This window comes from Rhodothermales bacterium, assembly GCA_039944855.1.
Classification (GTDB): domain Bacteria; phylum Bacteroidota; class Rhodothermia; order Rhodothermales; family JANQRZ01; genus JBBSMX01.
Genome location: JBDUXZ010000029.1, coordinates 1 through 57,671, shown reverse-complemented (window position 1 = coordinate 57,671; position 57,671 = coordinate 1). Strand labels below are relative to the sequence as shown.

At 69.0% G+C, this 57,671-nt stretch carries 38 protein-coding genes and 1 riboswitch; of the genes, 14 read left to right on the top strand and 24 right to left on the bottom strand.

Annotation, left to right across the window (positions count from 1 at the left end; all coding sequences use genetic code 11):
- Window positions 1–38: 38 nt before the first annotated feature.
- Window positions 39–1,220 carry a hypothetical protein gene (locus ABJF88_14515; protein MEP0548146.1) on the top strand — a complete coding sequence of 394 codons (1,182 nt, stop codon included), beginning with the start codon at window positions 39–41 and terminating at the stop codon, window positions 1,218–1,220.
- Between the two features lie 10 nt (window positions 1,221–1,230).
- Here the strand turns inward: ABJF88_14515 and ABJF88_14510 are convergent, their stop codons facing one another.
- From ABJF88_14510 to ABJF88_14485, 6 genes are all read right to left on the bottom strand, one after another.
- On the bottom strand, window positions 1,231–2,430 hold the full coding sequence (locus tag ABJF88_14510) for a hypothetical protein (protein ID MEP0548145.1): 1,200 nt from the start codon (window positions 2,428–2,430) through the stop codon (window positions 1,231–1,233).
- A gap of 208 nt (window positions 2,431–2,638) precedes the next feature.
- Window positions 2,639–4,765 carry a ribonuclease R gene (gene rnr, locus ABJF88_14505; protein MEP0548144.1) on the bottom strand — a complete coding sequence of 709 codons (2,127 nt, stop codon included), beginning with the start codon at window positions 4,763–4,765 and terminating at the stop codon, window positions 2,639–2,641.
- Window positions 4,766–4,936: 171 nt separating this feature from the next.
- A complete protein-coding gene (locus ABJF88_14500; protein ID MEP0548143.1) occupies window positions 4,937–9,526 on the bottom strand; it encodes a translocation/assembly module TamB domain-containing protein in 4,590 nt (1,529 codons plus the stop codon).
- A 139-nt stretch (window positions 9,527–9,665) separates the two neighbouring features.
- Window positions 9,666–10,787 carry a 3-dehydroquinate synthase gene (aroB, locus tag ABJF88_14495; protein ID MEP0548142.1) on the bottom strand — a complete coding sequence of 374 codons (1,122 nt, stop codon included), beginning with the start codon at window positions 10,785–10,787 and terminating at the stop codon, window positions 9,666–9,668.
- A gap of 57 nt (window positions 10,788–10,844) precedes the next feature.
- On the bottom strand, window positions 10,845–11,810 hold the full coding sequence (locus ABJF88_14490) for a DUF4249 domain-containing protein (protein MEP0548141.1): 966 nt from the start codon (window positions 11,808–11,810) through the stop codon (window positions 10,845–10,847).
- A gap of 75 nt (window positions 11,811–11,885) precedes the next feature.
- Window positions 11,886–14,252, bottom strand: coding sequence for a TonB-dependent receptor plug domain-containing protein (locus tag ABJF88_14485; protein MEP0548140.1), 2,367 nt, complete (start codon window positions 14,250–14,252; stop codon window positions 11,886–11,888).
- 392 nt (window positions 14,253–14,644) lie between these two features.
- On the opposite strand from ABJF88_14485, the gene ABJF88_14480 reads away from it, so the two are divergent.
- The 3 genes from ABJF88_14480 to lysM all read left to right on the top strand — a co-directional run bounded on the left by ABJF88_14480 (window position 14,645) and on the right by lysM (window position 19,191).
- Window positions 14,645–16,648: a DUF3857 and transglutaminase domain-containing protein gene (locus ABJF88_14480; GenBank protein ID MEP0548139.1), complete on the top strand. Its 2,004-nt coding sequence runs from the start codon at window positions 14,645–14,647 to the stop codon at window positions 16,646–16,648.
- A gap of 38 nt (window positions 16,649–16,686) precedes the next feature.
- The gene (locus ABJF88_14475; GenBank protein ID MEP0548138.1) at window positions 16,687–18,552 is read left to right on the top strand and encodes a DUF3857 domain-containing protein; all 1,866 of its coding nucleotides are present in this window, start codon (window positions 16,687–16,689) and stop codon (window positions 18,550–18,552) included.
- Between the two features lie 168 nt (window positions 18,553–18,720).
- Window positions 18,721–19,191, top strand: coding sequence for a peptidoglycan-binding protein LysM (gene lysM / locus ABJF88_14470; GenBank protein ID MEP0548137.1), 471 nt, complete (start codon window positions 18,721–18,723; stop codon window positions 19,189–19,191).
- Window positions 19,192–19,299: 108 nt separating this feature from the next.
- On the opposite strand, the gene ABJF88_14465 is transcribed toward lysM, so the two are convergent.
- Entirely contained in the window at window positions 19,300–19,710 is a 411-nt protein-coding gene (locus ABJF88_14465) for a hypothetical protein (protein MEP0548136.1), read from the bottom strand.
- Window positions 19,711–20,724: 1,014 nt separating this feature from the next.
- Between ABJF88_14465 and ABJF88_14460 the strand changes: the two genes are divergently transcribed.
- Window positions 20,725–21,402, top strand: coding sequence for a hypothetical protein (locus tag ABJF88_14460; GenBank protein MEP0548135.1), 678 nt, complete (start codon window positions 20,725–20,727; stop codon window positions 21,400–21,402).
- A gap of 32 nt (window positions 21,403–21,434) precedes the next feature.
- Window positions 21,435–21,737, top strand: a complete 303-nt coding sequence (locus ABJF88_14455; GenBank protein MEP0548134.1) for a PqqD family protein — start codon at window positions 21,435–21,437, stop codon at window positions 21,735–21,737.
- Between the two features lie 31 nt (window positions 21,738–21,768).
- On the opposite strand, the gene ABJF88_14450 is transcribed toward ABJF88_14455, so the two are convergent.
- Genes ABJF88_14450 through rpiB form a run of 5 tightly spaced genes read right to left on the bottom strand, consistent with a single transcriptional unit; the run spans window position 21,769 to window position 27,595 of the window.
- Complete coding sequence (locus ABJF88_14450) at window positions 21,769–23,073, bottom strand: amidohydrolase family protein (protein ID MEP0548133.1); 1,305 nt, start codon at window positions 23,071–23,073, stop codon at window positions 21,769–21,771.
- A 19-nt stretch (window positions 23,074–23,092) separates the two neighbouring features.
- Window positions 23,093–24,439, bottom strand: a complete 1,347-nt coding sequence (locus ABJF88_14445; protein ID MEP0548132.1) for an amidohydrolase — start codon at window positions 24,437–24,439, stop codon at window positions 23,093–23,095.
- A gap of 45 nt (window positions 24,440–24,484) precedes the next feature.
- Window positions 24,485–26,185 carry an amidohydrolase family protein gene (locus tag ABJF88_14440; protein MEP0548131.1) on the bottom strand — a complete coding sequence of 567 codons (1,701 nt, stop codon included), beginning with the start codon at window positions 26,183–26,185 and terminating at the stop codon, window positions 24,485–24,487.
- Between the two features lie 37 nt (window positions 26,186–26,222).
- Window positions 26,223–26,900: a hypothetical protein gene (locus ABJF88_14435; protein ID MEP0548130.1), complete on the bottom strand. Its 678-nt coding sequence runs from the start codon at window positions 26,898–26,900 to the stop codon at window positions 26,223–26,225.
- A complete protein-coding gene (gene rpiB, locus ABJF88_14430; protein MEP0548129.1) occupies window positions 26,897–27,595 on the bottom strand; it encodes a ribose 5-phosphate isomerase B in 699 nt (232 codons plus the stop codon). The genes ABJF88_14435 and rpiB overlap by 4 nt, the downstream gene beginning before the upstream one ends.
- 137 nt (window positions 27,596–27,732) lie before the next feature.
- Between rpiB and ABJF88_14425 the strand changes: the two genes are divergently transcribed.
- Window positions 27,733–29,007 (top strand): Glu/Leu/Phe/Val dehydrogenase, encoded by a 1,275-nt coding sequence (locus ABJF88_14425; protein MEP0548128.1) that lies wholly within the window; start codon window positions 27,733–27,735, stop codon window positions 29,005–29,007.
- A gap of 118 nt (window positions 29,008–29,125) precedes the next feature.
- On the opposite strand, the gene ABJF88_14420 is transcribed toward ABJF88_14425, so the two are convergent.
- A complete protein-coding gene (locus tag ABJF88_14420; protein MEP0548127.1) occupies window positions 29,126–30,526 on the bottom strand; it encodes a S8 family serine peptidase in 1,401 nt (466 codons plus the stop codon).
- Between the two features lie 329 nt (window positions 30,527–30,855).
- On the opposite strand from ABJF88_14420, the gene ABJF88_14415 reads away from it, so the two are divergent.
- Window positions 30,856–35,334, top strand: a complete 4,479-nt coding sequence (locus ABJF88_14415) for a two-component regulator propeller domain-containing protein (protein ID MEP0548126.1) — start codon at window positions 30,856–30,858, stop codon at window positions 35,332–35,334.
- Window positions 35,335–35,349: 15 nt separating this feature from the next.
- Here ABJF88_14415 and ABJF88_14410 read toward each other — a convergent pair whose 3' ends face one another.
- The 3 genes from ABJF88_14410 to ABJF88_14400 form a co-directional block, all read right to left on the bottom strand.
- On the bottom strand, window positions 35,350–36,615 hold the full coding sequence (locus tag ABJF88_14410; GenBank protein ID MEP0548125.1) for a peptidoglycan DD-metalloendopeptidase family protein: 1,266 nt from the start codon (window positions 36,613–36,615) through the stop codon (window positions 35,350–35,352).
- Complete coding sequence (locus ABJF88_14405) at window positions 36,590–37,375, bottom strand: DUF4292 domain-containing protein (protein ID MEP0548124.1); 786 nt, start codon at window positions 37,373–37,375, stop codon at window positions 36,590–36,592. The genes ABJF88_14410 and ABJF88_14405 overlap by 26 nt, the downstream gene beginning before the upstream one ends.
- A gap of 123 nt (window positions 37,376–37,498) precedes the next feature.
- The gene (locus ABJF88_14400) at window positions 37,499–38,998 is read right to left on the bottom strand and encodes a tetratricopeptide repeat protein (GenBank protein ID MEP0548123.1); all 1,500 of its coding nucleotides are present in this window, start codon (window positions 38,996–38,998) and stop codon (window positions 37,499–37,501) included.
- Between the two features lie 140 nt (window positions 38,999–39,138).
- Between ABJF88_14400 and ABJF88_14395 the strand changes: the two genes are divergently transcribed.
- The 4 genes from ABJF88_14395 to ABJF88_14380 all read left to right on the top strand — a co-directional run bounded on the left by ABJF88_14395 (window position 39,139) and on the right by ABJF88_14380 (window position 42,565).
- Window positions 39,139–40,602, top strand: coding sequence for a TIGR00366 family protein (locus tag ABJF88_14395; GenBank protein MEP0548122.1), 1,464 nt, complete (start codon window positions 39,139–39,141; stop codon window positions 40,600–40,602).
- A 141-nt stretch (window positions 40,603–40,743) separates the two neighbouring features.
- Window positions 40,744–41,196: a DUF2147 domain-containing protein gene (locus ABJF88_14390; protein MEP0548121.1), complete on the top strand. Its 453-nt coding sequence runs from the start codon at window positions 40,744–40,746 to the stop codon at window positions 41,194–41,196.
- Window positions 41,197–41,445: 249 nt separating this feature from the next.
- Entirely contained in the window at window positions 41,446–41,955 is a 510-nt protein-coding gene (locus ABJF88_14385) for an HNH endonuclease (GenBank protein MEP0548120.1), read from the top strand.
- A 127-nt stretch (window positions 41,956–42,082) separates the two neighbouring features.
- Window positions 42,083–42,565, top strand: coding sequence for a hypothetical protein (locus ABJF88_14380; protein MEP0548119.1), 483 nt, complete (start codon window positions 42,083–42,085; stop codon window positions 42,563–42,565).
- Window positions 42,566–42,590: 25 nt separating this feature from the next.
- Here ABJF88_14380 and ABJF88_14375 read toward each other — a convergent pair whose 3' ends face one another.
- A complete protein-coding gene (locus tag ABJF88_14375; GenBank protein ID MEP0548118.1) occupies window positions 42,591–43,532 on the bottom strand; it encodes a metallophosphoesterase in 942 nt (313 codons plus the stop codon).
- Window positions 43,533–43,680: 148 nt separating this feature from the next.
- On the opposite strand from ABJF88_14375, the gene ABJF88_14370 reads away from it, so the two are divergent.
- Together ABJF88_14370 and ABJF88_14365 are read left to right on the top strand one after the other, a co-directional pair.
- Complete coding sequence (locus tag ABJF88_14370) at window positions 43,681–44,988, top strand: FlgD immunoglobulin-like domain containing protein (protein ID MEP0548117.1); 1,308 nt, start codon at window positions 43,681–43,683, stop codon at window positions 44,986–44,988.
- A 337-nt stretch (window positions 44,989–45,325) separates the two neighbouring features.
- A complete protein-coding gene (locus tag ABJF88_14365) occupies window positions 45,326–46,771 on the top strand; it encodes an RtcB family protein (protein MEP0548116.1) in 1,446 nt (481 codons plus the stop codon).
- Between the two features lie 58 nt (window positions 46,772–46,829).
- Here the strand turns inward: ABJF88_14365 and ABJF88_14360 are convergent, their stop codons facing one another.
- From ABJF88_14360 to ABJF88_14330, 7 genes are all read right to left on the bottom strand, one after another.
- On the bottom strand, window positions 46,830–46,964 hold the full coding sequence (locus ABJF88_14360) for a hypothetical protein (protein MEP0548115.1): 135 nt from the start codon (window positions 46,962–46,964) through the stop codon (window positions 46,830–46,832).
- Window positions 46,965–46,996: 32 nt separating this feature from the next.
- Window positions 46,997–47,719 carry a hypothetical protein gene (locus ABJF88_14355; protein MEP0548114.1) on the bottom strand — a complete coding sequence of 241 codons (723 nt, stop codon included), beginning with the start codon at window positions 47,717–47,719 and terminating at the stop codon, window positions 46,997–46,999.
- Between the two features lie 12 nt (window positions 47,720–47,731).
- Window positions 47,732–49,129: an Eco57I restriction-modification methylase domain-containing protein gene (locus ABJF88_14350; GenBank protein ID MEP0548113.1), complete on the bottom strand. Its 1,398-nt coding sequence runs from the start codon at window positions 49,127–49,129 to the stop codon at window positions 47,732–47,734.
- 42 nt (window positions 49,130–49,171) lie between these two features.
- On the bottom strand, window positions 49,172–51,103 hold the full coding sequence (gene thiC, locus ABJF88_14345; protein MEP0548112.1) for a phosphomethylpyrimidine synthase ThiC: 1,932 nt from the start codon (window positions 51,101–51,103) through the stop codon (window positions 49,172–49,174).
- Between the two features lie 52 nt (window positions 51,104–51,155).
- Window positions 51,156–51,252: riboswitch (TPP riboswitch) on the bottom strand.
- Between the two features lie 37 nt (window positions 51,253–51,289).
- Entirely contained in the window at window positions 51,290–53,788 is a 2,499-nt protein-coding gene (locus ABJF88_14340; protein MEP0548111.1) for a heavy metal translocating P-type ATPase, read from the bottom strand.
- A 679-nt stretch (window positions 53,789–54,467) separates the two neighbouring features.
- Window positions 54,468–56,726 (bottom strand): TonB-dependent receptor, encoded by a 2,259-nt coding sequence (locus ABJF88_14335; GenBank protein ID MEP0548110.1) that lies wholly within the window; start codon window positions 56,724–56,726, stop codon window positions 54,468–54,470.
- Window positions 56,727–57,352: 626 nt separating this feature from the next.
- Window positions 57,353–57,671 (bottom strand): transposase (locus ABJF88_14330; GenBank protein MEP0548109.1); only part of this gene is annotated, 319 nt, incomplete at its 5' end.

The following is a 57,671-nucleotide window of genomic DNA, read 5'->3' as shown; positions in this document are numbered from 1 at the left end:
GTTCGTCCTCTTCCCGAATCGATTCAACCCCACGGCTGATGCTCCGCTCCTTCTGTGCCTTCGTCCTGCTGGTCTTCAGCGCCTGCGGCGGCGATGCCGCGCCCCCAGACAGCGCACCCGCCTCGGCGGCGAGTGCATCCGGAGCGAGTGGCCCCATTGAGGTCCGTCTCGTCGCTGACGACCCGACCGTTCGCCAGCGGCTCTCTCCCGCCGCGCTCCTCGCCTACTTCCCTGCCGAGCTCGACGCTCGGGAACCCACCGTCCGGTCCAACTTCCTCCACGATGTGGCAGGCGACGTGGGTATGAGTCTGGTGCGGGTCCTGTATCGGGACTACGGCGATCCAGCCTCGGCCGTCGTCCAGGTCGAGGTGTCTGACCTCGTGGATGAGCCGGATAGCCGGGACCGGGCGCGGGTCGAGGAAGGCCAAGACATCGATACCTACGGGACCGGGGAGGTCGGCGACCTGCGCACGCTGGACGGCGGGGTCGGTCGGGACTACGCGCCCGAGGGCGGCGGTTTCCCGCAGCTCTACGTCCTCCTAGCGGACCGCTTCTTCGTCACCTTCCGTGCCGAGAGTCCCGACATGAAGCCGGATGCGCTCTGGGAGCTCTACGACGCCAGCGGCCTCGCCCGGCTGGCAGGAGCGCCCGTCTACGGCGAGGCAGGTGCAACGGAAGTCCCCACGTGGGCAGCGAGCGCCGTTGCGGAATGGCAGGAAACGGCTCCCGCCGCGGCTCCCACGCCTGAGCCCGTCGCTGTGGCTACGCCTCTGCCGCCGTGTGATGAGGTGCTGCCTGTGGCCGAGGTCGAGCGCGTGTGCCGCGTCTCGGGCATCCGGGTGTACCCGTCGGCGTTCAGCGAAGAGGGCGCGGCGAGTTGCAACCGGAAGTACGCCGTCCCCGGCAACCTGAGCGGGTTCGACTTCATCGTCTCCCGGTACGGCGATGCGGCCCGCGCCCGCGCTGGTCAGCGCGTCGCCTCCGACATCGAGAACCCGCGCGATCTCCGCGCGGTGAGCGGCCTCGGCGATGCTGCCACGCGCTACGTCCAAGACTCCGAGGCGGCGCGAACCAGCACCCGCGTTCTGGCCGTCGCATCGGGCGTCGACCTCGTCGAGATGAAATCGACGGTGCTGCCCGACGAGCCGGGCGCGGAGGTCTGCACGCTCGACCAGCTTGAAACTCTCGCGCGTGGCGTCGCCGAGCGGCTTCGCAGGTGATGCTTGACCTTTACGTCTCCTCGTCGAGGAAGAGCACGTTGCGGACGAGGTCGCGCGAGTCGGCCCGGCCGCCGAGCGAGCCGGCGAGCACGCCGATGGCGGCGAGGAACGCGCTGAGCCGGAGGTGGTCGATCGTGCGGACCGCGGGGTCGACGGTCGGCCACGTCGCCATCAGCCGTTCGGGGAAGACCGTGACGATGCCGAGGTACGTCAGCCCGAAGAACACGGCGTAGACGAGGGCCATCGTGAGGAAGAGGGCGAGGCCCGTCGCCGCGGAGGTCACGACGGTCGTCTCGGCGAGCAAGCGGTCGCGGCTGAGCACGCGCCCGAACGAGAACGCTTTGTAGAGCACGGCGGTCGCCGCGCCGACGGCGGCGAGCGAGAACGACGTGAGCTGCACCGAGCCGATCGTCGAGGCCACGTCCCACACCTCGCCGCTGAAGAAGAGGACAATGATGACGGAGAGTGCAGTCGCGAGGAGGGTCGGCAGGCGCAGGAGCAGGCGGAACGGGTGGGACCGCGCCACGGCCGCGCCGATGCTCGGAAGGTTGCCGAGCGTCCACTGCACCGAGAGCCGGAGCCTCGTCCACACCGACGGCCGCTCCGGGCTCACGGCCTCGTGCGACTCGTGCGGGAGCGTCCGCTCCATGAGTTCGCGCTGCTCGGCCGTCAGCGCCTGCATCCGCCCCAGGTCCTCGACGCGCTGGAAGTCGAACATCACGTTCCCCGGATTCGGGTGGTGCGCGAGGTTGACGAGGTGGCCGAACGTGTGGAGGAGGAGCGCGGCGAGACGGTCGACGGTCACGTCGTCGTCGTCGGTGTCGCCCCAGAACGCGGGGTCGAGCCGCTTCGTCGAGACGATGCCGACGTTCGTGAGCTGGCTCGGGAGGGCGACGACGTAGGAGAGCGTCGAGGCCGTGAGGTCGACTTCGGTGACGATGAGGAGGAACGGGACGCGGCGTTCCAGCTTCTCGGTGATGCCGAGGTGGAGGAAGTCGAGCGGGGCGTACGTCCCAGACGTGGGGGAGAAGTGCGGCCCCTCGAAGGCGAGGAGATCGACGCGCAGCGAGAGGTCGTGGAGCTCGCTCCGGAAGCGCTCGACGGCGCGCGTGACGATGCCTTCGAACCGGGCGCTCCCGGCCTCCTCCACCGCCATCCGCATCACGCCGACGGTGTAGGCGGCGCTCGGGTCAGCAATCGGTCGCAGCATGGGAGGAAAAAAGCGGTACTTGGAATTAATGGAAACGTACCCGCCCTCCGCCGAGGGGGGCAGCGAGCCCCGCTTGCGGGGTGAGCGGGGGGTCTGCGACGCTTGGGGAACCCGATGCGTTTACGCCGAGCGCGGCGGACCCGCACCTGTCCTCCCCCTCCGAGGGGGAGGGACTCTCCTCCATCGGTATTAAGCCGTGGCCGGGACTTCAGTTCACGAAGGCGAGGTCGATCTTCCGGGTCTCGACGTTCGCGGCGGCGACCTGCACCTTCACCGGGTCGCCGAGGCGGATCGTCCGCCGCGTGTGGACGCCGACGAGGGTGTAGTTCCGCTCGTCGTACTCGTAGTGGTCGTCGTCCATGTCGCGGACGTGCACGAGCCCCTCGGCGAGCAGCTTCGTCATCTCGACGAACACGCCGAACTTCGTCACGCCCGTCACCACGCCCTCGAACACGTCGCCGACGTGCTCGCTGACGTACTCGACGACCTTCAGCTTGATCGACTCGCGTTCGGCCGAGACGGCCTGCCGCTCCTGCGCCGAGCAGTGGTCGCAGGTCTGTTCGAGCGCGCCCTCGTCCACGCTCTTGCCGCCGGTCGCGTAATGCTTGAGGAGGCGGTGCGCAATCAGGTCCGGGTAGCGGCGGATGGGGGAGGTGAAGTGCGAGTAATACTTGAAGCCGAGCCCGTAGTGCCCGATGTTGTCGGGCGAGTAGACCGCCTTCGCCATCGCCCGCAGCGCGGCGACTTTCACCACCGGCCCTTCGGGCATCCCCTTCACGTGCTCGATCAGCTCGTTGAGGTCCTTCCGGTCCACGCTGCCGTCGGGGCCGACGGGGAGCTGGTAGCCGAACGCCTTGACGTAATCACGGAGGGCCTGAATCTTCTCCTGGTCGGGCCGGTCGTGGATGCGGTAAACGAACGCTTTGGCGTCTTTGGGCTGGCCGATGTGCGCGGCGACGGTCTGGTTCGCGAGCAGCATCATCTCCTCGATCAGCCGGTTCGCTTCCTGCCGCTCCTTCCGCACGATGTCGACGGGCTTGCCCTTCGCGTCGAGCACGACCTTCACCTCGTCCGTGTCGAAGTCGATCGAGCCCTGGCGCTTGCGCTTCTTCGTGAGCGTCCGGGCGAGCTTGGCGGCGAGGAGGACGTCGTCTTTGAGCGGGTGCTCCTGCGTGCCGCCGTCGATGATGTTCTGCGCCCCGTCATACGTGAAGCGGAACTTGGAGTGGATGACGGTCTCGCGGATCTCGTAGCTCTTGACCGCGCCTCGCGAGGAGACCTCCATGATGCACGAGTAGGCACATTTGTCCTCGTTCGGGCGGAGGGAGCAGACACCGTTGGAGAGCTTCTCGGGCAGCATCGGGATGACGCGGTCGACGAGGTACGTGCTCGTCCCGCGCTCGTACGCCTCGGCGTCGAGGAGCGTGCCCTGCTTGACGTAGTGGCTCACGTCGGCGATGTGGACGCCGAGCTCGATGTTGCCGTTTTCGAGCCGCTCGATGTGGATGGCGTCGTCGAAGTCCTTCGCGTCATCGGGGTCAATCGTGAAGATGTTCTTCGCGCGGAGGTCGAGGCGCCGCTCGATTTCGGCCTTCGAGATGTCGAGCGAGATCCGCTCGGCCTCCTGCTCGACGGGCTTCGGGAAGTCGTGCTTGATGCCCTGGCTGAGGGCGATCGCGAGGACGGCGACGCCGGGGTCGTCGGCGCGGCCGAGCACTTCGAGCACGCGGCCTTCGGGCGAGGCCTTGGGGTCGTCGTACTTCTCGATCGAGACGATGACCTTGTCGCCCTCCGTCGCCCCGTTGAAGTTCTCCTTGGCGACGTAGATGTCCTTCGTCATCCGCTGGTCGTCGGGCTTGACGAAGGCGAAGTGGCCCATCTTGTCGAACGTGCCGACGGTCCGGGTCCGCCCGCGTTCGAGAACCTCGAGGATCTCGGCCTCGCGGTGGCGGTCGCTGCGCTGGCCGCGGACGGGGGCGGCGAGCGAGATCCGCACGCGGTCGCCGTCGAGGGCGGTTTTGAGGCGGGTGCCGCGGACGAAGAGGTCGTTCTGGCCGGGGACGATGACGAAGCCGTAGCCCTGCGGGTGCATCTGGAGCACGCCTTCGGCGCCGTGCAACTCCTGCTTCGAGCGGTGCTGGTAGCGGCCCCCCTTCACCTTCTCCACGAGGCCGGCTTCGTCGAGCTCGCCGAGCACGCTGCGGAAGAGCTTGAAGCGCTGGTTGTCCTTGATGCTGAGCTGCTTGCTGAGCTCTTTGGGACGAAACGCCTTCTTGCCGTTGTTGCGGAGGTGGTCGAGGATCTGGCGCTTGAGTTGGGCGCGGGTGTCGGGCATGGACGAGCGGAGACGGGCGGAGAGGGTGATAAGAAATGAGCTACGTGCAGAAGGTACTTCATGTTCGCCCTTCGCCGAGGGTTCGCACGGCGGCTGACGGAAGCGGGAGGCGTCGCGCCGGTCCGTAGTGGGGCGAGGCCCGGCCGGAGCGACGCGCACCGCGCACGGCAGTTAGAATGGCGCGGCGCTGGCGGCTTCGTTGTGCTCGTCGGCCGCCTCGCCGATGATCCGACGGAGGAGGGCGTTCCAACTCGCGAAGTCGGTCTCGTAGTTGATGCCCGCGCCGTAGGCCCCGTACGGCGTCGCGCTCAGCCCGCTGCCGAGGAGCACGTCGCCCTCGCGCCGGTAGAACACTTCGAGCGAAACGGACGGCGTGAGGCGCACCTCGACGGCGACCTCGCCCTGCAACTCCTCGCTCACGGGCCGGTCCTGCAAGCGCTGGTAGATCCCCTCGCCCCGAATCACGAGCCGCTCGTCGAGCAGGCGCAGCGCGACGCCGTACGTCAGGTCGAAGTCCTCGCTCGTCGCGCCCTGCTGCACGCCGAAGAGAACGTCGATGTTTTCGGAGCCGAGCGCGTCGTTGAGGAAGAGGTTGAGGCGGGAGGAGACGAGCTGCGAGAGCGAGGTGAAGAAGAGCTCGTCGGCAGCCTCGCGGATCGCCTGCGGGTTCTCGGACGGGGCGAGGAGGAACGAGTTCGTGAGGAGCACGCTCGTGGCGTACTCGGCCTGCCGGTCGGACTGGTTGAGCTGGCGGCGGAGCGCCTCGCCCCCCGCGACGGTCCGGTTCGACTCGTCGAGGGCGATCGAGAGGTCGACGAGCGGACTCGTGACGCGGCCCGTCACGTCGAGCGTGATGATGAGGGGGACGCGCTGGCGCGGGTCTACGCCCGCGATGTCGAGCCCGGCGAGCGAGGCCCGCGTGCGGTACGTCGCCGGGAGCTGGATCCGGGCGTCGATGGGGTCGCCGTCCCACTGCAGCGTGCCGCCCTCTTCGAGCTCGAACCGCCGCGTGAACACGTCGCCGGCGGTGAAGAGGTAGTCGCCGCGCGCGACGTCGAAGGTGCCGAAGGTGAGAAACTCGCCCTCGCGGATGACGAGCTGGAGCTGGGCGCGCCCGACGGCCGTGATGACGTCGCCAATCGACGGGTCGAAGACGAGGTGGACCGTCGAGCCCGGCGGGGCGACGACGCCGAGGTTCATTTCGAGGCCGTCGAGGAAGGCCCGCTCGTTTTCCGGCCGCTGCGCGATGAGGCTCCGCCGCTCGGCCACCTCGGGTACGTTCCCGAGCGAGTCGGCGAAGACGAGGAAGCCGGCGTCGCTGGCCGGGCCGCTCGCGGTGACGGGGATGAACATCTCGCTGTCGGGCGTGGTCTGCGCGTCCGTCGCGCGGAGGAATACGTTGTCGATCGGCCCGGTGAGCGTCGCGCTGCCGGTGGCGCGGATGTAGCCGTAGAACGGGAGGTCGCGCGAGTCCGGCACGTCGATGATCTCCAGCTCGGCGAGGTCGGCGGCGAGGTCGAAGGAGAAGAATCGGTAGTCGTTGAAGAGGATGTCGCCGCGGACGAGGCCCTGCCCGCCGGACTTGTCGGCGAGTTGCGCGTTGCGGACGTGGAAGCCCTCGCGGTCCACCGTGACGCGGCCCTCGGCTTCGAGCGCGAGGCCGAAGTCGGGCACGCGGAATCGCCCGTCGCGGATGCGGAGGTCGGCGTCGAAGAGCGGCACGCGGGGGACGCCGGTGATCCGCCCGTCGCCCGTCGCGTAGCCGCCGGCGTCGGCGATGATCGAGGGGAAGAGCCAGTCGAAGATGAAGAGGTCGAGCCGGTCGATGTCGAGGGCGAGGTCGAGCGCGCCGGGGTCGCGCGTGCCGTCGGGCTCGGTGCCGGGGAGGCGGACGGTGCCCGCCGCGCGGAGGTCGTTGACGACGGAGAGCGAGTCGCCGTCGGGCATCAGATGGAGGTCGACGGCGAGGCCGCCGCCGTCGGGGAGCACGCTGCTCGTGAGCCCGATCCGCCCCGCCCGCCGTCCCGCGAACGCGAACTCCTCGACCGTCGCCGCGCCGACGACGGTCGGCTGCCCGAGCACGCCCGCCACGGCGAAGCGCGCGTCGAGCTCGCCACCGAAGAGCTGTCGCAGGCCGACGATCGTGAACACCTCGTCGAGGTCGAGCGCCGTAGCGTCGACGAACAGGCTGTCGCTGGCGAGCGGGGAGAGGACGCCGTGGAGGGCGAGACGCGGCGGCGGATCGGCTGTCTGCCGGCGCTCGAAGGCGAGCGAACGGAGCACGATCGCGTCGGCGTAGAGGTCGACGGTCTGCGGCCCGGTCGCGGCCCACGTCTGCCCGCCGACCTCGGCGACGACCTCGCGAAGGTCGAGCCGGGTGAGGTCGGGCCGGAGGTCGAGGCCCGCCTCCAAATCGAAGCGGCCGGCGTCGCCGATCTGCGCGCTGCGGACGGTGAGGTCGGCCTGCCGGCCGCGCAGGCGGAGCCCGGCCGTCGCGTCGGCGAGCGGACCGATCGGGATGCGGAGGGTGTCGGCGCGGAGGGCGAGGTCGAGCGCGGTGCGGCCGAGGAGGCTCGGCCCGTACCCGCTGCGGAGCGCGAGCGTGCCCGCGAACGGCCCGCTGAAGAAGCCGGGCACGCGGAGCGAGTCGCCCTGCGCTTCGAGGTCGAGCACGAGCGAGTCGGGGGCGAACGTCGCCCGGGCGTCGAGCGCGGTGCCGGGGGCGAGGGCCGGGAAGCCAGGCAGGAGGGCGCGCAGCGCAGCCGGCCGGCGGATCTCCACGTCGAACGTGAGATCCTGCGGGTCCGCGACGACAGCGGGGCGCGAAGGCGACGGCACGCGCCGCAGGCTGTCAGCGGGCGGGTGGTAATACTTCGCCTGCTCGGCCTGCACGGTCCGCGCGACGGCGTCGGTCCACTGCGCGGTGAGCGCGACGAACGCGCTCGCGTCGAGGTCGCCGCGCACGCGGAGGGCGAGGAGGTCGCTGTCGAGGTCGATCCGGGGCTCGGCGGAGCCGGCGGGGCGGAGGCGGAGCGCCGTCGTATGCGCGGGGATCGGCCGGGGCTCGTCGGCGAGCGTGAGCGTGGACGGGTCGAAGCGGAAGGTGAGGTCACCGCTGAAATCGTCGAGGCTGCGGCCCGAGCCGACGAGTGTGGCGTCGGCCGTGAGCTGCGTCGGGGGGGCGCCGTCGAGCAGGCGGCGGAGGTCGAACCCGTCGGCGGCGAGGGCGAGGTCGAACGCGGGCGTGGCACTCGCGAGGTCGGCCGTGCCGCTCGCGCGGAGAGCGCCGCCAGCGGTGAGCGCGACGTCGCCCGAGAGTCGGAGCCCCTCCGCCGTCACGTCGGCATCGAGCGCTTCGAAGTCGCGATTCGCGAAGCGCGACTCGGTGAGGGCGAGGCGGAGCTGCGCGTCGAGCGCCTGCCCGTTCGTCCCCCAGCCGTCGAGCGCGACGCGGCCCGTGAGATCGCCTGCGAGGGCGGGGTCGGCGAGGATGCGGCCGGGATCGAGATTGCGCACGTCGGCGTCGACGGAATAGGCGAGGGCGCGGCCCGGACGCTGCCGCAGACGGAACGTCCCGTCGGCCCGGCCCGCGTCCGTCCGCACGTCGAGCGCCGAGGCAACGCGGAACCCGCGCCCGCCGCCGACGGCCCCGGTCGCATCGCCCTGCACCGCGACGGTGCCAAGCCCGCGAAGGTCCGGCAGCCGGAGCGTCGGCAGCAGCGCCTCGACGTCGCGCGGGTGGAGCGTCGAGCCCAGTGTCGTCACGGCGAAGGCGGCGGAATCGGGCAGTCCGGTGAGCGAGCCTTCGAGCCGGAGGTCGGTCGCGCCGCGTTCGAGCGTGAGGAAGTCCACGGTGAGGTCGTCGAGCGGGCCACGCGCCTCGGCCGCGATCTCCACCGCGTCGGCGAGCGGCGACGCCGGCACGATCCGCCGCAGCTCGTCGCCGACGATCCGGCTCGGCTCCAGCAAGAGGGCAAAAACACGCGGACGGTCATCGTCGGAACGCACGAGCGAGAAATCGCCCGCGAGCCAACTATCCCTCAGCGCGAGTTCGATGTCGCGCAGCCGCACGTCACCGTCCGAGAAGTCGAGCGCGCCTTCGAACCGCCGAATCTGGACGTTAGGCTCCACGAACGAGGCCGACAGCTCCCGAACGCGGATCAGCCGCTGCTCCCGGCTCCACCGGAGGTCGGCGCGGAGGTCGAGGTCGGTGACCGTCGCCGTGGTGTAGTCGAAGAGCGTGCCGCGCTGCACGATGGCGGGTGCCTCGCCCTCGCGCTGCGTCGTGAGCACGGCGTCGACGAGTCGGATCGACGGGGCCGAAAAGTCCAGCGGGTTGCTCGGCCCCGTGCGCGGCTTCCGCGAGGCGAACACGTCGGCGAGGTTCCACCGCCCGCTGTCGCTGCGGACGAGGTCGATGCGCGGCCGGAAGACCGTCGCGTCGTCGATCACGAGCTTCCGTCGGACGAGCCCCCACCACGTCGGCGCGACGACGACGGAATCGGCGGCGAGCACGACGCGGCCCTCGGGGTCGAGCAGCCGGACGTCGGTGGCGTAGAGGTCGTAGACGAGGTTGCCCGTCAACTGGCCGATTTCGATGCTGCCGCGGAACTGCTCGGCGAACGCCCGCTCGATCTGTCCGCGCAGCCCGTCGCGCCCGACCTGCGTCCGCGTCAGCCCGAAGAACAGCAGCACGGCGGCGAAGGCGAGGAGCGCCACCGCCGTCAGCACGCGGGCCGGAAGTCGGATCAGGAATCGCACGGGAGTAGAGGTAGAGACGCAGCATGCTGCGTCTGAGCTGCACGCTGCGGCTGCACGCTGCGGCTGCACGGGGAGGACTGCGTTTTCCCTCGCACGACGCGAGAACCGAAGAACGGGGAAGAAGTGCCCGCCGCTACGGTCAGCGCGCGCCGTCCGCCGAATATCGCGTGTTCTTCGCGTACGCCCACGCCGCCGCCACGGCCTCCGGCGTCACGCCGTCGGCGAGCCGCGCCCGTCCGATTTCATCGAGCACGACGAACCGGAGCTGCCCCGCGTCGCGCTTCTTGTCCGTCTGCATCGCAGTGGTGAGTGCGGCCGTGGGAATCGTCGCGAGGCCGGACGGGACGGGTAACCGGGCAACGAGCGCATCGGCGCGGTCGAACGATGCGTCGGGCCGGAGCGCGTGCGAGAGGTGCAGCGCGGCCCGCATCCCGACCGCCACGGCCTCGCCGTGCGTAAACGTCCCGTAGCCCGCCGCCCGCTCGATCGCGTGGCCGAACGTGTGCCCGAAGTTGAGGAGCGCCCGCCGCCCCGCCTCCCGCTCGTCCTCGGCGACGATCTCGGCTTTGATCCCCGCCGCGCGGCGAACGAGCGCGGCGACGGCCTCGGGCTCGCGCGCCATCACGTCCTCCCACCGAGCGTCGAGCCACGCGAAGAAGTCGGCGTCGGCGATGAGGGCGGCTTTGACGACTTCGGCGAGCCCGCTCGTCCACTCGCGCTCGGGGAGGGTCTGGAGCGTGGCCGGATCGGCGAGTACAAAGCGCGGTTGCCAGAACGTGCCGATGAGGTTCTTGCCCGTCGCGTGATTGATCCCCGTCTTGCCGCCGATGGCGCTGTCGGCCTGCGCTACGAGCGTCGTCGGGAGGTGGACGAGCGGGAGCCCGCGCAGCAGCGTAGCCGCCGCGAACCCCGCGAGGTCGCCGACGACGCCGCCGCCGAGCGCGAGGAGAGGCGTCTTCCGGTCGAGCCCGAGTTCGAGCGCCCAATCGTGGAGCGCGGTGAGATGGGCGGCGGATTTGGTCTCTTCGCCGGGTGGCAGAATCTGCGTGTGCACCGTCCAGCCCGCGGCCTCCACCGCCTCGCGCAGCGGGCGCAGATAGAGAGCGGCCACGTTCGCATCCGTCACGACGAGGCACGGCCCGACGCGCAGCCCGGCTTCGTGCAGCAGCGCCGGGGCGTCAGCGAGGGGGCGGAGGTGGATCGCGTACGTGCGACCGCCGCCGAGCGGCACGGGAACGGGTGGAGCGGAGTCGGGGCGCATGGGGCGAGGCGAAAAGCCGAAGGTACCGACGCGATGGCCGACGGGTCGGTGCTCCACCTACTCGATATCGACGACCACCGACGAACCGGCGTAGCCTGCGAACACCCCGAGGCCGCCCTCGACGTTCGAGTGGATGCGGACGGGCTCGGCGAAGGGATTGTCCCCGTTGATGTCCTGAAGCGCGAGCGTCTGCTGGTAGCGGACGTAGTCGTCGTCGAGGACGGCGAGGGTGACGACGACGGGGTCCCGCTCCGCCGAGCCGGTGTCGAAGATCACGAGGTCGAGGGGGATCTGGCGGGTTGTGCCGGCGAAGGTGGCGTCGCGGAGGAGCGCGCGGCCGTAGAACGTGCGCTGGCCCTGGTCGATGTCGACGTCGATATCAACGGCCACGTCGAGCCGGTCGAAGCTCTCGCGGAGCACCTGATCGACGCTGGAGAACGGGAGGGGCTGGACATAGGAGGTGCCGTCTTGGAACCGGACCGTCTGCTGAATCCCGAGGGCGTAGGCCTGAGGTCCGGGTGGGTCCGGCACCGTGACGACGACTCGGGCGATGCGCCCCCGGCCCGGCACGTCCTCCGCGACGCCGTCCACGCGAACGGCGAACGTGATCGGCTCGGGGAGCCGCGTCGTCGCTCGGACGGAGGGCAGACCGGGTGCGTCGACGCGGAGGGTGTAGCTCCGGCCGGGCTCAGGACGCAGCCCGCTCAGGGAGCGGTAGACGCCGGGCGTGGGGAAGTCATCGTAGAACGGGCTCGATTGGTAGAGCGAGTCGAGGAACGTGCCGTCCGCGTCGAAGAGGGCGAGGCGGGCGTCATCGACGACGAGGGCGAGGGGGTCGAAGTCCGTCGGGGTGAGGGCCGAGGCGCTGCGGCCGACGCGGACGGTGAACACGCTGTCCGGCGTCGGGAAGCCGCCGAGGACGAGGCGGGGCTCGTAGGGCGGCACGTCGAGCTCGATCACCTGCTCGAAGTCGCAGGCGGCGAGGGTTAGGCCGAGGGTGAGCGCGAGGAGGAGGCGAGGCATCGTGGCGTGGGGCGGTTTGGGGTTGGGGGTTTGGGGTTGAGCACAGAAACCTCGAACTCCAAACCGCTAACCGCTTCAAAACTTGAACCGGTACGAGATGGCGGGAATGACGGGGAAGAGGCTGATCTGCTTGAACACCGGCCGCGCGGTCTGCCCGTCGTACTCCTCGCTGAGCGTGATGAAGAACGGGTTCTTCCGGTTGTACGCGTTGTACGCCCCGAGCGTGAGCGTCCGCTCGCCCCACCGTGTCTGCTTGTGGAAGTTGAGCCCGATGTCGAGGCGGTGGTAGGCCGGCATGCGGAAGCTGCCGCGCTCGCCGAAGTCGTCCACCTCATAGCTGTAGAAGAACCCGTCGTTGAAGGCGGGGTCGTCCGGGAAGGCGGGGACGCGGCCGACGGGGAGCGTGAGGGCGGGGCCGGTGCCGTAGACCCACGTCGCGGCAAGCTCGACGCGGTCGGAGAGCCGGTGGTTGAGGACGACGGAGACGTCATGGCGGCGGTCGTAGCGGTAGGGGAAGCGGGCGCCGCCGTTGAGGGCGTCGAACTGCCGGTCGCTCCAGGCGAGGGTGTAGCCGAGCCAGCCCGTCGTCCGCCCGGTCTTACGCTGGAGGAACACTTCGAGGCCGTAGGCACGGCCGGAGCCCGAGGTCAGTTGCTGCTCCCAGTCGTCGAAGGCGGTGTTGAAGAAGCTCGCGCCCTCCCGGTACTCCACGAGGTTGTCCATCCACTTCACGTAGCCCTCAACGGAGACCTCGTAGCGCGGCCCGACCGTCCGCGTCACGCCGAGGGCGACCTGGTGCGCCGTCTGCGGCGGGACCTCGGCCGTGGCCGGGAGCCAGAGGTCCGTCGGGAGGCCGATGCCGGCGTTCGTGAGGAGGTGGATGTACTGCTTCATCGCGGCGTACGAGGCGCGGACGGCCGTGGCCTCGCCCACGCGGAGCCGCGTCGCGAGGCGGGGCTGGAGCGAGAAGAACCGCGCGTCGCCCACGGCGAAGCCCGAGCCGTGGAGCCCGGCGTTGACCGTGAGCGCCCGCGAGAGCCGGACGTCGTCCTCGACGTAGACCATCGCCTCGGTCGCGTCAATCGCGGGGGAGGCGGTGATCGTGCCGTCGAGGTCGATGGGCGTGTCGCCCTCGGTGCGGGAGGTCACGGCGCCGGGGCTGTAGCGGTGGCGCGTGGCCTCGGCGCCGAAGCGGACGAAGTGGCGCGGGCTGGGGACGAAGTCGAAGTCGACGCGGGCGCCGACGTCGCGGATGCCGGAGCGGTAGCGCGCCTCGAAGGTCGCGGGCTCGTCGCCGTCGAACGCGCCGCCAGCCCGGTCCTCGATGGCCTCGACGTCGAAGCGGTAGCGGCTGAAGAGGAGGGCGGTGTTGACGAAGAGCCGCGCCGAGAGCTGGTGGTTCCAGCGGAGCGTGGCCGTGAGGTTGCCCCAGTCGAGGCCGCCCTCGTTGCGCGTGAAGTCGTCGCGCACGTCGAAGCTGAACCGGTCCTCGCCGGTGTAGACGCTGGCGTAGACGCGGTCGCGCGGGCCGAGGATGGCGTTCGCTTTCGCGTTGAGGTCGTAGAAGTAGTACCCCGCCTTCTCGTCGGGCGGCAGGAACGGCTGGGCGAGGAGGTCGATGTACGTCCGGCGGCCGGAGACGAGGAACGAGGCGCGGTCTTTCAGGATCGGCCCTTCGAGCGTGAGCCGCGAGGCGACGATCCCGACGGCGCCCTCGCCCGCCAGCTCTTTCATATTCCCCTCCTTCATCCGCAGGTCGAGGACCGACGAGAGCCGGCCGCCGTAGCGCGCCGGGAAGCCGCCTTTGACGAGGTCGACGCTCTTGAGCGCGTCGGCGTTGAACGTCGAGAAGAAGCCGAAGAGGTGGCTCGCGTTGTAGACCGGCGCGCCGTCGAGCAGGAGGAGGTTCTGGTCCGGCCCGCCGCCGCGGACGTAGAGCCCGCTCGTCCCCTCCGTCCCCGACTGCACGCCGGGCAGGAGCTGGAGCGCCTTCAGCACGTCGACCTCGCCGAGGAGAGCGGGCAGCGACTTGATCCGCTCGATCGGGACGGAGACCGCGCTCATCTGCGTGTCCTCGAGCGGGTCCGTCCGGTCGGCCACGACGTCGACGGTGCCGAGCTCGGTCTGGACGGGCGCGAGCCCGATTTCGAGCCGGCCGGTCTGCGCCAGTGCGAGCCGCAGCGCCTGCGGCTCGTAACCGACGTACGAGACGACGACATCCACGCTGTCGGCCGTCGTGGCGGGAAGGGCGAGGCTGAAGAAGCCGTAGGCGTTCGTGACCGTCCCCGTCTCGAAGCGCGGCGCGTAGAGGTTCGCGCCGACGAGGGTCTCGCCGCTCGCCGCGTCGCGCACGGTGCCGCTGAGCGGGACCGATTGGGCGAGGGCCGGCAGCCCGAGGCAGAGGGCGGCCACGAGCAGCGGTAAACGGCGGAGCGAGATCACGGACGCACGGGGGACGGAGGAGGGCGTGGGGAGAGCCGGGAATGCAGGCCGGCGACCGACGTCTCCTGTGTCGCCGCGATGCGGCCGGAAGTAACGCCAGCGATTCGGCGGGCGAAAGTACGACGGTCGGGCCACGGGCTCACGGGGCGGCGTCGCAACCTTAAGTCACACTAGGTACACCCTTTGGCCGGCCGGGGCTCCACTGATCGCGCGGGAGGTCCTTTTTGCGGTGCGTCGGGCTACATTTCGTTGTGAACGATTATGATCGTTCGTAAACTAACCGATAGAATCTGTCTCCACGGGTTGCATGCTAACCATGAGGGGACGTCGTTTTGGGGCGTAGCCATTGCGCTGCGTGCGGGCTCCGGGTTCAAACAGCAAAGGGGATTTCTATGATCGTGCGCGTCGCATTCGTCACCCTCCTCGTCGTCCTCATCGCGGCGGGGGCCGACGCCCAGCCCGAGATGAAATGGGGAGACATCCCCGACGAACTCCTCGACATGACGGAGTATCCGGCCGACCTGGACGCGGCGGCCGTCATCGTCGGGGACATCGGGGAGGCCACCGTGTCGTCGCAGTGGGAAGTGCGGTTCGAGCGGCACCGGCGGGTCAAGATCCTCTCTGAAGCGGGCTACGAACTCGGCACGGTCTCGCTCACCTACTTCGCCGAAGACGGGCTCGAACGCGTCAGCAACATCAAAGGGCAGACGTTCGTCCGCGAGCCCAACGGCGACGTGCGCCGCGTGAAGCTCGACAAGGGCTCGATCTTCCACGAGGACCTGCCCGGCGGGCGGAAGCGCGTCACGTTCACGCTCCCCGCGCTCGCCCCCGGCGCGGTGGTCGAGTTCCAGTACCGGGTCGACGCCGAGTCCCCGTTCTACATCCCCCGCTGGTACTTCCAGGACGAGGAGCCGACGCTCTACAGCGCCTTCGAGGTCGAGAGCCCCGGGACCCTCGCCTACACCTTCATCACGCAGGGGAATCCCGATTTCGTCGAGCGCTCGGAAGAGCAGGGCGTGCGGACGGACGGGAAGACGAGTCACCGCCGCTGGGCCGTCGCGAACGTCCCCGCGCTGCGCGAGGAGCGCTACATGACGACGCTGGAGGACCACATCCAGAAGATCGATGCCCAGCTCGTCCAGTATTACCGGAGCGGGCACGGCGCCGTCGACGTGCTCAAGACGTGGCCCCAACTCGCGAAGGATTTGGAGGACGCGACCGACTTCGGGCGCAAGCTCCGCGTCGATAGCAGGGTGAAGGAGCAGGCCGCCGCCCTGACAGTCGGGCTGACGTCGAACGAGGAAAAGGCGCGGGCGCTCTACGACTTCGTCCGCGCGAGTGTCGTGTGGGACGGGCGGCGCAATGCCTTCCCCGACCGCGAACTCTCCGACGTGATGGCGTCGAAGCGCGGGACGTCCTCCGAGATCAACCTGCTCCTCACGGCGATGCTGCGCGAGGCCGGGCTACCGGCGCAGCCCGCGCTGCTCTCTACGCGCGACCACGGGCGCGTCATCCGCATCTACCCGCTGCTGACGCAGTTCAACAGCACCGTCGCCGCGTACAAGCAGGGCGGGCGGTGGCACCTCCTCGACGCGACGGACCCGCTGCGCCCGATGGAGATGCTGCCGTTCGACGCGCTCGGCGGCGAGGCGTGGCTCGTGAGCGATAACGAATGGGTGACGACGCGGTCGGAGACCGGCGAGCACGCGGTCCACGTCGAAGCCGCGCTGAGCCCGGACGGCACGCTGAGCGGCACGCTCCGGTCCGAGCGGCACGGCTACAGCGCGCTCCGCGCTCGGCAACAGGTGCAGGAACTCGGCGCGGAGGCGTACGCCGCTGAGCACCTCGTGGACGAGATCGCCGGCGTCGAGACGCACGGCGTGACGGTGTCCGGGCAGGACGACGACACGCAGCCGCTCGTCACCGAACTCGCCTTCACCGTGCCTGGCTACGGGCAGGCCGTCGGCGACCTCATGCTGGTCAACCCGCTGCTGCTGATGCGGACCGACGAGAACCCGTTCAAGCTCCCGAGTCGGAGCTATCCCGTCGACTTCGGCTACCCGTTCAAGGCGACGTACGAGGCCGAGATCACGATGCCCGAGGGGTACGTCGTGGACGAGGTGCCGCCGGCCGCGTTGCTGCTGCTGCCCGTTCGCGCGGGCGGATATGAGCGCACGGTGAAGGTGGAAGACGGCGTGCTCCACGTCGAGGCCGAGACGCAATTCAACCGCGCCGTATTCGAGCCGAACCTCTACGACGGGCTGAAGTCGTTCTACGACAAGTCCGTTGCCGCCGACGCGGAGACGGTGGTGCTCACGCGGGCAGAGGCGGACACCGCCGCGCCGGCCGCCGCCGCTCCGAGTCCGATGCCGGACGACGAAGGCTCGAATCGGTAGGCGGGGCGATGGACATGAGGACTCGCGACAGAGGAACTATGATGCGCACCTTCGCCCTCTTACGTGCCGCAGGCGTCTGCGCGGTGGCCGTGTTGGCGTGTAGCCTCGCTTCGGCGCAGGGGGTGGGCGCGCTCGGGGCGGCGGCCGTCGTCGAGAGCGACGAGACCTCGCTCGTGATGGAGCGGAGCGGGCGCGTGCGTGAGACGGTCCGCCGCGAGATCGTCGTCCTGTCCGCGGCGGGTCGGGAGCGCCACGGCGTGATCGCGCTCGGCCACGATGCGTTCCGCCGCGTGCGGAAGCTGGAAGGGGAGATCCGCGACGCGCAGGGCAAAACGGTGCGCTCGCTCCGCCGCGACGACGTCGAGGACTACCCGGCGACGGCGTCGTATTCCCTCTACGACGACAGCCGCGTCCGCGTGGGACAGCTCTACCACGACACCTATCCGTACAGCGTCGTCTGGGAGTACGAGGTCGAGCACGAGGGCCTGCTGAACTGGCCGACGTGGCTCCCCGTGCGGGGGGAGGACCCCGTGCTTCGCGCCTCGCTCACCGTCGACGTGCCCGAGGGCACGGCGCTGCGCTATGCCGGCGAGCGGTTCGCGGCCGAGCCTGCGGAACGCGCCGAGCGCGGGCGCGCCATCTACGAGTGGACGGTGACCGACCACGTCCAGCCCTTCGAGCCGCTCGGCCCGCCGTGGCGCGATCAGGTGCCCGCCCTCCACCTCACGACCGATCGCTTCGAGCTCGCCGGGCACGCCGGGTCGCTGGCGTCGTGGGCCGGGCTCGGACAGTGGTACCACACCCTCGCTGCCGGCCGCGACGACCTCCCGCCCCAGGCCGTCGCCGACGTCGAGCGGCTCGTCGCTGGGGTTGCGTCGCCGCGCGAGCGCGCCCGGCTCGTCTACGAATACCTCCAGCAGAGCACGCGCTACGTCAGCGTCCAACTCGGCATCGGCGGGTGGCAGCCGTTCCCGGCGTCGTATGTCTACGAGCGGCGCTACGGCGATTGCAAGGCGCTGACCAACTACCTCGGCGCGCTCCTCGCCGTGGCCGGCGTCCCCGCGTTCCCCGCTCTCGTGGGCCACGACCGGCCCGACCTCGACCCGGACTTCCCGCGCAACGCCTTCAACCACGTCGTCCTCTTTGTCCCACTCGCCGACGGCGACCTCTGGCTGGAGGCTACGAGTCAGACCATCCCGTTCGGGAGCCTCGGTGCGGGTAGCGAGAACAGGTGGACGCTCGTGGTAGAGCCCGGGAGTGGCCGCCTCGTGCGGACCCCGACGAGCGAGGCGGAGGATAACACGCAGGTGCGTCGGGCGGCGATCCGCATCGGGGCCGGGGGCACCGCCGATGTCGTGGCAGAGACGCGCTACCGAGGCCACCAGCTGAACAGCGTGCGAGACGCGCTCGCGCAGCGCTCGCCGGAGGAGCAACGGGTGTGGTGGGAGCGCGGGCTCGATCTCCCAGTGAGCCGGTTGCAGGTGTCGCTCGACCGAGATGAGGTGGTCACGGCCACGTTCGAAGCGCCGCGCTACGCGGTGAAGGCGGGGAGCCGGTTCCTCTTCCGGCCCAACGTGCTGGAGCGGTGGACGGCCGTCCCTCCGACTACCGAGCATCGCACGCAGCCCGTAGACCTCGGCTATCCCTTCGCCGACACGGACTCCGTGCTGATCACCTTGCCCACAGGCTTCGAGGTCGAGGCCGTGCCCGATCCGGTGACGATCGAGACCCCATTCGCGCGCTACGCATCGGCGACGACGGTGGGGGAGGGAACGCTGACGTACACGCGGTCCGTCGCCGTGCGTGCGCAGCGGCTGCCGCCGGAGGACTACGACGCCTACCGCGCGTTCGTCGCCGCCGTGGTGCGCGCGGACGAAGAGCAGGTCGTGCTCAAGCGAGAGTGAGGGGGGGCTGAACCCGCCCCGAGTGAAAGTCGGAGCGGTATAAGGCAGGGGGCGTATCATGACGGGGCGGCGTGCTCCCTTCACCCCAGAGGAACGGGCGGAGGGCGCATTCGTTTGCCCTCTGCACCTACCCTTCACAGTCATCACACCTCTATCTCAGACAAGCCCATGGGACTCCTAGATTTCCTCAAGGACGCCGGCGAAGACCTCTTCGGCGGGAAGAAAGGCAACGAAGCCGACGTCATCCGCAAGAAGATCGAGGACGAGCTCGGTAGCAACGTCGACAACCTCGGCGTGCTCTACAAAGACGGCCGCGTCGAACTCCACGGCAACGCGAAGTCGCAGGCGGCGAAGGAGAAGGCCGCGCTCCTCGCGGGCAACGTCAAAGGCGTCAACGCGGTCGACGACGACGGCATCAAGGTGGCCGGACAGGCCGCTGCGGCGGCACCCGTCGCGGCGCCGTCCACTACGTATTACACGATCGAGAAGGGCGACTCCCTCTCCAAGATCGCGCAACGCTTCTACGGCGATCCGCAGAAGTACCACGACCTCTTCGACGCGAACCGCGAGGTGATCCAGGACCCGGACAAGATCTACCCCGGCCAGAAGATCCGCATTCCGAACGCTTCGGGCAGCTAGTAAACCCGACACACGCCGGTGGCCCCGGACTCCGAGGGGACCGGCTACGAGCATCGAGCGCGGCGTCCTGCTATCAAGCGGGGCGCCGCGTGCTCGTGTACCGCAGGGCTATCTCCGGCGCGGCAAGGTCGGCGGCACGCCGGGGAGATCACCGCGCAGCCAAGCTTCGGCTCGTTGCCGGTTGTCGAACGTTCGAAAGTCGAGGGGCAGGGCGCTTATCGCAGCGAGATACGTGGTGCCGATCTCGACGAGATCACGAGGCGCGACGATGGCGCACCGGCCCGCGGGCAGCTTGGCAGCCCGAGCCTTGTCGACGCGCATGATGTGCTCAACGGCGTCGGCCGCGAGGACGAACTCCGAAACGGCGGTGAAGTCGAGGATGAAATCGCGGATGTGGCCGTCCTCGTTCAACGCAGCAGCTTGCTCGCGGGAGGCCACCAGGTCTTTCCCGTCAACGACGCGGGCGTAGTCGATGGCGAGCCAGTTCGTTGACTCGTCAACGTAGATAGAAAATGGCATGAGTGATATCCCAGGAGTCTATAGAGTGGCATGGCGGAAGTGAAATACTTGACGTATACCTTTGCAATCGACGGGTAATTACACATCGGTTCCAGGGGACAAGCTACCTGTTAACACCGCAGGGCGGGACATTTTTTGTCTACACATCGGATCGGAAGACTGTCCCGCTCACCAGCGGTAAGCCGTTCTTCAGCAGTCATCGGTAAGCGGCTTCACGCGGTAGAAGCCATACTCCTCCCATTCGACACGTGGTCGGGGCGATAGACAGATGTAATGGAGGTGGACTCCATCCGGTGCATTGTTTGCAAGCAACTTGTTGGTAGCCGAATAGGTAAGAGTAAAGCAATGAGTACGAAACCTCCGGTTCCACAGGCGCGAGCGAGATGCGCTGGGTGGATGACTGGAACCCGATGTCCTCGGAGAGGACACCCGTGGGCCCTCCTAGAACGTGAACGCTGCCATGCCTTTCCTTCCAGCACGCGAGCATAACCCGTACCGACAGAGCGAAGCGGTTGCCGATGTAGCGACCGAGAGGAAGGTTTTTGTCGTGCCGCGAATCCAGCGACACCAGAAGCTGAGCACGCTCACCTTCGCCGCTAGCATGCCCGTGGACCCCTGCAGCCCCCTCAGCATCAGCTCCACCCTCTGCGCGTACACGCCGTGATTGGTGGGGACGGTCTCGAAAGCGTAGGGGCAGCTCGTTTCGCGATGACGGAGTACCTGTCTATCGGCGGGGTATCCGTGCGCGTGCGGGCGGAGGACGACCGTACCTGCCCCGTCCTGGAAGGGGTATCGCGGTATCTCCACGCGGCTGAGAGCCCGGCGGCCAAAAGGACAGACCTCTCGATTGATCTCGTCAAGACCGCCCTGCCCTTGGGGCCGCCCTCCGGTGCTCGCCAACTCGGCACGTTCGACAACGGCTTCACGCTGTGGCGGGGCGAGGAAGCTGTGCTCCTAGTGGGGGGCGGGTGCGTTGCACAACTCGATGTGCAGAACGGGCAGGGGACGGTACGCATGGCGCTCGACGCGCAGAACCTGACCTCTCGCTGGGTGGCGTGTGCGGTCGTGTTGGAGAGCCTTGCGATCCTGCTCCACCGGCACGACCTGTTTTCGATGCACGCCGCTGCGCTTGCCCGAAACGGACGCGGGCTCGTGGTCGCCGCGGCGGCCGATAGCGGGAAGTCCACGCTCACGTTCCGCCTGGTCCAGAGCGGGTGGGACTACCTATCCGATGATACGGTCCTCCTCCGCCCGTCGCCGGACGGGGTAACGGTGCTGGGATTGCGGTCTCACTTCAGCCTCGACCCGGAAGCGGAGGAGCTTTTCCCAGGCCTGTCGCGGGGTCGCGAAGCATCGCTCTTGAAAGAGGAGAAGTGGGCCGTCAACGTCGAGGCCTTGTATCCCAAGCAGCGCATCGACGCGTGCCGCCCCGAGGTATTGCTCTTCCCCACGATCGTCGACGCGCCGGAGAGCCGGATCGCGCCGGTTTCGAAAGCGGAGGCGATTGGGGGGCTGCTGGCGCAGAGTTCGCTGGCGCGCGTCAAGCTGGACCACGCCGCTGCCCACGTCGACGTGCTCGGCCGCTTGGTGCGGGAAACGGATGCGTACACGCTCTATGCCGGCCGCGATATCCTCGACGACCCGACGCGCGCCGATGCGTTGCTCGCGCCCCTTCTCAGCGCTACCTTCTGACCTCCCGTCACGGCTCACGATCCGCCCCGATCATGCTTCATCCGCACGACCATTTTACCGCCGATTCTGAGGTGCTTTTCACCCAACTTGGTGACAACGAGGCGGTGCTGCTCCACCTCACGACGCAGTACTACTACTCCCTCAACGAGACCGGGCTCGCTATCTGGCGCGGCGTCAACGAGGGGATGAGCTTGGGCGAAGTGGCGGACGCAATCCGCTCAGAGTACGAGATCGACGAGGCGGGTGCGTGGAAGCACGTCAGCGACTTCGTCGAGCACCTGAAGAAAATGAAGCTGCTCGTCGAAGCGCCCGGCTCAGTGGGCAGCCCGGGCTGAGCGGAGTACCTGCGGCGCGTCGTCGGCCAGCTTATTTCGACAGGCCGGGCGCCCGCTCCAGATACTCCTCGTAGAGTTCGGTCTGCCGCGACACGAGGGGCACGAGGTATCCGTCGATGAAGAGGTGGCGGACCTGCGTCTTCGTCTCGAACGGATCGCCGTCGGCGATGAAGAGCGTGGCGACCTTGCCCGCTTCGAGCGAGCCGAGCCGGTCGGCGACGCCGAAGATGCGGGCGGGGATGATCGTGACGGCTTCGAGCGCGGCCTCGCGGCCCATCCCGTAGGCGGCGGCGAAGGCCGCATGGTAGGGGAGGTTGCGGACGTTCTCGATCTCGCCCGTCTGCAGCGCCACCTGCACCCCGGCGTCCCGCATCAGACCGGGGTTCGCGTAGGCCCTGTCGTAGCGGTCGGCGTCGCGCGTCGGGAGCGCGAGGACAGGGCCGGCGATGACGGGGATGCCGGCCGCAGCGATCTCGTCGGCCACGCGCCAGCCTTCGCTGACGCCCGTGAAGACGGCGCGGACGCCGCGCTCCTGCACCCACTCGATCGCTCGCGTGATGTCTTTGGCCGCGTTGACGTCGATGAGGAAGGGGACCTCGCCGCGCACGACGGCGGCGAGCGCCTGCATCTCGGGCACGTACTCTGGCGTCGGCTTCGGCTCGGGCGCGACGCGGTAGGCGGAGTCGATCCGTGCGTAGAGCCGGGCCTGCTCCCACGTGTCGTCGAGCTTCTCGAACGCCTCGTCGGAGTCCTTTTTGATCTCCTCCGCCGTGCGCCGGTCCCACCGCCCGCGCCGCGCCGACGACGGGAAGTTGAGCACGACGCCACGGAAGCCTGCATCGAGCTGGTCGGGCGTGTAACCGTGGAGCGAGATGAGCGCCGCGGTGCCGGGCATGAGCCCGCTCGACGGCGCCGTGAGTACGGTCGTCACGCCGCTGACGCGCGTAATCGGGATCAGCGTCGAGGACGGGTTGACGGCGGTGAGGGCCTGCATGTGCGGCGTCACGCTCCCGATCTCGGCGTAGTCCCGCGTCTCGTCGAGCGAGCCGATCTCTTGCAGCCCGAGCCGCGTCCCGCCGTCGATCATGCCGGGATAGATCGTCTCACCCGCGCAGTCGATCACCTCGGCGTCGGGCGGTTGCGGGACGGCTTCGCCGAGGGCTTCGATCAGCCCGCCGCGAACGAGGAGTGAGCCGCTCTCGATCACCCCGTTCGTGACGGTCTCGATGCGGCAGTTCGTGAGGTAGAACGTGCCGCGCCTCCCCTCGTCCGGGTCGGCAGGGAAGCCGGCGGGCGGGAGGACGGCGAGAGCGAGGGCGAGCAGGAGCAGCGTCATCGGGGTCGGGTCAGTCGGTTTAGCGGAGCCACCACGCGCCGAGTTCGGCGACGCCTTGCAGGCAGGCGTCGGTGTGCTCCTCGGCGAACATCACGTCGTCGACCTCCTCCTCGGGATCGACGAAGAGGCGGACGTCGTCGGGGTCCTCGGCCCGGTCGAACCGGACGACGCCGTCGACGACGGTGAGCACGGGGACGGCGTAGCTCGAGAGCGGGTGGCTCTCGAAGAGCGCGAGGTCGGCGTCTTTGCCGATTTCGATCGAGCCGACGCGGTCGTCCACCCCGAGCTGCCACGCGGGATTGAGGGTGATGAGAGCAAGGGCCTCGTCGTCGCTGAGCCCGCCGTAGTGCTGCGCCTTCGCGGCCTCGTGGTAGAGGTGGCGGATGAGCTCGGCGCTGTCGGAGTTGATGCTGGTGCGGACGCCGTTGCGCGCGAGGATCGCGGCGTTGAACGCCGTCGAGTAGTAGACCTCGAACTTGTACGCATACCAGTCGGAGAACACGGACGCGCCGGCCCCGAAGGCGGCGAGCTCGGGCGCGACTTTGAAGCCTTCGTTCGCGTGCTGGAACGTGACGCGGCGGATGCCGAAGTCGTCGAGCACGCGGAGCAGCATGAGGATTTCGTCGGCGCGGTACGAATGGGTGTGGACGAGGATCTCGCCGTCGAGGATGTCGGCGAGGGTTTCGAGCTGGAGGTCGTAGGCGGGCGGCATCGCGCGGCGGTCGTCGCGTCGCGCCGCGGCGTAGGCGTCCTGCCGCTCGCGGTAGCGCTGGGCCTCGGTGAAGGCGTCGCGGATCACGGTTTCGACGCCCATCCGCGTGGCGGGCCGGATGCCGCGACCCTTCCCGTGGACCCGCGTCGGGTTCTCGCCGAGGGCGAACTTGATCGTGCGCGGCGCGCCCTCGAAGCGGAGCGCCTCGGGGTCGGTCACGCCCCAACGGTGCTTGATCGTCTCGTTCTGCCCGCCGATCACGTTCGCCGAGCCGTGCATGGCGTGGCTCGTCGTGACGCCGCCGGCGAGGGCGCGGTAGAGCCGCACGTCGAGCGGGTTGAGCACGTCGCCGACCCAGACCTGCGCCGTGACCGGGCTCGTCGCCTCATTCACCGACGAGATCCCGATGTGCGAGTGGGCGTCGACGATGCCGGGCATGAGGAAGCGGCCGGTCGCGTCGATCGTGCGCACGCCGCGCGGGGCGCGGAGGTCGGAGCCGATCTCGGCGATCTTGCCGTCGCGCACGAGCACGTCGGTATCGGCGAGCGTGCCGTTCGTGACGGTGAGCACGGTCGCGCCGCGGATCAGCAGGTCGCCTGTCTCTTGGGCGAGCGCGGCGGGGGCGAGCAGGAGGAGGAAGAAGAGCAGGCGCATGGGTCGGCACGGTGGTAGAGGCGCGACAGGCGGCGCCTCCACGGGTTAATTCTCGGGGCGGCGGGTGGCGCTGAGCGTGAGATCGGGCGCGCCTGGCCCCGTGACCTCGGCGGTATACGTGTCGCCCGCGATGAGGCCGGAGACGTCGAGGGGGCCGAACGGCGTTTCGGGCAGGCGGAACACGAGCCGGTTGCCGGTGAGCGTCACGCCCTCCATCGTGAGCGCGGAGCCGTCCTCGACCGTAAGGGTCCCACCGAGCGTGCCGCCGTCGTCGGTGAGCGTCATCGTCCCCGTCTGCACGCCGCCGTCGAAGACGACGCGGTAGTCCCACGTCCCCGCCGCAACGACCTCAGCCGTGGGGTCGAACGCCGCGTCTTCGTCGATCTCGAACCGCTGCCCGTCGACGAACACGAAGCGGACGGGAGCATCCTCGGCGAAGTACGAGCCCTGCGTGACGACGAGGTTGGCCATCTTGCCGGGCTCGACCGTGCCGAGGCTGCGGTCGAGCCCGAGGAGGGCGGCAGGCGTCGTGGTGAGCGCGGCGAGGGCGTCGTCCTCGGAGAGCCCGGCGGCGACAATCCGGCGCAGGTTCTCGCGGATGTCACCCGGCTTGGCGTCGAGCGTGGCGAAGCCGAAGGGGATGCCAGCGGCGTGGAGCGTGGCCGCGTTTCGCTCGTACAGGGCGATGGCTTCGCGCCGCTTCGCCTTCAGCGCGTTCACTTCGTCGTCCACGTCGGCGTAGGACCGTGTGCGGCGCTCGGTGATGAAAACTTGGGCGGGCGCGACGGCTACGGAGTCCGTCGCCGTCGAATCTTTTTCGGCTTCCGGCAGAGCGAGGGCGGCGAAGACGGGCACGTCGGCCGCGGCGAGCTTGTCGGTCAGGTGCGAGCTCTCGCGGAGGCCGCCGAGCACGAGCGGGAGGCCGAGTTCGGCGGCGATGCCGAGCGCGCGGTGGGCTTCGAGCACGTCGTCCACGGAGAAGAACACGGGCCGGTCGCCGGACATCGTGGGGGCGAGCGCGGCGAGGGCGGGGTCGTAGTCCGGGCGGCCGAGGCCGGCCGGGTTCTCGGCGTAGAGGCGAGCGCCCTCCTGCCGCCGCTCGGCGTCGCGGACGAGCTGGCGGAGGACGGCGAGGATGCCCATCGGCGTGGCCGGATACACGCCGGACGCGCTGTCGAACTGGGCGAAGAGGGAGGAGGCGTCGCGCAGCACGAGCGCATCGGCGTCGTCGCCCGCGAGCAGAATCACGACGCCTTGCCCTGCCAGCATCCCGTCGCGCGGGACAGCGTGGGCAACCGTGAATCCGAGCTTCCGCAGCGCTTCGACGGAGCCGTCGGTGGGGTCGAGCAGGGCGCGGGCGGAGCGGTCGGGCTGGATGCCGGCGCGGTCGCGGGGCGGATCGCCGGGGTCGCGGACTTTCTCATCGTCGCCGTCATCCTTCACCTCGGGAATCGCGGCGTGGCCGAGCCCGTCGATGAACCCGGCGTAGACCGTCAGCGAATCGCCCTCGATGATCTCGGCATCGAACGGCGGCGTCACGTTCGGCCCCACCGCTTCGATCAGCCCGTCGCGGACGACGACGGTGGCGCGGTCGAGCACGCGGCCCGGCTCGGGGATGACGCGGGCGTTCGTGATGGCGAACGTGCGCGTGACCGGCCGCACGCCGGGGTCGATGGGCGAGGCGTTCTGCGCCCGCACGGGCAGCGCGAGCAGAAGGAAGGCGAGGACGGGGAGGAGCCGGGGCATAGGGCAGGACGTGGGTGGAGCCGCGGAAGATAGCCCGTCAGGCATCGAGGAGGACGCCGAGTTCGCGGCCCAGGCTGCGGGCGGCAGGCGTGATGATGTGGCCCGGCCCGAGGACGATTTTTTGCCCCTTCAGCCGCGCCTGCCGCACGTCGTTCTCCGTGATGAGGCGGCCCGTCGCGCGGACCTTCGGGGCGGCGGCATCGGTCGGGGCGAGGGGGGGAGAGGCGAGGACGAGTTGAGCGTTCCACCGCACCGTATCGCCGTCGGCGAGCCCGGCCGCGAGCGCGTCGGCGCGGTCGAGCCGGACGTGTCCGTCGCCCTCCTCAACGATGACATCGCCGAAAGCGACGGCCCCCGCCTGCACCGTGACGACGCGGCCGGCGTCGAGCCGCCACGCGCGGATCAGCCCGGCGGGGAGCGCGAGCGCGCGGCGCACCGGCTCGGCCGTCGGGGCGGCGACCGAACCGGCCGGGCCGCGCAGCCGGAGCGGCGGGCCGTCGCCGAGCGCGTCACGGTCGAGCGCGTCGAGCACGAGGCCGGTCGACTTCGCAGCCGCGACGGGCACGCTGACTTCGCGCGTTCCGGTCCTCGATACGAGCACGCGCTCGGCGCCGCGCAGGGCATAGCCTTTCCCGAAAAGCGCCGCTACGTCGGGCGCAGCGAGGGCGATGCGAGAGCGGGCAATGCGGACGGGGATTGCGTCGGGCTGAATCACAGCGCGTCCGGCGAGCCGGGGAGGAAGCGGACCTCGACGTCGGCGATCTTCTGCACGCGTTCGGCGTGGCGCCCGCCCTCGAAGTCGGTCTTGAGGAACGTATATAGGATTCCTTTGCAGACCTCGATGCCCTCGGTCCGGCTCCCGAGCGTGAGCACGTTCGCGTCGTTGTGGGCGCGGGCGTTGAAGGCGGCAAACTCGCTCGCGCAGCACGCCGCGCGGACCGTCGGGACTTTGTTCATCACCATCGCTGAGCCGACGCCGACGCCGTCGATCATCAGCCCGAGTTGGACCTCGCCGAGCGCGACGAGCCGGGCGACGGCGTACGCGAAGTCGGGGTAGTCGCAGCGAGCATCGGAGTCGGTGCCGACGTCGGTGACGGTCCAACCGAGGCTGCGAGCGTGGTCGGCGAGGGCTTGTTTGTAGGCGAAGCCGGCGTGGTCGCAGCCGAGCGCGAGCGTGTTGGGAGGGGCATCGTGGCAACCGCAGGGGGCGGCGGGCGCGCAGCCGCAGTCGGGCGTACCGTCGGGCTTCGCTTCCGGCTCGGCGCGCTCAGTGAGGGCGATGCCGTGGTCGCGAGCGAAGTCGCGGGCGAGGGCGGTGACGAGCGCGTTCGGGGCGATCGCGAGCGCGCGCTGCCCGGCGTCGTGGGCGCGGCGGACGTCGCGTTCGGTGATGAGGGGGCGTTTCGACATGGCCGAAAACTACGGCAGCGGCGGGGAAGGGCGAGCGTCTTCGGCGCGGTTTCTCGCGCGCGCCCTTCACTTTTCGGGAGCGCTTCCGTTACTTGGGGTCGCCCTTCCTCATTTCATTCACCTCTCCCTACTCCAGCATGTCCACGATCGTACAGGAACGCCCGAAAGTCTCCGCCTACGAAATCGCCACGGCCAACTTCGACCGCGCGGCCGACGTGATCGGGCTCGAAGACGAGTGGCGCCAGCTCGTCCGCCGCCCGTTCCGCGAGATGAAAGTCGAGGTCCCGCTCCACATGGAGGACGGTTCGCTGCGGACCTACACCGGGTATCGCATCCAGCACAACGGAGCCCGCGGCCCGTTCAAAGGCGGCATCCGGTTTTCCCCGCTCGTCGACGCTGACGAGGTTCGCGCCCTCGCCGAGATGATGACGTACAAAACGGCGCTCGTCGATATCCCCTTCGGCGGGGGCAAGGGCGGCATCAACGTCGACCCGCGCGAGCTGACGAAGCGCGAGCTGGAGCAGCTTACGCGGCGCTACATCTCCCGCATCCACCTCATCCTCGGCCCGAACCGCGACGTGCCGGCGCCCGACCTCGGCTCGAACGCGCAGGTGATGGCGTGGATCGTGGACCAGTACGGTCGGCAGCACGGGCACTCACCCGCCGTCGTTACGGGCAAGCCAATCGAACTCGGTGGCTCGCCGGGGCGCGAGGCGGCGACGGGGCGCGGCGTGATGATCTGCACGCTCGAAGCGGCCAGCGACCTCGGGATGGAGGTGAGCGATCTCCGTGTGGCCGTGCAGGGCTTCGGGAACGTGGGGATGCACGCGGCGCTCCTGCTCGAAGAGAAAGGGGCGAAGGTCGTCGCCGTCTCGGACGTGTCCGGCGGGCTCTTCTGCGGCGACGGGCTCAACGTGAAGGACATCTGCGAGTACAAGTCCGGCCAGCGCCACGGCACGATCGAGGGCTACGACGGCTCCGGCATCGAGCACGTCGCCCACGCCGACTTCATGGGCGTGGACTGCAACGTGCTTATCCCGGCCGCCGTCGAGTCCGCCATCAACGCGGAGAACGTGGACAGCGTGCAGGCGCGGCTCGTCGTGGAGGGCGCGAACCTCCCCATCACGCCCGAGGCCGACGAACGGCTCAACGCGCGCGGCGTGCTCGTCGTGCCGGACATCCTCGCGAACGCCGGCGGCGTGACGGTGTCGTACTTCGAGTGGTCGCAGAACTTCCAGCAGTTCCAGTGGAGCGAGCACCTCGTCAACGAGCGGCTCGAAGAGATCATGCTCAAGGCCTACCGCGCCGTGCGTAACCGCGCCGCGCACTACGACGTGACGCTGCGCAACGGGGCCTTCGTCGTCGCCGTCGAGCGCGTGGTGAAGGCTGAGAAGCTGCGCGGGACACTCTAAGGGAGCGGTGGGCACCCCGCCGCGCCGCTTCGTAAGGGAGGAGGAATAAAACGACGGGATGCGAGAGAGCGCTGTGCCCCCTCGCATCCCGCCGTACGGTGCAGTAGGTCGCCGCGAATCAGAAGCCGCTCATGCGCAGCGCGCGCCGCGTCGTGCCAGTGGGAACGCGTGTGATCCCGGCGCGCGCGCTTTGCACGATGGCGTCGCGGACCTCTTCGGGAGAGGCGCCGGGGTGCATCGAGAGGTAGAGCGCAGCGGCACCGGCCACGTGCGGGGTCGCCATCGAGGTTCCACTCAAGAGGCCGTACCGCCCACCGACGAGCGTCGAGAGAACGTCGGTGCCGGGGGCCAGCACGTCCACCACGGAGCCGTAGTTCGAGTAGGAAGCGAACCCGCCGTCGGGGTTGAAGGCACCGACCGTAATGGCCTCCGTCACGTGAGCCGGGGAGTACCGGGCGGCGTTGCTGCCGTCGTTACCGGCGGAGACGCAGTAGACGATGCCCTGTTCGATCGACGCCTTGACGGCGAGGTCGAGGGCGTTGTAAGACGTCGTCCCCGTGTAGCCCCCGATGCTCATGTTGACGACGATCGGGGTGTCGGGATGGGCGCGGCGATAGGCCGCGACGTGGTCCACCGCGCTGAGCAGGGTCGAGAGCTTGACCGCGCCGTGCGCGTCGAGAACTTCGAGGGCGTGGACGCGGGCGCCCGGCGCCGTGCCCACCACCCCGAAGCCGTTGTCGAGCGCGGCCGCGGTCCCGGCCACGTGCGTGCCGTGTCCCTCGGTATCGGGGAGGTCGCGGTAGCTGAGGAAGCTGGTCTCGCTGACGACGCGGAGGTCGCTGTGGGAGACGCGGCTGTCGATCACGAAGAGGTCCACCTCGACGGCTCCCGAGCCGTCCCCTGCCGCTGCGGATGACAGCGGAGCTTCGGCGTTCACGATGCCCCACGGGAGTTGCTGCTCACCGATCGCCTGATAGGCGCTGACGTCGAGCGGGCGGCTCATCACGTCGTCGAACTGGATGAACAGCACGGAGGGATCGGTGAGGAGCGAGTTCAGCAGGGAAAGCACGCCCCGGATCGAGATAGAGAACGAAACGCCGGAGATGGAATCGCGGTAGTACGAGCGTTTCTTGACGCGGTGCCCACTGAAGGTGGAGGCTGACTCCTCCTCGGGGTCGGTTACGCTCGGGACGTACACCAGCACAAAGTCGAGATCGAGACCCAGGAGGGAGAGGAGGCCCCGCGCCGCTTCCGTATCACCCAACGCAGCCTGGGACTGCCCTATTGCATCAAGGCGGCCGTATAGGGCCTCCTTATTCATGACCTTCGGCGAATGCTCGATCTGAGTCCGAACGTCGGCGATGATGCCAGCGAGGTCTGCGTCAGGGGTTTCGGGTACGGGGGCGACTACGTCGGGTGCGTCGGCGTCGAAGCCTGTCAGTTCGTCGGCGCACCCGGCGAGCGTGAGCAGACATACGGCACCGAAGAGGGTGAGGTAGCGCATGGAGTGATAGGGCATGGTGTGGGGTGGGGTGGGTGACTTGCTTCGGTTAGAGCAAACGCCATGCGCTCAGGAGGCACGTGCCGTTCGGGCCTCGCGTTTGTCTAACCGTCAGGGGGCCGTCCCTTAAAAAGTTTCCCTCAGAGTAGGAGTGAAGAGCGCAATGTCTCAGAACGAGCAAGGCGCGCAGCCGCGGCGTCGGAGGGAATAGATGGGAAATGTGGAACGTGTCGAGTGGTTTGGTACGAGGAAAGCAGCGTAGATAGGCTCGTTTGGCCCTTCTCAGAGGTGGTACCATCCTTGCGACACGGCGTGGCGTCCCGCTTTATACTACCGTTTCTCACCTTATGCGCGGCCCCTCCGTCCGTTACCTGCTCCTGCTAGGCACCATCGTATGGGCGGTGGGAGTACCGAGGACGGCAGCTCAGCCGACGCCGGAGTGGACCACGCGTACACTCGACCCGGCGAAGGCGCCCACCCAGTACGTCTTCGATCGGTGGACCGTGGAGGACGGCCTCCCGCAGAGCGTCGTTGCCGACATGATCCAGACCGCCGACGGCCACGTCTGGTTCGGGACGGACGAAGGGCTCGCTCGCTTCGATGGGGTCGCCTTCACGGTGTTCGACAGCGGGACGAACCCGACGATCCGCGACAACACGATGCTCGCGCTCGCCGCGGATCCCGAGGGCGGGCTGTGGGCAGGTACGCGGGACGGTGGCCTCGTGCACCTCGACACGGACGACCGGGCGACGGCCTACGGGCCGGGCGATGGGCTCGCGAGTGAGACCGTTGGCGCGCTGGCCGTGGACGGGACCGGGCGGCTCTGGCTCGGCACGCGCGAGGGGCTGTGCTGGCACGATGTGGCACCTGACTCGGCGTCGCCCATCACGTGTCACCGTGGGGCAGACGCCCTCGCGGGGGCCTATATCCGGGCTCTCGCACCGCGCCGCGCTGGCGGGGTGTGGGTCGGTACGCGGGAAGGGTTGTACCACTTCGACGGAAGGCGGACGCATCCGTATGCTAAACTCGGTGGGGCGGCCGCGAGCGCGATCACGGCGCTCCACGAGGACTCGGCCGGCGGCGTGTGGGTGGGCGCGTGGGATGGAATTGGATACCTCGTCGGTGGCCGGCTCACTACACCTCCCGGCGCTGACGCATTCGATGGAGCAGAGGTGTCTGCGCTCTACGCTGACTTCAAGGGGAGCCTGTGGGTGGGGACGATAGGAAGCGGGGTGAGCCGGCTGCACGACGGCCGTGTCACCCCTCTTCCCTCCGACGACGGGGTCCTCGACAACGTCCGTGTGCTCCGCCAAGACCGTGAGGGAAGCCTCTGGATCGGCACCGACGGCCGAGGGCTTGCCCGCGTCCGCGACGCCAAAGTCACCCCGTTTACCACGCGCGAAGGGCTCGGGCACGACGTGGTCTTCTCCGTCACCGAAACCTCGGACGGAGCCGTGTGGGTGGGAACGGAGGGGGGAGGGGTCAGCCGGATTCGGAACGGCCGCGTCGAACAAACTCTGACCGCTGCCGACGGCCTCGCCGATGACCATGTATCGACGGTCTACGGCACACGCGACGGCGCGCTATGGATTGGCACCGACGGGGCGGGGCTTAGCCGCTACCACAAAGGCGTGTTCACAACGTATACCACGGCCGACGGGCTTCCAGATCAGTACGTGCTCGCGCTGTTCGAAGACCGCGGGGGAACGCTCTGGGTCGGCACCGATGGCGGACTGAGCCGGTGGGATGGGAGGCGGTTCGAAACGCTCGTAACTGATGGTGCACCCGAGGGCGCGGTGATCGCCCTCGCACAGAGCGCCGACGGGGCGCTTTGGGTCGGCACGTACGGCAGCGGGCTGCTCCGATATCGCGACGGCGTCTTCGCTGCCCCTTTCGCCGACGCGCTGCACGACGTCGTCCTCACCCTGCATGCGCGCCCCGACGGAAGCCTCTGGGCGGGGACCGACGGCGGAGGCATCGCACGGATCGTGGGCGACGACCTCGTCGCGTTCACTACGAGCGAGGGGCTTCCGACCGACGCCGTGTTCCAAATCCTCGAAGACGACGAGGGCTACCTCTGGATGAGCTCGAACAAAGGCCTCTTCCGCATCGCTCTCGCCGAGTTCGACGCCGTCGCACGCGGCAGACAGCGGGCCGTGCGGCCTGACCGCTACGGGCGCGCAGATGGGATGAAACACCCCGAGTGCAACGGTGGCGTGCAGCCGGCGGGGTGGCGGACCCACGACGGCGCGCTCTGGTTCGCCACCGCGCAGGGGGCCGTGACCGTGGATCCCGCCCACCTCCGCTCGAACCGCCTGCCGCCGCCTGTCGCCGTGCAGCGTGTCCTCGTCAACGGCGTGCCGGTATCGCTCGGCGGTACGATGGCTGAAGGGCTATCGTTGCCGGCGGGCAGCGACGAGTTCGCCTTCGAGTACGCCGGCCTCAGCTTCTTCGCCCCGGGCCAGGTCCGTCACCGCTTTCGGCTCGAAGGCCGCGACAGGAAGTGGACCGAGGCGGGGACGCGCCGCACGGCCTACTACACCGACCTCGCCCCCGGCACCTACCGCTTCCGCGTGCAGGCGGCGAACAACGACGGCGTCTGGAACGAGACGGGCGCCGTCGTGACCCTCACCCTCGCCCCGCACGTCTGGCAGACGACGTGGTTCGCCGCGCTATGCGTGCTGCTGATGGGGGCGGCCGGCTTCGGCGTGTACCGCGTGCGGGTCCGGCAGCTTCGGGCCCGCGCCGAACACCTCGAGCACGTCGTGGAGGTGCGAACGCACGAGCTGGCGCAGGAAAAAGCCACGGTCGAACAGCAGGCGAGCGAGCTGATCCGGTTGGACGAGGCGAAGACCCACTTCTTTAACAACATCAGCCACGAATTTCGCACGCCCCTCACGCTCACGATCGGGCCGCTGGAAAACGCGCTCGACGGGGCCTACGGGCCCACGCCCGAACCGCTACGGAAGCAGCACGAGGTGATGCTGCGTAACGCCCGCCGCCTGCTCCGCCTCATCAACCAACTCCTCGACGTGGCCAAGCTGGAGTCCGGCCGGATGGAGCTCGAAGCGCAGCGCGGCGACCTCCGATCGCCGCTCGACATGATCGTGGGCTCGTTCCAGACCTTCGCCGCCGAGCACGGCATCGGCCTTACACTCGACGTGCCCGATCGTCCCGTCGCGCTTTGCTACGATCCGGATAAGCTGGAGAAGGTGTTCTACAACCTCCTTTCGAACGCGGTCAAATACACCCCTGCGGACGGCACGATCTGCGTGACGGTGGAGGAGGAGGTGCCGAGCGACGGGTTCGCCGAGGGGGCCGTCGCCGTCCACGTGGTCGACACCGGCCAGGGCATCCCACCGGAGGCGCTGGCGACGGTCTTCGATCGGTTCACCCAAGTGGCGGGAACGGGCTCCGCGCTGCAGTCCAGCACCGGGATCGGGCTGTCGCTCGTCCGCGAACTCGTGACGCTCCACGGCGGCGAGGTCTCGGTCGAGAGTGAAATAGGCGTGGGGACGGCGTTCACCGTGCGGTTGCCGCTGGGCGAGGCCCACCTTTCGCCTGGCGATCTCGTAGGCAATGTGGACGCGGCGGCGCGGCCTTCGGTCCTCGGCGGCCCCGAAATGATCGCGATGAAGCGGGAGGCGGCGGTCGAGGCGCCGGTGTCGACCGTGCCCTCGGAAGCCCCGCGCCTCCTCATCGTCGAGGACAATCCCGATGTCCGCGGCTACATCCGCGACTGCCTCTCGGATCGCTACTACATCGAAGAGGCGCCGGACGGGCTGGCCGGGCTCGAACGGGCGCGCGAGCTCCGTCCCGACCTCATCCTCTCCGACGTGATGATGCCGCGGATGGATGGCTACACGCTTTGCCGCACCCTGAAGGCCGACCCCGAACTCCAGAGCATCCCCCTCGTCCTCCTCACGGCCAAGGCCGACGACGACCACCGCGTCGAGGGGCTCGAACTCGGGGCCGACGATTTCATCGCGAAGCCCTTCAACGCCCGCGAACTGCGCGCCCGTGTCCACAACCTCCTCACGATCAAAAAGCAGGAGCGGGAGCTGGCCGAACTCAACGCGGACCTCCACGAGAAGGTGCGCGAACAGCTCGCCGAGATCGTCCGCGGCTCTCGCCTCCGCAAGTACTTCCCGAGCAAGCTCGTCGATGCGATCCTCCACGCCGACGAGGACGTGCGCCTCGCGGCCGAGCGCAAGCGCGTGACCGTGTTCTTTTCGGACCTCACGGGCTTCACCCACCTCTCCGACACGACGCCCCCCGAGGTCGTCACCGAGCTGCTCAACGAGTATCTCGGCGAGATGCTGGGCCTGATCGAGGCGCACGGCGGCACCCTCGACAAGTTCATGGGCGACGGCATCATGGCTCTCTTCGGGGCCGCCGAAGCGATGGCGCCCGAGGAGCAGGCTCGCCGCGCGGTGGAGATGGCCGTGGCGATGCAGGACCGGCTGCGCGCGCTCCGTGCGAAGTGGAAGCGCGACGGGGTCGCCCACGACCTCGAACTCCGCATCGGCGTGCACCAGGACGAGGTGACCGTCGGCAACTTCGGGTCCGACGACCTCATGGAATACACCGCCATCGGGCAGGGGGTGAACCTCGCCTCGCGGCTTGAGGGCGTCTGCACGCCGGGGCAGATCCTCGTCTCGTTCCCGGTGTATGCGCTGACGAAGGAGGCCTTCCCGTACGAGCACGCGGAAGCGTGCCAACTCCGCGGAATCGCACGTCCGGTGGCAACGTTCTCGCTCGAACCGAGCCACGTCGCCGCGTGGCTCGACAGCGTGGAGGCGGTGTCGGTGGAGCGCGAGGGCTGAGGCTCAGCCGACCTGCTACCGCCGCTGCAGCCAGCCCGCCGGGTCCACGGCGTCGCCGTCGGCGAAGAGGGCGAAGAAGACGCCTGCGCCGAGGGGGTCGGAGGCGGTCCCGGCGCGGCCGACGGCCTGCCCGGCGCGGATCTGCTGCCCCTGCCGCACGTCGACGGAGGAGAGGTTACCGTAGATCGTCGCGTAGTCGCCATGGGAGACCATGACGGACGTGCCGTAGGCGGGCATCGCGAAGATGCGGATCACGGTCCCGTCGAAGACGGCGCGGACGGAGGCCGTCGGTGGGGTCGAGATTTCCAGCCCGATGCTGCGCGTCTTCGTGCCGTAGACGGGGTGCGTCCGCGTCCCGAACGTGCCGGTGACGACGCCCGCCGCCGGCCACGGCAGCTTCCCTCGGTTCTGCCGGAACGAACCGGTCAGCTCGACGAAGGCGGACTCAGCGGCTTCGGCGGCGCGGACGGCCTCGGCGTTGCCCGTGGCGCGAGCCGTGGCGCGGGCGCGCTCGGTCTCGCGTCGGCGCGCGGCTTCGGCCGCCGCGATCATCTCTTGGATCCGCGATTCCAGCCGGTTGATGTCGCTCTGCCGCTGTTCGAGTTCGGACTGAAGCCCGGTGCGTCTCTGGCGGAGCGTGGTCACGAGCGCCGCCCGCTCGCTCTTCCGCCGGGCGAGGGCGGCCTGCTCGGTGCGGCTCTCGGCGAGGAGCGACTGGATGCGTGCCGCCGAGGAATCGAGCGCGGCCTGCCGGTCGGTCATCTCCTGCTGCGTGGCCGCGATCTCGTCGAGCTTCCGGCGGCGCTGCTGGGTGAACCGCTGGAGGTAGCGCGTGCGGACGATCATCTTGTTGATCGAGCCCGCCGAGAGGATCAGCGCGAGGTCGCCGGTGCGCCCGCGCATGTACGCGTTCCGCGCGTGGTGGGCGTACTCCTCCTTCAGCTCGCCGAGGTCCAGCTCCAGTTGCGTCATCGAGCGTTCGATGCCGAGGGCTTCGCCGCTGAGCACGTTCTGCCGTTCGCGGTAGGAGGCGATGAGGGCTTCGCGGACTTTGATCTCGCGGTCAAGCTCGTTGAGCGCGGCGGCGGCGTCGGTCTCCTCGCGTCGCGTCGTCGAGAGCTGGCGCTCGTACTCTTCGATCTGTGCTTTAAGCTCGCGGAGGCGCTGCTCCGCCGCTGCCCGCTCGGCCTCCTGCGCGGCGACCGGGGACGCGACGAACAGGAGCACGAGGGCTAGGAAGAGGGAGCGCAGCACGTCAGTCGAGGCGTCGAACGTCGGCATCACCGGGGGAGAAGGGGAAGTCTAGGGTGGTCGGGTTCAGCGTGAGCTTACGGTGCTCGATCGTCAGCCGCGTCTCGGACTGCGGGTTCCAGACCTCGACGCGGCGCGGCAAGATCCGCCCGTCGATCACGTCGAAGGCGGAGAACGCCCGTTCGTCGAAGAGCTGGCCGTCGACGAAATGCTGGTAGCGGACCGTCCGCCACGAGGCGGGATCGATGGTATAGACCCGGCTGCTGGGTCCACCGTCGGTGAGTCGATAATAGCCGTCGACGGTGCCGATCGTCCAGCCCTCACCGGTCGGGTGGAGCGTGCCGAGGAAGGTGGAGAACAGCTCGGCGGAGGCGTCGGCCTCGAACGAGACAGGGAAATACGCTGCAACGGCGCGCGTCGGGCCGAGGTAGAGCCGGTCGTTGATCTTGTCGTGGAGGGCGAAGTCGCGCTCCGTCACGAGCGCGCGGGCGACCTCAATGCTGAGCGGGCCGCGCGCGGAGGCCCAGAGCGTATCGGCCGCCCGCTGCCGGATCGTCGCCGAGAGGTCGGCGTCGCGGGAGGGCGAACGGACTTCGACCTTCGCTTGACTTGAAAACGCCACGAGCGAATCGGCGGCGGCGACGGCAGCCATCCGAGCCAGCACCTGCTCGGTGGAGTGGTTCGGGAACTCGGCCGGTGCGGTGAGGTCGGGTGCGTCGCGGACGAGCGGACCGGACGAGCACCCGGCGATGAGCAGGATGCTGGCGCAGCAGAACGAGAGCAGGCGCAATGGGGCGTGGGGTTGGCGGTGGGAAACGGGCGGGGCGCGGTCGGCACGGCAAGTCAACGGGCCGACGGGGAGCCGAAGTATGCCTCCCTCAGACGGGGCCGAGTCGCCGGGCACGCCGTGGGATCAAGGTGTGTTGGCGTCGAGCTTTTGCCGAAGCCCGGCGCGGCCGGGTTCGAGGTCGAGGGCTGCCTGCCAGTGGCGGCGGGCGGCGTCGCGGCGGCCGCGAGCGGCTTCCGCGTCGCCGAGGCGTTCGTACAGCCTCGCGGTCGGCTCGTCGGCTTCGGCCGCTTTCGTCAACCATTCGACCGCCGTGTCGAACGCGCCGTCGGCGAAGTGCGCCCAGCCGATGTCGCTGAGGAGGTCGCCGCGCTCCCGATCGTCGTCCGGCATCTCGTCTGCCAAGATGACGAGGGCTTCGTCGAGGAGGCGGAGCGCGGCGCGGTACTCGCCGGCTTCGGTGTGGGCGATCGCGGCGATGCGGACGAGGGCGTACTGGCCGGGGAAGAGGAGCGTCGCCTCCTCGGCGGCGTCGAGCGCGGCGTCAGCATCGCCGGAGCGGAGGTGGGCGGCGACGAGCTGCGCCCACGCCGTCGGGTTGCGTGGGTCGTCGGCAAGGGCGCGGCCGAGGGCGTCGGCGGCGGCGGCCCATTCCTCGTCCCGGTAGCGGAGGTCGCCGAGCATGAGGAGCGCGGAGCCGTCGGCCGCGTCGGTTGCATCGGCGGCTTCGAGCAGGCGGCGGGCGGTCTCGGCAGCGGCAGGATCGTCGTTGGCGCGGAGGTAGAGCGCAGCGGCCTGCGCGAGCGAGGCATCGGAGACGACGCCCGGCTCGCCGAAGGCGCCGAGGAGCGCGTCGGCGCGGTCGTCGTCGCCCCGTTCGCGGTAGAGGGCGGCGAGGCGTACGAGCGCGTCCGGGTCGTCGGGCCGCTCGGCGAGGAGCGCTTCGAGCGTCGTCACGGCGGCGTCGGCGCGGCCGGCTTCGGCGTAGAGATCAGCCAGTTCACGGCGGAGCGATCGATTATCGGGTTCGAGATCGACGAGGGCTTCGAGCATGCGGATGGCACCCGCCGTGTCGCCCTTGCGCTGGTAGATGGCGAGCATCCGCGTCCGCACCGCGCCGCTCTCGCCGACCTGATCGAGCACGCGGTCATACGTTGCAAGGGCGTCGTCGAGCCGCCCGCCCTGTTGCTGGATCCGCGCGAGGGCGGTGAGCGCCGGGAGGTCGTAGGGCGCGACGGCGAGCAGGTCTTCGTAGGTGCTGATCGCAGCTTCGTACTCGCCCGCGACGAGTTGAAGCCCGGCGAGGTGGCGGTACGTGCTGGGCTCGTCGGGCGCGGCCTCGACGGCGCGCGTCGCGAAGTACAGCGCCGTGGTGACGTCGCCCTGAGCCTCGTGGGCTTCGGCGAGGGCGGCGAGGAAGGCGGCCTGGCCGGGGAGGATCTGCAACGCCCGCTCGTACTGCCCGATCGCTGCGTCGTAGTCGCCGAGGTAGGCCCGCGTCATGCCACGGACGAACGCCTGCTCCGCCTGCATCGCGAGCGTGGTGTCGCTGACGGCTTTCCGCTGCGCCGCGGACGGCGCCGCGACGAGGGGGGCGAGAGCGAGGAGGAGAGTGAGTCGGAGCATAGCGGTGGGGTCGTCCGGCGAGGTCTAACGCGTAGCGCGGCAAAAGTTCGGCTGGGGTAATTTAGGCACGTCGAGAGGGAGCGCGGAGGTCGCGCCCGTTCGGCACCGACCTCGCCGCGTTCACCCTCGCCCTCGCGCTCATGAAGCTGACCCGGTTCAAAGCCCCGGACACGACGCTCATCATCTTCTCGATCATCGTCCTCGCCGCGCTCCTCGCGTGGGTCATCCCGCCGGGCGCGTTCGAGACGGTCGAACTGGAGACGGCGGCGGGGACGAAGAACGCCGTCGTGCCGGGCTCCTTCCACTTCGTCGAGCGGCCGGACGTGGGGCTCGTCGCCGGCATCGTCGGCACGATCGGCGCCATCCTCACCGCGCCGATCCTCGGGATCATCGACGCGGCCGACATCATCGGGTTCGTCCTCCTCGTCGGCGGGGCATTCGGCGTGCTGCAGCGGACGGGGGCCGTCGACGCCGGGCTGGAGCGGCTCGTCCGCGGCGCCCGTCGCTCGCGCTCCATCGAGCTGCTGACGATCCCGCTCTTCATGGTCCTCTTCTCGCTCGGCGGGGCGACGTTCGGGATGTCGGAGGAGACGGTCCCGTTCATCCTCATCTTCGTCCCGCTCGCGCTCTCGCTCGGCTACGACTCCATCACCGGCGTGGCGATCCCGTTCGTCGGCGCGGGCGCGGGCTTCGCGGGGGCGTTCCTCAACCCGTTCACGGTCGGCGTGGCGCAGGGCATCGCAGAAGTCCCGTTGTTCTCGGGGCAGGGCTTCCGCATCGTGCTGTGGCTCGTGATCACGGCCGTCGCCATCGCCTACGTCATGTGGCACGCGCACCGCGTCAAGCGCGACCCCGAGCGGAGCCCGGTCTACGAGATCGACCGGAAGAAGCGCGCGGCGGGCGTCCACGCGACGGAGGAGGGATTCGGCGAGATCAGCCGTCGGCAGCTGTGGGTGCTCGGCGTGTTCTTCGCCGGGATCGCGCTCCTCGTGTGGGGCGTGACGCAGCAGGGGTGGTACATCGTCGAGATCGCGGCGCTCTTCCTCGGCATGGGGATCGCGATGGGCGTCGCGGGCCGGCTCGCTCCGTCGGAGACCTCGCAGGCGTTCATGACGGGGGCGAAGGACCTCCTCGTGACAGCGCTCGTGATCGGGCTCGCGCGCGGCATCCTCGTCGTCATGCAGGACGCGCAGATCATCGACCCGATCCTGAACGCGCTCGCCTCCGTCATCGGCGAGGCCGGGCCGATCGTCGCGGCCCAGGTCATGTTCCTCGTGCAGACGGCGATTAACTTCTTCGTCCCCTCCGGCAGCGGGCAGGCCGCCCTCACGATGCCGATCATGGCCCCGCTCGCCGACCTCGTCGGGGTCTCGCGGCAGACGGCGGTCTTGGCCTACCAACTCGGCGACGGGTTCACCAACCTCATCATCCCCACGAGCGCGATCCTGATGGGCGCCCTCGCGCTCGCTGATGTGCCGTGGCAGCGGTGGGCGCGGTGGATCCTCCCGCTCCAGCTTATCTTCGTCGTGCTCGGCTTCGTCGCCCTCGCGATCGCTGTAGCGAGCGGGTGGGGCGCGGCTTCGGTCGCCGTCCCAGTGCCGTAAGCTGGTACGGGGCTTGCATAAGTGAGGCGGTAACGTAATCTTAGCGGCGTTCCGCCCGTTCATCCCATTCCCTGTCCCGCCGTGGATGTCTCCGGTCTACAGGCCGACCAGCATCCGCTACACTCCCAACCCCTTCCCGACATGACCAAGCTGCTGAAACCGGGCCTCTTCGCCCTGATGGCCCTCTTCTTCTTTTCCGCCGCGGCCCAAGCCCAGAGCCCGATCGGGATGTGGCGGACGATCGACGACGAAACCGGCGAGCCGAAGTCGGTCGTTGAGATTTACGAGCAGGACGGCGAGCTCTTCGGCAAGATCGTCAAGATCCTCCCCGAGGGCCGGTCGCCGATCTGCGACATCTGCGAAGGGGAGTACGAGAACAAGAACCTCGTCGGGGCCGTGATCGTCAAGGGCATGGAGCGCGACGGCGACGAGTGGGAGGACGGTTCCATCACCGACCCGAAGAACGGCAAGACGTACAGCGCCAAGATGTCGCTGAAGGACGCGAACACGCTCGAAGTGCGCGGCTTTATCAAGGTCCCGCTGATGGGGAGCTCGCTCGGCCGGACGCAGACGTGGTACCGCGTGACGTCGTAACCGCGCCCGCTCGCGGTATCCCGTAGCCTCATTAGGGCGGCCTGCGTGCCTGTTGCGCAGGCCGTCTTTTTTGTATACTCCCGCACGCAAGGCCTCGAACCCGCATCGCACGTCCCGGACCGGAGTCCGCCGGGGGTTGCCCCCGACCGGTTCCGCGTCCCCGGCCAGACCCCAGAGCGTCTTCCCAACCCCAGCGTCAGACATCTGCGCCGTCCGCCAGCGCCCGGCTTCGCCCGGTGGGAGGGAGCCATGAGCGCCCTCGGCGGACACGTCCTCGTCCTGAACCAGGACTACCGCGCCCTCAGCGTGTGCAGCGTGGAGCGGGCCGTCGTGCTGCTGTGGCTGCACAAAGTGGAGCTCGTCCACGCCCGCGAGGATCAGGTGCTGCACTCGGCGCGGGCGCAGCACCCGTGGCCGAGCATCGTCCGGCTCAAGGTCTACGTCCACGTCCCCTACAAGCGGATCATGCTCTCGCGGAAGAACGTCCTTCGCCGCGACCGCCACCGCTGCCAGTACTGCCGCAGCAACGACCGCCTCACGATCGACCACGTCCTCCCGAAGTCACGCGGGGGGAAGGACACGTGGGAGAACCTCGTCGCGGCGTGTGTGCCGTGCAATAACCGGAAGGGGAACCGGACGCCTGAGGAGGCGGCGATGCCGCTCCTCCGCAAGCCCTTCCGCCCGAGCCACGTCATGTTCATCCGTGACTTCATCGGCCGTCTCGACGAGCAGTGGAAGCCGTACCTCTTCCTGGCGTAGTAGCGGGGCGTGAGGATTTGGCGAGGGCGATCGAAGACGCGAACGGGTTGATTCGTGATGCGTGCTACGTGACTACGGAACCGAGCACCTGCTTCGCCTTTGCGCTCACTCGTCACGGATCACGCACATGAACTTCCTCTCGAACCCGCTCGTCGCCCGGTTGCTGTGGGCGCTCCCGGCCTTGCTCCTCGCGATTGCCGTCTACCTGCTCTGGGCCGGCTTCGAACAGCACGGGGCTGCGACGGACGGCGTGCCGGTGCAGGCCGACGTCCTCGGCATCGAGACTACGGAGCGGTCGGAGATCACGCTCGGGCAGGTACTCCTGCGCTACGTGCCGCCGGGCGAGACCGTCGCCGTCGAGCGGACCGTCGAGATGCCGCTGACGTTCCTGAAGAGCATCGAGGCGCGGGAGCTGAAGCAGATCACCGTGCTCGCCCGGCCGGGCCACGGTCAGATCGTGCTGGAGCCCTACAAACGGCCGCAGTGGATCCTCTCGCTGAGCTTCGCGGCGATGTCGCTGATCGGCGCCATCGGCCTCGCGGTGATGGTGCGGGGGTGGAACCGGTTCCTCAGCCAGCACGGCGACCCGGCGAACGTGGCGCTACCGTAGCGATACGCTGGACTCGCGCTTGCTCTCATCCGAGCGGCCGGGCCGGGGCCGAGCCGTCGCCGGCCTGCGGTCCTCGCTGGGGCAGGGTGTCCTCGCTCGCGCGCAGCGTGAAGACGGTCAGCTCGGGGCGGCAGAAGAGGCGGGCAGGGACGAGGCTGAAGCCGATGCCGCGGTTGACGTACGCCCGATTGCCGGGCGCGCCGATGGAGGTCGACGCCCACCCGTCGGCGATCACCTCGCGGTCGCGGGCGATGTCAAGCCAGCTGTTGGCCGGGGTGAACGGGAGGCGGAGCTGTCCGCCGTGCGTGTGCGCCGTGAGCACGAGCGGCGCCTGTTGCGCAGGGAGCTCGCGGAACGAGACCGGGTTGTGCATGAAGACCACGCGGGCTGCGCCGTCGGGCACCGTCCCTAGTGCTGCCGCCGGCCGCGCCTCCTCCGCCCACGCCGATCCGACACCGACGACGTGCAGCGCGCCACCGTCCCGCACTGCCTCTACGACCTCGTTCTCCAACACGTCGATCCCGGCGGATTCGAGCTCCGACGCGAGGAATCGTGCCATCGCAGGCCGCTTCTCGCTCGACTCCTTCATCATCGAGTAGTCGTGGTTGCCGAGCACGGCGTAAGTCGGAATGCCGGCCTCAGCGAGGGGGCGGACGAGGGCGACGGCTTCGCGCACCTTCGCCGAGTCGGGTTTGTAGACGAAGTCACCCGCGATGAGGACGAGGGCCGGCTGCGCTTCGATCGTTTCTTCGACGGCTTCCTCGATCATCCCCGTGTTGTCCCACCACATCCCGACCTGGAAGTCGGCGAGGAGGGCGACCCGCTGGCCCTCCCACGACGCCGGGAGGTTCGGGACCTCGGCCTCGTGCTCCTGCGTGTCGAGGAGGAGGCGCGGCTCCACCGCGAAGCTCCAGATGATGTGGAGGAGGAGAAGCGCGAGGAGGCCGCCGCCGATCGACTTGAACATGGGACGTAAGATGGGAGATGGGAGAAGGGATGTAAGGTCAACACGATAAGTGGCTACACTGATCCGGCGATCTGGGGAATCCCGTTTGGATTGTATCCGTGAGCGGCGGGCCGTATCCTGCCCCGTTTATTTCCTGACCCTGCCTCCCATGCGCACCCACTCCGCTCTCGTTCTCCTCGTCGCCCTCGCCGTAGGCCCGCCTGCCGTCGCCCAAGCGGGGGCTGGCACGTGGTCGCTGCTCGACGCCTCGCCCTTCCACGGCTACCGCTTCGAGGACGGCAGCTTCCTCGACCCTGAGACCGGGTGGATCGTCAACCCCGACGGCGAGATCTGGGGAACGACGGACGGCGGCACGAGCTGGACCTTCCTCGACCAAGTTCCGGCGTACCTCCGCGCTACCGTCTTCGTCAACGAGCAGCACGGATTCGTCGGCACGCTCAACCAGAGCAACGTGCTCTACGAGACCACGGACGGCGCGACGTTCACCGACATCACGGATCGCATCGATGGGCCGGTGCCGTCGGGGATCTGCGGGCTCTGGGCCGTCAATGAAGACGTGATCTACGGCGTTGGCTGGTATGCCGGACCCGCGCACTTCGTCAAGACGACGGACGGCGGGCAGACGTGGACGTCGCGTTCGATGTCGGAGTACGTCGGCTCGCTCGTCGACGTTTATTTCTGGGACGAGGAGCGAGGGATCGCCGTCGGCGGGACGGATGGCGCGGGGGCGAACAGCCGCGCTGTCGTGCTCCTGACCGAGGACGGGGGCGACACGTGGTCCGTCCGCTACACGAGCCCTATCAGAGAAAGCGGGGAGTGGAGCTGGAAGATCACTTTCCCAACGCCGACGACGGGCTACGTCTCGATCGAGGGCAACGGCGATCCCGCGAAGGTTCTGAAAACGACGGATGCGGGCGTGACGTGGAGCGTGCGCACGATCCCCGGCAGCAATGACCTGCAGGGCCTCGGCTTCATCACCGAGAACGTCGGCTGGGCGAGCGGGCGCGGCATGACGTCGGTGACGACGGACGGCGGTACCACGTGGTCGCCGCTCGCGCTCGACGGCAGCATCAACCGCTTCGAGTTCTTCGGCGACACGCTCGGCTACGCGATGGGGCATCGGATCTACACCCTGGCACGGCCCACGACGACCGACGCCGAGGGTACACCGTCGGCCTCCGTCGCGGCGATCACAGCGAGTTTCCCAAACCCGTTCGCTACCGCGACGACGATCCAGTACGAGACGGATCGGGCAGGCGATGTGACACTCGAGGTCCACGACGTGCTCGGGCGCCGCGTCGCAACGCTTGCTCAGGGCTTCCGCCCGCCCGGTCCTCACGAGGCGACGTGGGACGGGCGAGCCGAGGACGGCCGCGTGCTCGCGTCCGGCGTCTATCTCGTCAGGCTGACGGCGGGCGACCGCATCGCCACCCATCGCGTGACGCTTCTGAGGTAGCCGAAGATTGGTCGGGAAAGCTCGCTGCCCTTGCGGTTCGCTGTTGGCGAAGCGGCTCGTCGAGAGACCGGCGTAGTGTTGTCTAACGTGTGCAACGTTCGTATCCTTCGTGCTCCACCCCCGTAGTTTCGCCCCCATGCGCAAACGCCTTCTCCTATCCGTCGAGCGCCCGGCCGTCGTCAGCGACCGCTGGTACCGCCCGTTTATGGGCGAGCGGAAGCGTAGGGGAGGACGAAGGTCGTAGGCGTCGAACGGACGCTTCTCGAACGAGCCCATCCCTGCAGACGCGGGGGTGGGTTTTTTCGTGCTCACCGCCGCGTCCCAACCCAATTTGATTATGTCTGACACGCTGAACGGAACAGCGCTTCTGGCGCGTGGATGGCTCGAGGGGCCGCTGCTTGGCCGCGCCCTCACCCTCTACGCGGAGCTGACGGACGCCGGCCTCGATGCCGCCGACGCCCTCTCACTCCTCGACCGTATCCACTCGGACCCCGCCTCCATCACGTCGCGTGAGCAAGGCTTCGACCTCGCGCAAGCCGTGCTTGCCGACCGCCACCGGCCCGAGCCGCCGGTCGTGCGCGACCAGCCGCTGGACGCCCCGGTCTGGGGTCGCGAGTTGATCGACCCGCAAGCGGTGGAGCAGCTTCGCGACGCGATGCGGCTGCCCGTGACGGTCGCCGGCGCGCTCATGCCCGACGCGCACATCGGCTACGGCGTCCCCATCGGCGGGGTCGTCGCTCTCGACGGGGCCGTCGCGCCGTACATGGTCGGGGTGGACATCGCCTGCCGCATGATGCTCTCGGTCTATCCCGCCGACGCGCTTGGCTACCTCGACGACGAAGCGCAGCGTGACCGGCTTCGTGCCGCGCTCCGTCGGGAGACGCGGTTCGGCATCGGTGCGCGGTTCCAGCCCGGGGAGCGGCGGCAGCACGCCGTCCTCGACGACCCCGATTGGGCGGCGACGCCGCTGCTCCAGAGCCTGAAAGACAAGGCGCATGCGCAGCTAGGCACGAGCGGCACGGGCAATCACTTCGTGGATGCGGGGCGGCTCGCGGTGGACGAGGCGGGCGCTTCGGTGCTCGGTGTTGCACCGGGGACATACTTCGCGCTCCTCACGCACTCTGGCAGCCGAGGCGTGGGCGCCATCATCGCCGATCGGTACTCGAAGTGGGCGCGCGAGGCGACGCCGCTCCCCAAAGACTTGCAGTCGCTCGCGTGGCTCGGACTCGACACCGAGCTCGGGCAGGAATACTGGACGAGCATGAACCTCGCCGGCCGGTTCGCCTCGGCGTGCCACCACACGATGCACGAGGCGCTGGCCGCGTCGCTCGGGCTGGAGCGCGTCGTTGCCGTGGAGAACCACCACAACTTCGCGTGGAAGGAGACGCACGAGATCGACGGCGAGACGCGCGAGGTCATCGTACACCGGAAGGGCGCGACGCCGGCGCACGAAGGCGTGCTCGGCGTCGTGCCCGGCTCGCAGGGCCACCCGTCGTACGTCGTCCGCGGGCGAGGGGCCGCTGCGTCGCTCGGTAGCGCCAGTCATGGGGCCGGACGGCGCATGGGACGCAAGCACGCCCTCCGCGAGATCCCCCGCGCCGCCCGCGATGCGTGGCTCAAAGAGCGCGGCGTCGAACTCCTCGCCGGCGGCCTCGACGAAGCGCCGCAGGCGTACAAAGACATCGACGAGGTCCTCGCACTACAAGCCGATCTCGCCGAGCCCATCGCTGCCTTCCGCCCAGAGGTCGTGCTAATGGCCTCGGATGGGAAGTCAGAGGGGTAAGGCCAGCATGCGCCCGCCGCGCCGGATTCTCCTCTTCCGGCGCGGCGGGTGCGCTGGGCTACACCTTTTGATAGAGCTCGCCGCCACCCTCGCGGAAGGCCTCGGCGCGCTCGCGCATCCCCTCGGGAATCGCCGCTTCGACGTCGACGCCGTGCTCCTCGGCGTAGTCGCGGACGTCCTGGGTGATCTTCATCGAGCGAAGATTGCCGAGGGGATGCGCGAGCGTCAGAGGCGCGTAATGCGTCCGTCGTCGACTTCGTAGAAGTCGGGGTTCCTCTCGGCGACGCGCACGATGGCTTCGTGAAACGCTTGCTCGAATGAAACGGGCTCTGCGGGATCGCCGACGTGGTAGCACGTCGCTTGACTCCCTTGTGGGTCGGCGTCCACGAGAACGATGTAGAGTCGCTCGAATTGCTCTTCGCGGTCTCCGGGATCGTCGCGTCCTGTGAACAGCTTCAAGCGTTGGTGCGCGTTGTGGAACGTCGAGTTGCGGAGGTCCGTGCCGTCTCTCAGTGCACCTACGTCCAAAAAGAGAAATCCCAGTACGACTGCGTACGGGAACCGTCGGTGCAGCGTGACAGCTTCGAAGAGGAGGTCGCCGCGCCTGTTGGTAAGGTTTTTCTGGAAGTTGCCGGAGCGGGCGTCACGCCAATTGATCGTTTTGACGGAGATCGAGAAGATGAGCCCGCACTCCTCCGTAGCCCACGTTACATCCACCTTCTTGGCGCCGATCCCGCCGGCCATGCGCCGCTCGGAGCCGGAGGGACCGTCCGATCCCGGGGGAGCAGGGAGCGCCTCGCGCATCCCACGTTGTCGCACCGCTTCGGAAAAGGCAGAGGCAATCGCAGCCGACATTTCTTGGGAGTAGGCTTGCTTACGCTTGGCGTACCCCTCCTTTGACGCGAGCGCATCGAGCGCGTGCTTCAGAAGGGTGTCAACGGAGTCCATTCGAGGCACGGGCTAGGACGTGAGCGAGAGCGCCGATTGACGGGCGTCCTGGCGACTTGCTTCGAGAGGGCCGACCAAGCGAGAGATCAGCGCATCGGGGAAGGGAATCCGTTTCAAGACAGAACTCTGCAGCCTCCGGTACCCGTTCGCTGCCGGTTGGGCGTGCGCCATTAGCCACTTTGACGTCGCCGCGCTGTTGAGTACCTCGGCGAGCAGGTCGAGGTGGCTGGCATCTCGCGGCACGATGTAGTAAGTGGAGTGACGAGGGACAATGGTCCCCGCGCGGTCAATCCAGAAGTGAGGCTCGGGCGCGATGTCTTTACAGAGGAGTTTCGGCCTCAGCAGGTCGGCCATCGGTGGGGTTTCGTGGAAGGCATACCACGGTTTGCGCCGGACGCACGTGCGGCGTAAGAGGGTTTCCTTCCGGCTCGGCTCGGCGAGGTAGGCGCCGAGGTCCCCTAGATGGTCGGGGGCAAGCAACGCGCCTTGACGATCGTAGGGTACGAGCATCACGTCCGAAGGCACGGGCTCAGCCTCGGGCTCGAGCTGGCGCCCGGCGAGCGTTGGGTACGCATACGGCTGCAGGTGTGGCGGGAGCGCATCGAGAGGCTGCACGAACACGCGGTCTGCTCCGGTGGCAACGCCGCAACTGATACGGCGGGTCACGTCAGCGAGCGTGAGGCGGGATGCTGTCTTGTCCGCGCCGTGGATCAAGGCGTTGACGGAAGACCCATCCTTCGGGAACGTAACGAACCGTGAGGAGCCGTCTCGCAGGGTCACGCGCGTGGGTTCGGCCGACGGGACGGCATCGACGACCGTTACTGCGGGGTATGTTACGAGACCGGAAAAGGTGTCCTCGCTGAGCAAGACCACCTCGCTGACAGTGCGGTGTGCGAGCATCTTGCGCAGCGGTTTTGCAGCACCGACGGAGAGGTACTTCTCCGGCGTGATGAACACGAGGCGCCCGTTCTCGCTGAGGAGGCGGAGCGCTTGCTCGAAGAACAACCCGTACAAATCGAAGCGGCCGGAAGCCGTGGCGAAGTGTTCGCGGTAGCGTGCTTTCTCACGCTCGGTGAGTTGCGTGATCGGAACGTACGGAGGGTTCCCGACGACGTAGTCGGCGGCAGGCCCCGCCCACTCCAAGAAATCCGCCTCGACAATCTCCACGCTCGGCTCGCCAGCGAAACGGCTGCGTGCCTCGGCCGCTCGGCCCGGATGCACCTCAACCCCTAGCAGGCGAGGCGGCGGGGAGGCATGCTGCTGGCACCACCGCAGCACGCCCTCGACGAACTCGCCCTCGCCGCACCCCGGGTCGAGAAGGAGGTGTTCGGGCGACGGCGGGGCGTCGGCGAATAGCCGGGCCACCATGTCGTCGACTACGGGGGGCGGGGTTGGGACGAATCCTTTCATCGGGGGCGGGAGTCTATCGGTCCCGCAAGATACGGGGCACGGCTACACCTCCTGATACAGTTCGCCGCCGCCGTCGCGGAACTGCTCAGCTTTGGCGCGCATGCCCTCCGGAATCGCGGCCTCGACGTCGACGCCGTGCTCCTCGGCGTAGTCGCGGACGTCCTGGGTGATCTTCATCGAGCAGAACTTCGGCCCGCACATCGAGCAGAAGTGGGCGACTTTGGCCGAGTCCTTCGGGAGCGTCTCGTCGTGGAAAGCGCAGGCCTTCTCGGGGTCGAGGCCGAGGTTGAACTGGTCCTCCCAGCGGAACTCGAATCGGGCCTTGGAGAGCGCGTTGTCGCGGGCCTGCGCACCCGGGTGGCCTTTTGCGAGGTCGGCGGCGTGGGCGGCGATTTTGTACGTAATCACGCCCTCGCGCACGTCGTCGCGGTCGGGGAGGCCGAGGTGCTCTTTCGGGGTGACGTAGCACAGCATCGCGCAGCCGAACCACCCGATCATCGCCGCGCCGATGCCGCTCGTGATGTGGTCGTAGCCGGGGGCGATGTCGGTGGTGAGCGGGCCGAGCGTGTAGAACGGGGCCTCGCCGCACCAGTCGAGCTGCTTCGTCATGTTCTCCTGGATGAGGTGCATCGGGACGTGGCCCGGGCCCTCGTTCATCGTCTGCACGTCGTGCGCCCATGCCTTCTTGTTCAGCTCGCCCTGCACGTAGAGCTCGGCGAACTGCGCGTCGTCGTTCGCGTCTTCGATCGAGCCGGGGCGGAGGCCGTCGCCGATCGAGAAGCTGACGTCGTAGGCGGCCATGATCTCGCAGATCTCGTCCCAGTGCGTGTGGAGGAAATTCTCTTTGTGGTGGGCGAGGCACCACTTCGCCATGATCGAGCCGCCGCGCGAGACGATGCCGGTCCGCCGCTTCGCCGTGAGCGGGACGAAGCGGAGGAGCACGCCCGCGTGGATCGTGAAGTAGTCGACGCCCTGCTCGGCCTGCTCGACGAGCGTGTCGCGGAAGAGGTCCCACGTGAGGTCCTCGGGCACGCCGCCGACTTTTTCGAGCGCCTGATAGATCGGGACCGTGCCGATCGGGACGGGCGAGTTGCGGAGCATCCACTCCCGCGTCTCGTGGATATTCGCGCCGGTAGAGAGGTCCATCACGGTGTCGGCGCCCCAGCGGATCGCCCAAACGAGTTTCTCGACCTCCTCCGCGATGCTCGACGTGACGGCGCTGTTGCCCATGTTGGCGTTGATCTTCACGAGGAAGTTCCGCCCGATGATCATCGGCTCGAGCTCGGGGTGGTTGATGTTCGCCGGGATGATGGCGCGGCCCCGCGCGACCTCGTCGCGGACAAACTCGGGCGTGATGACGTCGGGGATCTTGGCGCCCCACGGCTGGCCCGGATGCTGGTGGAAGATGCTCGGGTCGGCCTCGCGGAGAGCGTCGAGCTTCTGGTTCTCGCGGATAGCGATGTACTCCATCTCGGGCGTGATCTCGCCGCGCCGGGCGTAGTGGAGCTGCGTGACACACTGCCCGGCCTTCGCCCGGCGGGGGGCGTGGACGTGCTCGAACCGGAGGTGCTCGGTCCGGGCGTCGGCGGCGCGCTCGCGGCCGAAGGCACTCGTCAGGCCGGGAAGCTGCTCGGTGTCGCCGCGCGCCTCGATCCACGCGCCGCGCACGCTCACCAGACCGCGCCGGAGGTCGATCGCAGCGTCGGGGTCGGTGTACGGGCCGCTCGTGTCGTAGATCGGGAACGGCGGGTTCGGCTGGCCGCCATGGCTCCCCGGCGAGTCGCTGAGCTCGACTTCGCGCATCGGCACGCGGATGCCGCGCGTGCCCTCGACGTAGACCTTCTTCGAGCGCGGGAACGGGCGGCGGACCTCTTCGGAGAGCTCGTCGAGCCGGTCGTGGGTGCGGGCGTCGGCGGCGCGCTTGGCGGCGGCGGAGGTGGGGAGGGCGGCGGAGGGGGCAGGCGCGTGGGGCATGGCGGCTTCCGAAAGGCGGGCGGGATGGATCGGAAGCCGGAGCGCGCGGGAGCCGCAGACCGGAAAGCCTCCCTACGCCGGTGCGAACCGGATCAGGTGCGAAGGGTCTTTCTCAGCCCCGACACGTCGGGGCACCCCTGGCTTCCGTGGCTCCAACATACGACGCCGCCCGGCCGATGCCAACGCTCACCCCTGCGGCTCGCGGTACGCAAGGAGACGGAGCGCGTTGAACACGACGATGAGCGTGCTGCCCTCGTGGAGCGCCACCGCGGGGCCGATCCCGAGCCCGAAGATCGTCGCCGGGACGAGGAACGCCACCATCCCGAGGCTGAGCCACAGGTTCTGCCGGATGATGCCCCGCGTCTTCCGGCTCAGCCCGACGGCGAACGGGAGGTGCCGGAGGTCGTCGGACATGAGCGCCACGTCGGCCGTTTCGAGCGCGACGTCGGAGCCCGCCGCGCCCATCGCGATGCCGACCGTCGCGTTCGCCATCGCGGGCGCGTCGTTGACGCCGTCGCCGACCATCGCCACCTTGGCCTCGCGGCCGAGGGCTCGGATCGTCTCCACTTTGTCGTCGGGCATGAGGTCGCCGCGCGCCTCGTCGAGCCCGACGGCCCTCGCGACGGCGTCGGCCACGCGCTGGTTGTCGCCGGAGATCATGACCATGCGCTCGATGCCGAGAGCACGGAGCCGGGCGATGGTCTCTTCGGCCGCCTCGCGCGGCGTATCCATCAGCCCCACCACGCCGAGGTAGCGGTCGCCCCGGCGGACGACGAAGGTCGTTCGACCCTCGGTTTCGAGCCGCTCGACGGTCTGCCGGACGGCGTCGGGGAGCGGCGGGCCGGGGACTTCGGCGAAGAGGACGTCTTTCCCGATGAACACGGGGTCGCCGCCGAGGTCGGCGCGGATGCCGCGGCCGGTGATGCTCTGGAGGTCGTGCGCTTCGGCGGACGCGACGCCCTCGGCCTCGCCGTGCCGGACGACGGCTTTCGCGAGCGGGTGGTCGCTCAGCCGCTCGACGGCGACAGCAGTCGTAAGCAACTCCTCGGCCGTCGCGCCCTCGGCGGGCACCACGTCCGTCACGCGCGGGGCGCCCTCCGTAAGCGTCCCGGTTTTGTCGAAGGCCATCGCCGTGAGCTGGCCGAGGTTTTCGAGCGGCCCGCCGCCTTTGACGAGGACGCCGCCGCGCCCGGCCCGCGCCACGCCCGAAAGCACGGCGCTTGGCGTCGCGATCGCGAGCGCGCACGGGCTGGCCGCGACGAGCACGGCCATCGCTCGGTAGAATGACTGGGCGAAGGTCTCGTCCACGACGACGAACGCGAAGTGGAGCAGAACGACGAGGGCGAGCACGGCGGGCACGAAGACCCGCTCGAACCGGTCGGTGAAACGCTGCGTCGGCGACCGCTCCGTCTCGGCCTCCGTCACGAGTTGGACGACGCGGGCGAGCGTGGACTCGCTCGCCGTCTTCGTTACGACGACCTCGAGCGCGCCGCTCCCGTTGATGGTGCCGGCGAAGACGCGATGGTCGGCGGCGAGCGCCTGCGGGTTTTCGAGCGCGGCCTCGGCATCGTCCACGGGCCGCTTGTCCACGGGCACGCTCTCGCCGGTGACGGGCGCCTGGTTCACGTCGCTCTCGCCCTTGACGACGAACCCGTCGGCGGGCAGCCGCTCGTTCGTCTTTACGACGACCGTGTCGCCCACGCGCAGTTCCTCGACGGGCACCTCGCGCTCGGCGCCGTCGCGGCGGACGAAGGCCGTTTCGGGGGCGAGGTCGGCGAGGGCTTCGATGGCCTTCCGCGCGCGGCCCATCGCGTAGCCTTCGAGCGCGTGGCCGATCGAGAAGAGGAAGAGCAGCAGCGCGCCCTCGAACCACTCGCCGAGCGCGGCGGCCCCGGCCGCGGCGACGAGCATGAGGAAGTCGATCTCGAACCGCCCGGCGCGAATCGAGTCTACGGCCTCGCGGACGGTGAACCACCCGCCGAAGAAATACGCCCCGATGAAGAGGGCGAGCGGCACCCACGCGACGATCTCGGTGAGCGCCCCCAGCAGCCACCCCGTTACGACGCAGACGCCGGAGAGGACAGCGAAAATCAGCTCGGTCCGCTCGCCGAAGATGCCGCCGTGGGCGTGGCCGTGCGCCCCACTGCCCCCTGCGTGTTCGTGATGCTCGCCCGGCGCGTGGTCGTGTCCCTCGTGGTCGCGGTGACCGGGGAGCGCCGCCTGCTCGGCAGGCACAGCGGCGGCGACCGTGACGCCGAGCCCGTCGAGTGCGCGCCGGAGCGCGGCCTCATCGGTGGCTTCGCGGTCGAACTCGATGCGGATCGGCCCGGTCGCGTTCGCCTCGGCCTCGACGACGCCCGGCTGCTGCTTCAGTCGCTCGGCGACCGTGCGCGCGCGGCGCTGATGGGCGAGCCCGTCAATCTCCCACAGCACGTGGCCGTAGCGCCCGGTGATGCGGGCGCCGGTCCGCTCGGCGATGCGGCGGATGCGGGGGAGGGCGACGGCACCGGGGTCGTAGTGGATGCAGACCCGAGCGGGCACGCCGTTCTCCGCCGGGAGGACGTGGGCGCGCTCGACGCCTTCCGTGGCCGCGAGCTCGTCGGTGAGGCGAGCCACGCAGGCATCGCGCTCGTCGGGGATGTCCGGGAGGAGGACGGGGAGATCGAGACGGAAGGTCTCCGACATGGCGGCGTGCGGCTCCGAGCAGACGCTCCGATCATCGGTCGGCGCGCCCGGGCGGGAGGGGAGGGAGGTAGAGCTACGCCCTCAACATAACGCGGCCGGTCGGAAGGGGGCCTCCGCATCCTGACTTCGATAACCACAGGGGGCGCATCGGGTATGTTCGCCCCCGCGTCCGTCCTACGAGATCCCTACCTGAGCACCAAATTCCCGGAATCGGAGCCACATCCGCCACCACAGCGGGCGGTTGACGGAGTACCGATGGATCCGGTCACGCTCCCACGGATACGGGTCGAAGCCGTACATGCTGAACGTGAGAGGCTGTCTTTCTTGGGGCCGATCTACTGCTGGGCTATTGCTTTCGGGGCACATAGAGGCGTGGTGGTGCGCTCGATCATAAGCGTAATGACAGAGCGCATAATAACCGGATTTGATGGGGCGGTTCCACCCTCCACACATAACTCACTCTTGCCAATCATCCGCTCCAAAGGAGCCACGTCGGCGTACGACTTTGTCTTCAGTGATGATGTCGGGAAAGAAGAATTTCGGTGCGATGGTGGAGTCTGGGTTATCGTCACGGCGGAGGTTCAGGTAAGTGTGCCAGCGCATTTCCATGCGGAAATTTCCATGCGGAAATTCGTCGCAGCCGCCCTCGAACCCCTTGGCGCCCCGAGGTCCAGCGCCATTAGAACTCATATTTCACGCCGCCGTTGACGACGAACCCGTCCGTCGGCGCCCACACCTCGGCGAAGGTCGGCGTGGCCCGTGGGCCGAGCACGACGGGATCGTAGTTCGTCTGCTGCGTGTCGAGGAAGTTCTCGAAGTTGAGGAAGAGGCGGGCCGGTCCCACCCGCCACTCGGCCATGACGCCGGTGATCCAGTAGCCCGGCACGCGCTCGCCGTCGGAGAGCCGCTGCGGGCCGGTGTAGTACGCTTCCAACCCGACGCGGCCGCGCCCGTGCTGCTCCCACACGAGCACGGTGTATGTCTTGTGCTCGGGCGTGAGGGCGAGCCGGGTCCGCTCGTCGCCGGCGGCGTCGCGGACGCCGCCGCGGTCGGTCGTCGTCGCGTCGAGGTAGACGTAGCCGAGGAACAGCTTGAAGTCGCCGAGGCCGAACCGGGCGTTCGTTTCGAGCCCCTGCGTGCGGACGGGGCCGCCCGCGTTCCGGTACCGGAGCAGGCCATCGGCCGGGCCCTCTCGGCCAATCTCGACGACCGGTACGAGCGCGTCGTCGAGCCGCGTGAGGTAGAGCGCCTGGTTGAGCGAGAGCGAGACGCGGTCGAAGAGGACCGTCTCCACGTTTATGTCGAACGTGCCGCCGTACGAGGTCTCCGCGTCTACGTCGTCGCCGAGGGGGAGGACGCCGGCGAACGCCCGCTCCTCCGACGGTTCGAGGAACACCGTCGGCGCTTTATAGCCCAGCCCGCCGGTGAGGCGGGCGCTGACGCGCTCCGTGATGCGGTAGAGCGCCGAGGCGCGGGGGAGCGCGAAGAAGCCGTACTCGTCGTGAACGTCGCCCCGGAGTCCGAGCTCGACGGCGAGCCGGTCCGCCACGTCCCACGTGTCTTGCACGAAGGCCCCGGCGGTGAGGTGCGCGTAATCCAGTTCCGCGTCAGGTCCTGCTTCGTCCGTGGGGTCCTGGTCGAAGGCGTCGGTGCGGAGGTCGAGTCCGGCGACGAGGTCGTGAGCGCCGAGGCGGAAGAGGCCTGAGGCCTCGGCGTAGGTGGCCGTCTGCGTCCCCTCGAACCGGTAGCCCGGCAGTTCCACGCTGCGGTCGAACAGGCTCGTGCTCTGCTTCAGCGTGAGCGTCGTCCGTTCCGAGAGGGCGTGGTCGAGCCGGGCCTGCGACGTGAGCCGCCGGCTCTCGCTTCGCTCGACGAAGGTGGCTCCGTCCACGTCGTCCCCATCGATGACGGCGACGTCGCCACCCTCACGCTCTTCCACGGTGCCCGCGAGGCCGACCCACACCGTCGTCGTCTCCGAGGGGTAGTAGTAGAGACGCGGCGCGGCGGTCGCGCGGCGCGTGCGGGGGATGTTGGTGAAGGCGTCGCCGTCGCCATCGTAGGCTTGCTGGAGGTTGCCCGAGGCGAGGAGCGTGTAGCCGAAGCGCCCAACGCGTTCGGCAAGGAAGGCGCCCGCGTCGAAGCCGCCCGCGCTCGTCGCGTTGAGGAGGAGGGAGCGTTCCGCCTCCTCGCTCGGCGTCTTCGAGACGAGGTTGACGAGACCGGCGATCGCGTCGCCGCCGTAGAGCGTCGAGGCCGGGCCCTTGATGATCTCGACCTGGCGGAGGTCGAGCGGCGGGACCTGGAGGAGGGAGAGCCCGCCGGAGAACCCGCCGTAGAGGGGGAAGCCGTCTTTGAGGAGCTGCGTGTAGCGGCCATCGAGGCCCTGGATGCGGATCGAGGCGTTGCCGGAGACGGCCGACGTCTGCTGCACGACGATGCCGGGCGACTCGTTCAGCAGCATCGAGATGTTCGACGGGTCCATCGAGATCTTCTCGTCGATCTCCTCGCCGGCAATCGTCTCTACGCGCGTGGGGATCTCCGCCATCGTCCGACTCGTCCGCGTCGCCCCGACCACGACCTCGCCGAGGTCGTCGTGCTCTTCCTCCAGTGCGACCTCGACGAGGGCCTCGGGCTCGGGCCGGGGGAACGAGAGCGTGAACTGCGCCGGCTCGAAGCCGACGAAGGAGACGGTGAAGGCTTGCTCACCGTCCGGGATGCCCGTCACGGTGGCGAGGCCGTCGGCTCCCGTGGCGGCGCCCGCCGCCGTTCCGTCGAGCACGACGCTCGCGCCGGGCAGCGGGTTGCCGGTGTGCTCGTCGGTGACGCGGACGAGGAGGGTGTGCTGGGCAGCGGCGGGGGCCGTCGTGGCGAGCAGTCCGCAGAGGGCGAGCGCGAGGAGGGCAGGCCGAAGGAGGGCCTGAGGGAAACGAAGAGGCATGGATCCGTGGCTGGTCCGCAGTACCGGCGTGCACCCGGAGGGCGACGCGATAGCGGATAGGTCTGGCAGAAATGGCGTGGGCGAAGCCCGCTCAGCGGGCGCGAACGTCGGCGAGGCGACGATCGTCAGCCACGGGGTGGATGCCAGATGGAGCGGCCGGGATCGGTGGCGGAGAGGGGAGAGGTGACGAGGGGCACCGCATCTGGAGAGCTGGCCCGGGTGGCGTCGCAGGGAGGTGCAGAGCGAAGGGCCGTCTTGCAACACCCGACGCACACCGCGCAGCAGCCGTCTCCTGGTGGGCAGCGCGAATCGCAGGGCTCCTCGCGTACCGGTTCCATATCCGAAGGGCTGGAGACGGTAGCATCCCCGTCGACCGCGTGGATCCCATCGGGGGCGATCGTGCAGCAGCCATCGCCGGCGTCGAGCGCGGGGGCGAGGAGGGCGAGCGCTATGAGGACGAGGAAGACCACGACGCCGAAGATCGCCTCCCACGGAGGGCGGCACAACCCACGCCACCGGTGCTGAGGTTAAGAATCGGTGTGCTATCCCTCCCTCGCAGACGAGGCGACCGCGGAGGGGCCCCGAGTTCGTACCACACTGGGCGTGTAGCTAGGTCGTGTGGACAATCAACGGAGTAGGGTGAGGGTCGAGACGAGCTGCACGAAGGCGAGGTAGTTCCGCCCCGTCTTCTCGTAGCGCGTCGCGATCCGCCGGTAGTGCTTGAGCCGGCCGAAGTACCGCTCGATCTGGTTCCGCTCCGCGTAGAGCGTACGGTCGAAGCCCCGCTTGAGGCTCCGCGACGGATTCGACGGGATCACCACCTCCGCCCCGCAGAGCGCGATCCGGCGTACGAGGTGGCCGGCGTCGTAGGCCGTGTCCGCCACGACGGCACGGGGAGCCAACCCCTCCAGGAGCGCCGCCGCCTGCGTGACGTCGCCGCGCTGC

Excerpts from the sequence above, each read along its gene's own strand:
- ABJF88_14440 (MEP0548131.1), bottom strand. The coding sequence starts at position 26,185 with ATGCCCCGGCTCCTCCCCGTCCTCGCCTTCCTTCTGCTCGCGCTGCCC.
- ABJF88_14480 (MEP0548139.1), top strand. The coding sequence starts at position 14,645 with ATGATCGTGCGCGTCGCATTCGTCACCCTCCTCGTCGTCCTCATCGCG.
- rpiB (MEP0548129.1), bottom strand. The coding sequence starts at position 27,595 with ATGTCGAAACGCCCCCTCATCACCGAACGCGACGTCCGCCGCGCCCAC.
- ABJF88_14385 (MEP0548120.1), top strand. The coding sequence starts at position 41,446 with ATGAGCGCCCTCGGCGGACACGTCCTCGTCCTGAACCAGGACTACCGC.
- aroB (MEP0548142.1), bottom strand. The coding sequence starts at position 10,787 with ATGCGCCCCGACTCCGCTCCACCCGTTCCCGTGCCGCTCGGCGGCGGT.
- ABJF88_14460 (MEP0548135.1), top strand. The coding sequence starts at position 20,725 with ATGGCGCTCGACGCGCAGAACCTGACCTCTCGCTGGGTGGCGTGTGCG.
- ABJF88_14360 (MEP0548115.1), bottom strand. The coding sequence starts at position 46,964 with ATGAAGATCACCCAGGACGTCCGCGACTACGCCGAGGAGCACGGCGTC.
- ABJF88_14355 (MEP0548114.1), bottom strand. The coding sequence starts at position 47,719 with ATGGACTCCGTTGACACCCTTCTGAAGCACGCGCTCGATGCGCTCGCG.
- ABJF88_14335 (MEP0548110.1), bottom strand. The coding sequence starts at position 56,726 with ATGCCTCTTCGTTTCCCTCAGGCCCTCCTTCGGCCTGCCCTCCTCGCG.
- ABJF88_14490 (MEP0548141.1), bottom strand. The coding sequence starts at position 11,810 with ATGCCTCGCCTCCTCCTCGCGCTCACCCTCGGCCTAACCCTCGCCGCC.
- ABJF88_14365 (MEP0548116.1), top strand. The coding sequence starts at position 45,326 with ATGTCTGACACGCTGAACGGAACAGCGCTTCTGGCGCGTGGATGGCTC.
- ABJF88_14465 (MEP0548136.1), bottom strand. The coding sequence starts at position 19,710 with ATGCCATTTTCTATCTACGTTGACGAGTCAACGAACTGGCTCGCCATC.
- ABJF88_14425 (MEP0548128.1), top strand. The coding sequence starts at position 27,733 with ATGTCCACGATCGTACAGGAACGCCCGAAAGTCTCCGCCTACGAAATC.
- ABJF88_14400 (MEP0548123.1), bottom strand. The coding sequence starts at position 38,998 with ATGCTCCGACTCACTCTCCTCCTCGCTCTCGCCCCCCTCGTCGCGGCG.
- ABJF88_14455 (MEP0548134.1), top strand. The coding sequence starts at position 21,435 with ATGCTTCATCCGCACGACCATTTTACCGCCGATTCTGAGGTGCTTTTC.
- ABJF88_14445 (MEP0548132.1), bottom strand. The coding sequence starts at position 24,439 with ATGCGCCTGCTCTTCTTCCTCCTCCTGCTCGCCCCCGCCGCGCTCGCC.
- ABJF88_14340 (MEP0548111.1), bottom strand. The coding sequence starts at position 53,788 with ATGTCGGAGACCTTCCGTCTCGATCTCCCCGTCCTCCTCCCGGACATC.
- ABJF88_14390 (MEP0548121.1), top strand. The coding sequence starts at position 40,744 with ATGACCAAGCTGCTGAAACCGGGCCTCTTCGCCCTGATGGCCCTCTTC.
- ABJF88_14375 (MEP0548118.1), bottom strand. The coding sequence starts at position 43,532 with ATGTTCAAGTCGATCGGCGGCGGCCTCCTCGCGCTTCTCCTCCTCCAC.
- ABJF88_14370 (MEP0548117.1), top strand. The coding sequence starts at position 43,681 with ATGCGCACCCACTCCGCTCTCGTTCTCCTCGTCGCCCTCGCCGTAGGC.
- ABJF88_14415 (MEP0548126.1), top strand. The coding sequence starts at position 30,856 with ATGCGCGGCCCCTCCGTCCGTTACCTGCTCCTGCTAGGCACCATCGTA.
- ABJF88_14450 (MEP0548133.1), bottom strand. The coding sequence starts at position 23,073 with ATGACGCTGCTCCTGCTCGCCCTCGCTCTCGCCGTCCTCCCGCCCGCC.
- ABJF88_14510 (MEP0548145.1), bottom strand. The coding sequence starts at position 2,430 with ATGCTGCGACCGATTGCTGACCCGAGCGCCGCCTACACCGTCGGCGTG.
- ABJF88_14380 (MEP0548119.1), top strand. The coding sequence starts at position 42,083 with ATGAACTTCCTCTCGAACCCGCTCGTCGCCCGGTTGCTGTGGGCGCTC.
- ABJF88_14350 (MEP0548113.1), bottom strand. The coding sequence starts at position 49,129 with ATGAAAGGATTCGTCCCAACCCCGCCCCCCGTAGTCGACGACATGGTG.
- ABJF88_14475 (MEP0548138.1), top strand. The coding sequence starts at position 16,687 with ATGATGCGCACCTTCGCCCTCTTACGTGCCGCAGGCGTCTGCGCGGTG.
- ABJF88_14410 (MEP0548125.1), bottom strand. The coding sequence starts at position 36,615 with ATGCCGACGTTCGACGCCTCGACTGACGTGCTGCGCTCCCTCTTCCTA.
- ABJF88_14420 (MEP0548127.1), bottom strand. The coding sequence starts at position 30,526 with ATGCCCTATCACTCCATGCGCTACCTCACCCTCTTCGGTGCCGTATGT.
- ABJF88_14395 (MEP0548122.1), top strand. The coding sequence starts at position 39,139 with ATGAAGCTGACCCGGTTCAAAGCCCCGGACACGACGCTCATCATCTTC.
- lysM (MEP0548137.1), top strand. The coding sequence starts at position 18,721 with ATGGGACTCCTAGATTTCCTCAAGGACGCCGGCGAAGACCTCTTCGGC.
- thiC (MEP0548112.1), bottom strand. The coding sequence starts at position 51,103 with ATGCCCCACGCGCCTGCCCCCTCCGCCGCCCTCCCCACCTCCGCCGCC.
- rnr (MEP0548144.1), bottom strand. The coding sequence starts at position 4,765 with ATGCCCGACACCCGCGCCCAACTCAAGCGCCAGATCCTCGACCACCTC.
- ABJF88_14515 (MEP0548146.1), top strand. The coding sequence starts at position 39 with ATGCTCCGCTCCTTCTGTGCCTTCGTCCTGCTGGTCTTCAGCGCCTGC.